At 66.2% G+C, this 57,671-nt stretch carries 49 protein-coding genes, 3 tRNA genes and 2 pseudogenes (2 of these 54 cut by a window edge); 39 read left to right on the top strand and 15 right to left on the bottom strand.

Annotated elements, in window-relative coordinates; translation table 11 throughout:
* The 6 genes from LMQ14_RS08395 to LMQ14_RS08420 form a co-directional block, all read left to right on the top strand.
* On the top strand, nucleotides 1–666 hold the 3' portion of the coding sequence (locus LMQ14_RS08395) for an acyl-CoA dehydrogenase family protein (protein WP_267734300.1). It extends 498 nt beyond the left edge of the window; 666 of the gene's 1,164 nt are visible here — the last part of the coding sequence; the start codon falls outside the window, past its left edge; the stop codon is at nucleotides 664–666.
* The gene (locus LMQ14_RS08400) at nucleotides 666–1,160 is read left to right on the top strand and encodes a MaoC family dehydratase (RefSeq protein ID WP_267734301.1); all 495 of its coding nucleotides are present in this window, start codon (nucleotides 666–668) and stop codon (nucleotides 1,158–1,160) included. Before LMQ14_RS08395 ends, LMQ14_RS08400 begins: the two co-directional genes overlap by 1 nt.
* Nucleotides 1,160–1,975 carry an HpcH/HpaI aldolase/citrate lyase family protein gene (locus LMQ14_RS08405; RefSeq protein WP_267734302.1) on the top strand — a complete coding sequence of 272 codons (816 nt, stop codon included), beginning with the start codon at nucleotides 1,160–1,162 and terminating at the stop codon, nucleotides 1,973–1,975. The genes LMQ14_RS08400 and LMQ14_RS08405 overlap by 1 nt, the downstream gene beginning before the upstream one ends.
* A gap of 137 nt (nucleotides 1,976–2,112) precedes the next feature.
* The gene (locus LMQ14_RS08410) at nucleotides 2,113–2,946 is read left to right on the top strand and encodes a mycofactocin-coupled SDR family oxidoreductase (protein WP_267734303.1); all 834 of its coding nucleotides are present in this window, start codon (nucleotides 2,113–2,115) and stop codon (nucleotides 2,944–2,946) included.
* A 135-nt stretch (nucleotides 2,947–3,081) separates the two neighbouring features.
* Nucleotides 3,082–3,507, top strand: coding sequence for a hypothetical protein (locus LMQ14_RS08415; protein ID WP_267734304.1), 426 nt, complete (start codon nucleotides 3,082–3,084; stop codon nucleotides 3,505–3,507).
* Nucleotides 3,508–3,688: 181 nt separating this feature from the next.
* Nucleotides 3,689–4,588: a bile acid:sodium symporter family protein gene (locus LMQ14_RS08420; protein ID WP_267734305.1), complete on the top strand. Its 900-nt coding sequence runs from the start codon at nucleotides 3,689–3,691 to the stop codon at nucleotides 4,586–4,588.
* Nucleotides 4,589–4,591: 3 nt separating this feature from the next.
* On the opposite strand, the gene LMQ14_RS08425 is transcribed toward LMQ14_RS08420, so the two are convergent.
* Nucleotides 4,592–5,362, bottom strand: a complete 771-nt coding sequence (locus LMQ14_RS08425) for an enoyl-CoA hydratase (RefSeq protein WP_267734306.1) — start codon at nucleotides 5,360–5,362, stop codon at nucleotides 4,592–4,594.
* 144 nt (nucleotides 5,363–5,506) lie between these two features.
* On the opposite strand from LMQ14_RS08425, the gene LMQ14_RS08430 reads away from it, so the two are divergent.
* On the top strand, nucleotides 5,507–5,749 hold the full coding sequence (locus LMQ14_RS08430; RefSeq protein ID WP_267734307.1) for a hypothetical protein: 243 nt from the start codon (nucleotides 5,507–5,509) through the stop codon (nucleotides 5,747–5,749).
* 19 nt (nucleotides 5,750–5,768) lie between these two features.
* Nucleotides 5,769–6,038, top strand: a complete 270-nt coding sequence (locus LMQ14_RS08435; protein WP_267734308.1) for a YdeI/OmpD-associated family protein — start codon at nucleotides 5,769–5,771, stop codon at nucleotides 6,036–6,038.
* Nucleotides 6,039–6,044: 6 nt separating this feature from the next.
* Here the strand turns inward: LMQ14_RS08435 and LMQ14_RS08440 are convergent, their stop codons facing one another.
* From LMQ14_RS08440 to LMQ14_RS08460, 5 genes and pseudogenes are all read right to left on the bottom strand, one after another.
* Nucleotides 6,045–6,734, bottom strand: coding sequence for a cutinase family protein (locus LMQ14_RS08440; protein ID WP_267734309.1), 690 nt, complete (start codon nucleotides 6,732–6,734; stop codon nucleotides 6,045–6,047).
* 45 nt (nucleotides 6,735–6,779) lie between these two features.
* Entirely contained in the window at nucleotides 6,780–7,166 is a 387-nt protein-coding gene (locus tag LMQ14_RS08445) for a hypothetical protein (RefSeq protein ID WP_267734310.1), read from the bottom strand.
* 226 nt (nucleotides 7,167–7,392) lie between these two features.
* Entirely contained in the window at nucleotides 7,393–8,025 is a 633-nt protein-coding gene (locus tag LMQ14_RS08450) for a hypothetical protein (protein ID WP_267734311.1), read from the bottom strand.
* Nucleotides 8,026–9,760: 1,735 nt separating this feature from the next.
* A pseudogene (locus LMQ14_RS08455) lies at nucleotides 9,761–10,360 on the bottom strand (PPE family protein); the annotation flags it as partial.
* A gap of 459 nt (nucleotides 10,361–10,819) precedes the next feature.
* Nucleotides 10,820–10,896 (bottom strand) — tRNA-Arg (locus LMQ14_RS08460).
* A 185-nt stretch (nucleotides 10,897–11,081) separates the two neighbouring features.
* On the opposite strand from LMQ14_RS08460, the gene LMQ14_RS08465 reads away from it, so the two are divergent.
* The 5 genes from LMQ14_RS08465 to LMQ14_RS08485 all read left to right on the top strand — a co-directional run bounded on the left by LMQ14_RS08465 (nucleotide 11,082) and on the right by LMQ14_RS08485 (nucleotide 20,187).
* Nucleotides 11,082–12,329: an alpha/beta hydrolase gene (locus tag LMQ14_RS08465; protein WP_267734312.1), complete on the top strand. Its 1,248-nt coding sequence runs from the start codon at nucleotides 11,082–11,084 to the stop codon at nucleotides 12,327–12,329.
* Nucleotides 12,330–12,511: 182 nt separating this feature from the next.
* Nucleotides 12,512–13,984 carry a WS/DGAT/MGAT family O-acyltransferase gene (locus tag LMQ14_RS08470; protein WP_267734313.1) on the top strand — a complete coding sequence of 491 codons (1,473 nt, stop codon included), beginning with the start codon at nucleotides 12,512–12,514 and terminating at the stop codon, nucleotides 13,982–13,984.
* Nucleotides 13,981–15,738, top strand: a complete 1,758-nt coding sequence (locus LMQ14_RS08475) for an HAD-IB family hydrolase/lysophospholipid acyltransferase family protein (protein ID WP_267734314.1) — start codon at nucleotides 13,981–13,983, stop codon at nucleotides 15,736–15,738. The genes LMQ14_RS08470 and LMQ14_RS08475 overlap by 4 nt, the downstream gene beginning before the upstream one ends.
* Nucleotides 15,735–18,089, top strand: a complete 2,355-nt coding sequence (locus tag LMQ14_RS08480; protein ID WP_267734315.1) for a glycerol-3-phosphate 1-O-acyltransferase — start codon at nucleotides 15,735–15,737, stop codon at nucleotides 18,087–18,089. Before LMQ14_RS08475 ends, LMQ14_RS08480 begins: the two co-directional genes overlap by 4 nt.
* Before the next feature lie 37 nt (nucleotides 18,090–18,126).
* A complete protein-coding gene (locus LMQ14_RS08485) occupies nucleotides 18,127–20,187 on the top strand; it encodes a cytochrome c oxidase assembly protein (RefSeq protein WP_267734316.1) in 2,061 nt (686 codons plus the stop codon).
* Here LMQ14_RS08485 and LMQ14_RS08490 read toward each other — a convergent pair.
* Complete coding sequence (locus LMQ14_RS08490; RefSeq protein WP_267734317.1) at nucleotides 20,156–20,887, bottom strand: hypothetical protein; 732 nt, start codon at nucleotides 20,885–20,887, stop codon at nucleotides 20,156–20,158. The two genes, LMQ14_RS08485 and LMQ14_RS08490, sit on opposite strands and share 32 nt — an antisense overlap.
* 143 nt (nucleotides 20,888–21,030) lie before the next feature.
* Nucleotides 21,031–22,277 (bottom strand): annotated as a pseudogene (locus LMQ14_RS08495) (HNH endonuclease signature motif containing protein).
* A gap of 192 nt (nucleotides 22,278–22,469) precedes the next feature.
* On the opposite strand from LMQ14_RS08495, the gene LMQ14_RS08500 reads away from it, so the two are divergent.
* From LMQ14_RS08500 to LMQ14_RS08520, 5 genes are all read left to right on the top strand, one after another.
* Entirely contained in the window at nucleotides 22,470–22,952 is a 483-nt protein-coding gene (locus tag LMQ14_RS08500) for a single-stranded DNA-binding protein (protein WP_267734318.1), read from the top strand.
* 92 nt (nucleotides 22,953–23,044) lie between these two features.
* On the top strand, nucleotides 23,045–24,721 hold the full coding sequence (ettA, locus tag LMQ14_RS08505; protein ID WP_267734319.1) for an energy-dependent translational throttle protein EttA: 1,677 nt from the start codon (nucleotides 23,045–23,047) through the stop codon (nucleotides 24,719–24,721).
* Nucleotides 24,722–24,823: 102 nt separating this feature from the next.
* The gene (locus tag LMQ14_RS08510; RefSeq protein WP_267734320.1) at nucleotides 24,824–29,653 is read left to right on the top strand and encodes an NAD-glutamate dehydrogenase; all 4,830 of its coding nucleotides are present in this window, start codon (nucleotides 24,824–24,826) and stop codon (nucleotides 29,651–29,653) included.
* Entirely contained in the window at nucleotides 29,650–30,063 is a 414-nt protein-coding gene (locus tag LMQ14_RS08515) for an acyl-CoA thioesterase (protein ID WP_267734321.1), read from the top strand. Before LMQ14_RS08510 ends, LMQ14_RS08515 begins: the two co-directional genes overlap by 4 nt.
* Nucleotides 30,064–30,095: 32 nt before the next feature.
* Complete coding sequence (locus LMQ14_RS08520; RefSeq protein ID WP_267735411.1) at nucleotides 30,096–30,722, top strand: hypothetical protein; 627 nt, start codon at nucleotides 30,096–30,098, stop codon at nucleotides 30,720–30,722.
* A gap of 8 nt (nucleotides 30,723–30,730) precedes the next feature.
* Here LMQ14_RS08520 and LMQ14_RS08525 read toward each other — a convergent pair whose 3' ends face one another.
* Genes LMQ14_RS08525 through LMQ14_RS08535 form a run of 3 tightly spaced genes read right to left on the bottom strand, consistent with a single transcriptional unit; the run spans nucleotide 30,731 to nucleotide 33,810 of the window.
* Complete coding sequence (locus LMQ14_RS08525) at nucleotides 30,731–31,768, bottom strand: FAD-dependent oxidoreductase (protein ID WP_267734322.1); 1,038 nt, start codon at nucleotides 31,766–31,768, stop codon at nucleotides 30,731–30,733.
* Nucleotides 31,769–31,823: 55 nt separating this feature from the next.
* Nucleotides 31,824–33,392 (bottom strand): glycoside hydrolase family 13 protein, encoded by a 1,569-nt coding sequence (locus LMQ14_RS08530; protein ID WP_267734323.1) that lies wholly within the window; start codon nucleotides 33,390–33,392, stop codon nucleotides 31,824–31,826.
* Between the two features lie 22 nt (nucleotides 33,393–33,414).
* Entirely contained in the window at nucleotides 33,415–33,810 is a 396-nt protein-coding gene (locus LMQ14_RS08535) for a globin (RefSeq protein WP_267734324.1), read from the bottom strand.
* Nucleotides 33,811–33,954: 144 nt separating this feature from the next.
* Here LMQ14_RS08535 and LMQ14_RS08540 point away from each other — a divergent pair, with 144 nt between their 5' ends.
* The 4 genes from LMQ14_RS08540 (at nucleotide 33,955) to LMQ14_RS08555 (ending at nucleotide 36,047) form a co-directional block, all read left to right on the top strand.
* Nucleotides 33,955–34,602 carry an HNH endonuclease gene (locus LMQ14_RS08540; RefSeq protein WP_267734325.1) on the top strand — a complete coding sequence of 216 codons (648 nt, stop codon included), beginning with the start codon at nucleotides 33,955–33,957 and terminating at the stop codon, nucleotides 34,600–34,602.
* Between the two features lie 67 nt (nucleotides 34,603–34,669).
* A complete protein-coding gene (locus LMQ14_RS08545) occupies nucleotides 34,670–34,894 on the top strand; it encodes a hypothetical protein (protein ID WP_267735412.1) in 225 nt (74 codons plus the stop codon).
* Nucleotides 34,881–35,348: a DUF5130 domain-containing protein gene (locus tag LMQ14_RS08550; RefSeq protein WP_267734326.1), complete on the top strand. Its 468-nt coding sequence runs from the start codon at nucleotides 34,881–34,883 to the stop codon at nucleotides 35,346–35,348. The genes LMQ14_RS08545 and LMQ14_RS08550 overlap by 14 nt, the downstream gene beginning before the upstream one ends.
* A 9-nt stretch (nucleotides 35,349–35,357) precedes the next feature.
* Complete coding sequence (locus LMQ14_RS08555; protein ID WP_267734327.1) at nucleotides 35,358–36,047, top strand: hypothetical protein; 690 nt, start codon at nucleotides 35,358–35,360, stop codon at nucleotides 36,045–36,047.
* Between the two features lie 12 nt (nucleotides 36,048–36,059).
* Here the strand turns inward: LMQ14_RS08555 and pepN are convergent, their stop codons facing one another.
* A complete protein-coding gene (gene pepN, locus LMQ14_RS08560) occupies nucleotides 36,060–38,642 on the bottom strand; it encodes an aminopeptidase N (protein WP_267734328.1) in 2,583 nt (860 codons plus the stop codon).
* 119 nt (nucleotides 38,643–38,761) lie between these two features.
* On the opposite strand from pepN, the gene LMQ14_RS08565 reads away from it, so the two are divergent.
* The 4 genes from LMQ14_RS08565 to LMQ14_RS08580 all read left to right on the top strand — a co-directional run bounded on the left by LMQ14_RS08565 (nucleotide 38,762) and on the right by LMQ14_RS08580 (nucleotide 41,155).
* Entirely contained in the window at nucleotides 38,762–39,385 is a 624-nt protein-coding gene (locus LMQ14_RS08565) for a DsbA family protein (protein ID WP_267734329.1), read from the top strand.
* Nucleotides 39,386–39,455: 70 nt separating this feature from the next.
* The gene (locus tag LMQ14_RS08570; protein ID WP_267734330.1) at nucleotides 39,456–39,935 is read left to right on the top strand and encodes a ribose-5-phosphate isomerase; all 480 of its coding nucleotides are present in this window, start codon (nucleotides 39,456–39,458) and stop codon (nucleotides 39,933–39,935) included.
* Between the two features lie 18 nt (nucleotides 39,936–39,953).
* Nucleotides 39,954–40,754, top strand: coding sequence for an Fpg/Nei family DNA glycosylase (locus LMQ14_RS08575; protein ID WP_267734331.1), 801 nt, complete (start codon nucleotides 39,954–39,956; stop codon nucleotides 40,752–40,754).
* Nucleotides 40,755–40,843: 89 nt separating this feature from the next.
* Entirely contained in the window at nucleotides 40,844–41,155 is a 312-nt protein-coding gene (locus tag LMQ14_RS08580; protein WP_267734332.1) for a hypothetical protein, read from the top strand.
* Nucleotides 41,156–41,222: 67 nt separating this feature from the next.
* Here LMQ14_RS08580 and LMQ14_RS08585 read toward each other — a convergent pair whose 3' ends face one another.
* Together LMQ14_RS08585 and LMQ14_RS08590 are read right to left on the bottom strand one after the other, a co-directional pair.
* The gene (locus LMQ14_RS08585; protein WP_267734333.1) at nucleotides 41,223–42,413 is read right to left on the bottom strand and encodes a serine hydrolase domain-containing protein; all 1,191 of its coding nucleotides are present in this window, start codon (nucleotides 42,411–42,413) and stop codon (nucleotides 41,223–41,225) included.
* A 31-nt stretch (nucleotides 42,414–42,444) separates the two neighbouring features.
* Nucleotides 42,445–42,515: transfer RNA gene (locus LMQ14_RS08590), tRNA-Gly, on the bottom strand.
* A gap of 134 nt (nucleotides 42,516–42,649) precedes the next feature.
* Between LMQ14_RS08590 and LMQ14_RS08595 the strand changes: the two genes are divergently transcribed.
* The 4 genes from LMQ14_RS08595 to clpP2 all read left to right on the top strand — a co-directional run bounded on the left by LMQ14_RS08595 (nucleotide 42,650) and on the right by clpP2 (nucleotide 45,510).
* Nucleotides 42,650–42,726, top strand: a tRNA-Pro gene (locus tag LMQ14_RS08595).
* 43 nt (nucleotides 42,727–42,769) lie between these two features.
* Nucleotides 42,770–44,161 (top strand): trigger factor, encoded by a 1,392-nt coding sequence (tig, locus tag LMQ14_RS08600; protein ID WP_267734334.1) that lies wholly within the window; start codon nucleotides 42,770–42,772, stop codon nucleotides 44,159–44,161.
* A gap of 126 nt (nucleotides 44,162–44,287) precedes the next feature.
* Nucleotides 44,288–44,878, top strand: a complete 591-nt coding sequence (locus tag LMQ14_RS08605; protein ID WP_267735413.1) for an ATP-dependent Clp protease proteolytic subunit — start codon at nucleotides 44,288–44,290, stop codon at nucleotides 44,876–44,878.
* Complete coding sequence (clpP2, locus tag LMQ14_RS08610; RefSeq protein ID WP_267734335.1) at nucleotides 44,875–45,510, top strand: ATP-dependent CLP protease proteolytic subunit ClpP2; 636 nt, start codon at nucleotides 44,875–44,877, stop codon at nucleotides 45,508–45,510. The genes LMQ14_RS08605 and clpP2 overlap by 4 nt, the downstream gene beginning before the upstream one ends.
* Here the strand turns inward: clpP2 and mmuM are convergent.
* On the bottom strand, nucleotides 45,507–46,391 hold the full coding sequence (mmuM, locus tag LMQ14_RS08615) for a homocysteine S-methyltransferase (RefSeq protein ID WP_267735414.1): 885 nt from the start codon (nucleotides 46,389–46,391) through the stop codon (nucleotides 45,507–45,509). The genes clpP2 and mmuM overlap by 4 nt on opposite strands.
* A gap of 288 nt (nucleotides 46,392–46,679) precedes the next feature.
* Between mmuM and clpX the strand changes: the two genes are divergently transcribed.
* The 9 genes from clpX to LMQ14_RS08660 form a co-directional block, all read left to right on the top strand.
* A complete protein-coding gene (gene clpX, locus LMQ14_RS08620; protein ID WP_267734336.1) occupies nucleotides 46,680–47,960 on the top strand; it encodes an ATP-dependent Clp protease ATP-binding subunit ClpX in 1,281 nt (426 codons plus the stop codon).
* 54 nt (nucleotides 47,961–48,014) lie between these two features.
* Complete coding sequence (locus LMQ14_RS08625) at nucleotides 48,015–49,226, top strand: MFS transporter (protein ID WP_420714670.1); 1,212 nt, start codon at nucleotides 48,015–48,017, stop codon at nucleotides 49,224–49,226.
* A 273-nt stretch (nucleotides 49,227–49,499) separates the two neighbouring features.
* Nucleotides 49,500–51,443, top strand: coding sequence for a 2-oxoacid:acceptor oxidoreductase subunit alpha (locus tag LMQ14_RS08630; protein WP_267734337.1), 1,944 nt, complete (start codon nucleotides 49,500–49,502; stop codon nucleotides 51,441–51,443).
* Nucleotides 51,444–51,519: 76 nt separating this feature from the next.
* On the top strand, nucleotides 51,520–52,614 hold the full coding sequence (locus LMQ14_RS08635) for a 2-oxoacid:ferredoxin oxidoreductase subunit beta (RefSeq protein ID WP_267734338.1): 1,095 nt from the start codon (nucleotides 51,520–51,522) through the stop codon (nucleotides 52,612–52,614).
* A 69-nt stretch (nucleotides 52,615–52,683) separates the two neighbouring features.
* A complete protein-coding gene (gene mobA / locus LMQ14_RS08640) occupies nucleotides 52,684–53,223 on the top strand; it encodes a molybdenum cofactor guanylyltransferase (protein WP_267735416.1) in 540 nt (179 codons plus the stop codon).
* Nucleotides 53,224–54,314: 1,091 nt separating this feature from the next.
* Nucleotides 54,315–54,830: a transglycosylase family protein gene (locus LMQ14_RS08645; protein WP_267734339.1), complete on the top strand. Its 516-nt coding sequence runs from the start codon at nucleotides 54,315–54,317 to the stop codon at nucleotides 54,828–54,830.
* A gap of 131 nt (nucleotides 54,831–54,961) precedes the next feature.
* Nucleotides 54,962–55,978, top strand: a complete 1,017-nt coding sequence (locus LMQ14_RS08650) for a DUF4331 family protein (protein WP_267734340.1) — start codon at nucleotides 54,962–54,964, stop codon at nucleotides 55,976–55,978.
* Between the two features lie 47 nt (nucleotides 55,979–56,025).
* Nucleotides 56,026–57,282, top strand: coding sequence for a saccharopine dehydrogenase family protein (locus tag LMQ14_RS08655; RefSeq protein WP_267734341.1), 1,257 nt, complete (start codon nucleotides 56,026–56,028; stop codon nucleotides 57,280–57,282).
* 95 nt (nucleotides 57,283–57,377) lie between these two features.
* Nucleotides 57,378–57,671, top strand: partial view of a DUF937 domain-containing protein gene (locus tag LMQ14_RS08660; protein WP_267734342.1) — the 5' portion only. The gene runs 237 nt beyond the window's last position; only the first 294 of its 531 coding nucleotides appear in the window; it begins with the start codon at nucleotides 57,378–57,380; its stop codon lies off the right edge, out of view.

A 57,671-nucleotide genomic window follows, 5' to 3' on the forward strand; every position in this document is an offset into this window, starting at 1 on the left:
ACCGACATCACCTCACTGGTCACCATCACCGCGGTCACCGGGACGGTCGGAGACGACAAGAAAGAGATCTCGACGATCGTCGTGCCCAACGGCACAACGGGATTCACCGTCGAGCCGGTCTACAACAAGGTCGGCTGGAACGCATCGGACACTCACCCGCTGTCTTTCGCCGACGCCCGGGTACCGGAGGAGAACCTACTGGGCATCCGCGGCAAGGGGTACGCGAACTTTCTGTCCATCCTCGACGAGGGCCGCATCGCGATCGCCGCACTGGCCACCGGTGTGGCGCAGGGGTGCGTCGACGAGAGCGTCAAGTACTCCAAGGAGCGCCAGTCGTTCGGCCGGCCGATCGGCTCCTACCAGGCGATCAGCTTCAAGATCGCGCGGATGGAGGCACGCGCGCACGTCGCGCGCACCGCGTATTACGATGCAGCCGCAAAGATGTTGGCGGGTAAGCCATTCAAGAAGGAGGCGGCCATCGCCAAGATGATCTCGTCGGAGGCGGCCATGGACAACGCCCGCGACGCCACCCAGATCCATGGCGGATACGGCTTCATGAACGAGTACCCCGTGGCGCGTCACTACCGCGACAGCAAGATCCTCGAGATCGGTGAGGGCACCACCGAGGTGCAACTCATGCTCATCGCGCGATCGCTGGGCCTCTGATGACCGAAGGCAAGTCGGTTGTCCAGCGCGGCTTGTGGTTTGAGGAATTCGAGATCGGCACGACGTATCTGCACCGGCCCGGCCGGACCGTCACCGAGGCCGACAACGTGTTGTTCACCACGCTGACGATGAACACCCAGTCGCTGCACCTCGACGCGGCGTGGGCCGCCGAGCAGCCCGGCTTCCGCGGTGAGCGCCTGGTGAATTCGATGTTCACCCTCTCGACGCTGGTCGGGCTGTCGGTCACCCAGCTGACCCTGGGCACGATCGTGGCCAACCTCGGCTTCTCCGAGGTGTCCTTCCCGAAGCCGGTTTTCCATGGCGACACGTTGTACGCGGAGACCGTGTGCACCGGCAAGCGGGAGTCGAAGAGCCGGCCCGGCGAAGGCATCGTCACCCTCGAGCACACCGGCCGCAACCAGGACGGCGATATCGTTGCGCGCGCGGTCCGCACCACCCTGGTGCAAAAGCGACCCGCCGAAAAGGAGTCCTGATGGATTTGCGCGCCGCGGGCCCCGGGTGGCTGTTCTGCCCGGCCGATAGGCCCGAGCGTTTCGCGAAGGCCGCCGCCGCGGCCGACGTCGTGATCCTCGACCTCGAGGACGGTGTGGCGGAGGCGGACAAGCCCACCGCCCGCAAGGCGTTGCAGGACACCCCGCTGGACCCCGAGCGCACCGTGGTGCGGATCAACGCGGCCGACACCGCCGAATATGCTCTCGACCTCGAGGCCCTGGCCGGCACCGCCTATACGACGGTGATGTTGTCCAAGACCGAATCGGCGGCGCAGGTGACGGCACTGGTGCCGCGGGACGTGATCGCGCTGCTGGAGACGCCGCGCGGTGTGGTGTTCGCGACCGAGATCGCCGCGGCGCGGGGCACCGTCGCGCTGATGTGGGGCGCCGAGGACCTGGTCGCCGCGCTCGGCGGCAGCTCCAGCCGCACGGCCGACGGCAGCTACCGGGACGTCGCCCGCCACGCCCGGTCGACGGCCCTGCTCACGGCGTCCGCTTTCGGCCTGGCTGTGCTCGACGCGGTGCACCTGGACATCCCGGATCTGGAGGGCTTACGCGCCGAGGCCGAAGACGCCGTGGCGTTGGGCTTCGCCGGTACCGTCTGCATTCACCCGACCCAGGTTCCGGTGGTGCGCAAAGCTTTTCGGCCCACCGAGGAGAAGCTGGACTGGGCTCGCCGGGTTTTGGCGGCCGCGCAGAACGAGCGCGGGGTGTTCGCTTTCGAAGGCCAGATGGTCGATTCGCCGGTGCTCAAGCACGCGGCAGCATTGGTGCGTCGAGCGGGAGATTCCGGCTAGGAATACGCACGGGCCCGGCGGTCGCAAATTCGGCGAACATCCGCGTTGTGAAAACGTCAATTGTCGCCTCTGGACCTGGCCTCGAGCGGATACTCGGGTTCACGGTTGTTGCCATCCGTCGAGTGCTCGGAGGAATCATGGCAATGCAGTTTGACGGCAAGGTCGCGTTCATCACCGGCGCCGCCCGCGGGCAGGGCCGCTCGCACGCGGTTCGGTTCGCCGAAGAGGGTGCCGACATCATCGCGTTCGATTTGTGCGACCAGATCGACAGCGTCGCCTACCCGATGGCCACACCCGAGGACCTCGACGAGACCGTCAACCTGGTCGAAAAGGCGGGCCGGCGCATCGTCGCCCAACAGGGTGACGTCCGCGACTTCGACCGGCTCAAGGCCGCCGTCGCCGCCGGCGTCGCCGAGTTGGGCAGGATCGACTTTGTGCTCGCCAATGCCGGGATATTGCCGGCTTTTGGCGCCCAGGGTAGTCAGATGAAATCGTTCGTCGACGCGGTCGACATCCTGCTCAACGGGGTTTATTACACGATCGAGGCGGCCGTGCCGGCCCTGGTGGACCAGGGCGAGGGCGGTGCAATCGTCATCACCAGCTCATCGGCGGGCTTGAACAGTTTGTGTCCGACGTTCAGCGTGCGCAACCACGGCTTTGCCGGCTATCACGCCGCCAAACACGGCGTCGTGGGCCTGATGCGGTACTTCGCGACCACGCTGGCGGAGAAGAACATCCGCGTCAATGCCGTGCACCCCTGCGGGGTGGCCACGCCGATGCTGCTCAACGAGCCGGTCGCGCAGCGCATGGCCGAGTATCCCGAGGGCAATGCGGCATTGGAAAATCTGTTGCCGGTGCCGATGATCGAGGCCGCCGACGTGACCGAAGCAATGGTTTATCTGTGCGGGCAGTCCGGCCGCTACATCACCGGAATTTCCCTTCCCGTCGATGCGGGTTACACCGTTAAATAGCGTGTTTCGCGTCTTAACGAGATCGCAAAAAAGCGGAAACATTTGCGAACGCCCAGGCCGCAAATGTGTCGTAATCTGTGATCCACCAGAACAGTTGCTCGCTGCACTGACTAGCTCCACGGAAGGAACGACATCATGACGATCGCGCGGGGCTTCGCCGCAATCGCTATTTGCGCCGGTTTAGCTGTCGGGTCAGCCGGCACAGCGTGGGCTGACACACCGACGATGAGTGGCAGCTACACCGAGACCGTGACGACGCCAGGCGGCCACAGCATAGACAACAGCTGGACGATCAACTCTTGCGGGAATGGATGCCTCTGGATCAAGGCCGGGCTCGGGGCTAGCCAGGCAACGTTGGTCGATGGTCAATGGGTCATGGACACGATGAGCAACGTCAATTGCGTGGGCGGTGGTTACACCCTCTACGGCACGACCACTCACACGGTGTGGGATCCCAACACGCTGACCGGCACGGCCGCACACACCTACATCACGGGAGCCTGCGGCAACCCGCCCGGGTTCACGCAGGTCGACCAGATTGCGATCAAGTCGGCATCCTGACGCATTCTTACCCTCAAAACCCCTGAAGCCCTTGGGATTTCAGGGGTTTTGAGCTATCGCGACGGTTGCGTGCTGCCGGCCGCCTGGTTGGACGCCAAGCAGATAGCTGCTGTATAAGGCAAGCTAACTAGTTGCGCCGATCAAAACCGACGGCGGCTGCGTTACGACACCGTGGAGCGTTATGGGCAACCAGTACTTTCCGTACGTCATTGCGGTGGTCATGCTTGCCCTCGGGCTGACTCTCACCGTGGATGACTTCAAGCGAGCCGCCACGATGCGGCGACCGCTGGCGGTGGCGCTGCTCTGCCAGGCCCTGCTGCTGCCGAGTCTGTGCCTGCTGATCGCCGAGGCCTTCCACCTGGAGCCGCATCTGGCGGTCGGGCTGATGCTGATGGCCGCCACGCCGGGCGGGACGATGGCGAACATCGTCAGTCACCTGTTCAACGGGGACCTGGCGCTCAACCTGACCCTGGCCGCGATCAACGCCGCACTGTCGGTCGTGGCCCTGCCGGCGATCCTGGCCGCCTCGATGACCTGGTTCCTCGGCCAGGGACGGTTCATCCCGCTGCAGCTGGACAAGTTCGTCATGGTGTTCGCCCTGGTGCTCATCCCCACCGCGATCGGTATTGCGATACGCAACCGCTTTCCCGAGCTGGCCCGGCGAATGAAAACGCCGGTCAAGATTGTCGCGGTACTGCTGCTGATCGTCGCCATCGGCGGGGCGATCGCCCAAGGCGAGACGACACTGCTGAAGAACTTCGGCGTGGTGAGCGGGGCGGTCGTATCCTTCTGCGCGGTCAGCCTGACCGTCGGCTATCTGGTGCCGCGGTTGATGCGCCTGGGTCCACCACAGGGGATTGCCATCAGCCTGGAGATCGGACTGCACAACACCGTGGTGGCGCTGGGTGTGGCGCTCAGCCCGCAACTGCTCAACAGTGTCGAAATGGCTGCTCCCGTAGCGATTTACGGCGCACTCTCGCCCCTGATGGCCCTGACGTTCATCGGCGCGGTCCGGCTGCTGGACCCCGCGTTTCGGGTGAAGGCCCAGCCGGAGCCCGTCGCGAGCGAATCCGGCGCTTAAGCCTTACTTGCGCCGTGCCGCGGCCAGGCGGTCGGCGAACTCCGGTGACTGGATCGAGGACACCTGCGGTCCTAGTTCGGTGCGCATCGCGAAGTCGTGGTGCTCGATGTCCAGCGACCCCGGGCTAGCGGTGGCACGCATGCTGGCCTTGGTGGCCAGCACCACCTCGCGCGGCGCCGACGCGGGTCCGTCGGCCAGTTCCAATGCCGCGGCGACGGGGTCGTCGGCAGCGCTGAGCGCCAACCCGTGCCGCACGGCGGATTCGGCGTCAAAGCGCATGCCGAACAGCAGGGCCGCGCGAGCGACTTGCGGGCCCACCGCCCGCTGCAGCATCCAGGTCGCGCCACCGCCGGGGTGCAGCCCCAGCTTCTGGAAACGAGGGTCGAACAGTGCGCCGGGCCCGGCGATGCGCACGTCGGCGGCCAGAGCCAGGTTAAGGCCCGCACCGACCGCGGCACCGTTGACCGCGGCGATGGTCGGCAGCGTGCAACTGCCCACCGCCATGAAGCCGTCGTAGAGCTGCTTCAACCCCGATTCCGCGGCTCCCGTGCCTGCGGCGCCCAGCGCGCTGAGGTCGGCGCCGGCGCAAAACGCCTTGCCGGCCCCGGTGACCACGAGCGCGTGCACACCCGGATCGGCTTCGGCCCGCTCGACGGCCGCACGCAGTTGTGCCGAGATCTCTCCCGTCAGCGCGTTGCGCCGATCGGGGTCGTTGACGGTGATCAGGGCGACGCGATTGTCCACGCTGAACAGGACGGAATCGGACTGGGCCATCGGGGGCTCCTCCGCGGTCGGCGACGTCAGTGGGCGAGCTAAAGGGTACTTGTGGCAGCGGCGTCAAGAATTTGCAGAGGATGCTGCAAGCCCCGCTTCCGATGCTGAAGACACCAGTGAGCGGCATCACGACGAGGGGCATCCATGAGCGCGACGATCACGATCACCACCACATCGCAGGCGATCCGCTGGGCAATCTTCTCGGCGATCGCGGTGGGTTTGACCGCGCTCGGCCTCGGCGTAGCGGCGGCCAACCCTCCGCTACAGGACCAGCCGTGCTCCCTGCGGTACGCGACGATGCGCGACGCCGACGGACACATGATGCAGTGCGACCGGATGATGAACGGAACCCACGGCCTGGTGTGGCAATACACCCCGGGGTCGTAATCGTCGCTAATCTGGCCGGGTGAGCGGCAACCAGGTGCCCGGTGGGGTGGTGCACAAACTGCCCGCGGACCTGCGCGAGGCACTGACCGCGAACTCCACCGCACTCGCGGCGTGGCAGGACATCACGCCGCTGGCGCGCAACGAGTTCATCTGCTGGGTCGAGGACGCCAAGCAAGCGGCGACCCGACAGCGCCGCATTCGCCGGACTCAGGAGGAGCTGGAGGAAGGACAGCGGCGGCCCTGCTGCTGGCCGGGCTGCAAGCACCGCGAGCGCACCGGGCGACCGTAGCGGGCGTCAGAGATGGCTTGCCACGAAAGTCGCGGCCTGACTGGGCATCCCGGACTGCGCGTAGGACAGGTGCACCGGCGAAAACAGCTCGTCGTGTGAAGGCAGCGCCAATGCGCCGCCGGGGGTGCACACCGGATCGCCGGGCGCGCACAGGTCAATGGCCTTGGGCCCGTACCACGGGCTGACGTCGCTGACCGGCCCGCCCAGGTATCGGTCCGACGGATTCCCGAACAGGGCGAGGGCGGCGACGTGGTCGGCTTGGTCCGCCGTGAGGATGTCGGGGATCAGGCCCGCAATCGGGGCTCGGGCGATGGTGGCCTCGTCTATTGCCATCGCGCCCAAGGAATAGCCACCGAGCACCAGCTTGGTGCTGGGGCAGCTGGCAACCATGGACGCAACGTGCGCGTGTACATCGCTGCCGCCGGCGGAGGCCGACGGAGCGAAGTCGTCACCGGCGGGGTAGTTGACCGGATACACCCCGAGGGACCGACCGCCCACCTGCGAGCGCAGTGAATCGATGAATTGCTGGCCGACCACACCAACTCCGGGTGCCTCGTTGGTGGCCCGGGCGAACGTCACCTCGACGTCGGGGCAGGGAGCAGCGGACGCGGGTGCAATGCCCATCGGTGCGTTCAGCAGCGCCGCCAAGGCGAGCACTGCGGCACCCAGCGAATAAGCGAACTGGCGTGCGTTCACGTCCCCATGCTGACATATCGCGGCGGACTCGTCCGAGGTCGCCCGTTAGCGATTCGGTCGCGGTTCCCAGGTGTCGGTTGGGTAAGCGCAGAACAGAGCGACACCCTCGGGCGACTGTGCGGTAAAGAGCCCAGTGTTGTCGGGCGCAAGAATATGAATCTCGGCCACACACTTCGAGCCGATCTGCCGAACCCCGACCAGCGTCCCGGGATCCACCCACACACCCGGCCGTCCGGACCCGCCGCACGCCAACACCTTGCCGCCGGCGTCGTAGCCGAAGATGAATCGTCCGGTGTTCGAATAGCAGGGCTGTCCGAGCACCGCATTGTTGGCCATGTTGGGAACCGGCTGGCTCGCCGGGTCCGCCACAACCGGTGCCGCGGTGCCGATGGCAAACGCCGCCGCCGCTGCCAGCAAAAGAGCGTGATTCATGCGTCACACCTCTCGCGCGCCGAAATGAACCGGAAATTCCGACCATAGTCCTTCAGCGCGCCACCGCGGAACCCATTTGGGCAAACACATAGGTAGTTGCTCGGTGAACTATTCTATCGTCAGCGGGGTCCGCTGGCGCGCGGAGCAGGAGAAACCGCTATTCTGCCGGGAAAGCGGTCTGACCAACCCGGCGCGCGGTGCCCCTGAGAATAAGAAGCGTGTCGGCTCAGGCCAACGCAATTGGGTCCAAACCGAAATCGGTCCGTACGGCCTCGACAAAGTCAGTGACGGCCGTACTCGAGGCCTGGTTCCAGTTATTCGACGGTGTGCCGGCCCCGGAAATGAGGGCTGCGAAAAGTGTGACGATCGCGGCGTACTGAGCTTTTCGCAGGATGTCGTTAGGCATTATCAACTTCATTTCCGACATAACGCTATTTAGATCAACCATTTGAGGCGCCGCGCGGAGCGCCGCGCGGAGCGTGGCAGCTGCAATTTGCTCGACTATGGGAGGAGTCGGATCCACGGCCCGGGAGAGAAGTTCGAGCGCCGGAGTAGCTGTTGCCACGGCCGCGCCGCCTTTTTCCTGCTCGACGAGGTTCTTGACGTCTTGATTGGACGACAAGAGTTCATCAAATTCTGCGGACAATTCCTTGAAATTCGACGAACTAATCTCGCCCTGCACTATATCCAAGGTTTTCACGAAGCGAACCGATACATCGCGCAGTAATACGTCGTGCTGCCTTTTGGTTTCGAGGGTTTCCCCTCGATGAAATGCGGCTTTCGAGGACATGAATGTCGTTATGCCGCCAACACCGGCACCTAGCAACGTCGCAAGCGATGTGAGTACAGCCTGATCCATGTGCATATGGGTAAATGTAGACGGCTGCCAGCCCGGCTGCTCCCCGAGCGCCAAATTCGGTGCAGCCAACCCCGGTACGAGCCCTTGCTACGCCCCGAGCCGACTACGCCTGGACCCCCGCGTGGGCTCCAGTCGACGTTCTCCTAGCCGCCGGCGTCGCCGACGTCGGCGGTGCCGGCGACCTAGGGCACCGACCGCAGGCCGAACCACCTAGAGAGCTCGGTGCCCGGTGGAATGAACGCCGCGTGGCTGTGGTCCTCGTCGCCTGAGAATCAAGATCCGGGTCGTCTTAGGCCTGCGCGATTGAGTCCAAACCGAAATTGCTTCGCACCGCGTCGACAAAGTCAGTGACGGCCGCGCTCGAGGCCTGGTTTCCGTTACTGGCGCCGGCCTCGGAAACATGGGCCGCGAAAAGTGTGACGATCGCGGCGTACTGGGCTTTTAGCAGGATATCGCGAGGCATTGTCAACTTCATTTCTGCCATGATGCCTTGCAGTTCAGCCATTTGAGGTACCGCGCGGAACGTGGCGGCCGCAATTTGGTCAAATTCCGTTGCGTCCGAGAGGAGTGCGAGCGCCTGATCGGCTGTTGCCGGAGCCCCGCCTGCTTTTATCTGTTCGAAGAGAATTCCGGCGGCTTGATTGGACGCGATTACTTCATTAAGTCCCGCGGATAATTCTAATGTTGGTACCGAACTAATCACGCCCTGTGCGATGTCCAAGCTTTTCACGAAGCGAAGCGATGAATCGCGCATTATTGCCTCATGCTGTATTTTGGTTACAACAGTTTCGCCGCGATAAAAATACGGTTTAGTGGAAGCGAATGCAGTAAGGCCGCCACCACCGGTACCCAATAGCGTCGCACTCGAAGAAGTGAGTACAACCGGGTCGGTGTGCACCAACGGGAGCCAACCCAGCGGCCCCCCGAGCGCCAAATCCGGCGCAGCCCCCGCGGCCGAGGGCGCCCCGGCAGCCACCACCAGCGGATCGCCAAGGATCGCCGGTGCTGGCGCCCCGACAGCCGGTACGGCAACCCCGGGAACAGCGAGCGGCGCAGCCAATCCCGGTACGCCGTGCGGCGGGGCCAACCCGGGTACGGCCTGCGGCACCGAGGCCGGCTGAGCCGCCGGAGCCTGGACTCCCGGAACCTGCTCCGCGGGCGCCGCCGTCGTGCCCGATGTGGTCCCCGATGTCGTCCCCGACGTCGATGTCGACGAGCTTGTCGTCGAAGCCGACGACGTTGTCGATGTCGATGAGGTTGTCGATGTTCCAGCCGTTGCCGCCGGGGCCGCCGCTGCCGGCGTCGACGTCGTTGCCGGCGTCACCGCAGGCGCCGCCGGGGCGATGGAGCCGTTGATGACGGTGACGTTGGCGCCCTCAATCCCGCCGGTGAGGGTGCTGCCGGAGGGGAAGGTGACAGTGGAGCCCGCGGGGACATTGACGGTGCCGGACACGACGGTGAGGTTGCCGGTGGGGAAGCCGCGGGGGAGCACTTGGCCGGGAGCGAGGTAGAAGGGCTCTTGGAATTCGGGGTAGCTGAGGTAGGCGCCGTTGACGCCACCGCTGATGGGGTTGCCGCCTTGGAAAGGGGAGAAGATGGTGGCGCCCTGGCCGACCGTGACGGTGCCTTCGTTGACGCCGACGGTGGCCCCGTTGGTGCCCGCGGTGTAGGCGGAACCGGGGTCGATGGTGGTTGTGGGTTTCTCCTCGGGGGGCGGCTGCAGCGACTGCATCAGGGATTGGGTGCGTTGGGTGGCGGTCTTGCCGGCGTTTTGGGCCTGCGCGCCGGCTTGGTCGAGCTGCCCGTCGGACTTGGTCGTCTGCGGCGGCTCGTCGAATGATTCCAGGGTGCTAGCGGTTTCGGCCGCGGCGGCGTAGCCATACATCGCGGTGGTGTCTTGAACCCACATCTCCACGTACTGAGCTTCGGTGGCCGCGATCGCCGCGGTGTTCTGCCCGAAAAAGTTGGTTGCGATCAACGCCAGCAACAGCGCCCGGTTGGTCGCGATGACCGGCGGGGGCACCGTCATCGCAAACGCCGCCTCGTAGGCCCCCGCCGCCGCGTAGGCCTGAACGCCGGTCTGCACGGCCACAGCGCCGGTCGCTGACAGCCACCCCACGTAGGGTGTCGCCGCGGCCGCCATCGCCATCGATGCCGGGCCCAACCACACCTGGCCGGCCAGCCCCGCAATTACGGAGGAGTAGCCGACCGCGGTGTACTCCAGCTCGGCGGCCAGCGCGTTCCAGCCTGCCGCGGCGGCCAGCATCGGCCCGGCGCCCGGCCCGGCGTACATCAGTCCGGAGTTGATCTCCGGCGGCAACAGGGCAAAATCCATGTCTCTTCGCTTTTGAAAGTTATGCGCGCTGATTTGTCAGCAGGAGCGTACTCGCGGATCTGGGGAACTGACGCGCCTCAGAGAAACCAGGAGTGACGGCACGCTTAACGGTTGAGTTCCGCGGCGAACCGCCGGGTGGATACCTGAAAAACATGCGGACGCTGGACGTTTCGGGACCGTGCCGCGGGTCGGTCCGAGGCGGCTTGATGCGTCGCGGCGCGACGGTCTCTCGGCACCGGCGCGGGGCCGGCGGCAAACTGACATTCATGCAGACCGTCCCAATTCTCAACGACTCCCGGAGCAGCCGCAAATGGGCCGACAGCAAACGATTCTAGCCCAGCATTGGATCGCTTCGCGACAGCAATTCTCGGCACCGTGTGGCGCGCCGTCAGCGACTGGCTCGGGATGCTTAACGTGACGTCGCACGGCTTGGGCAAAACCGTGGCAACGCTCTCTGATTGGTGCCCCCGGCACGACTCGAACGTGCGACCTAGGGATTAGAAGGCCCTTGCTCTATCCACCTGAGCTACGGAGGCAATGCGCAGGTCAGTCTATCCAACGAACGGCGACACCCCGACTCGCCGACGCGACACGCGCGAAAAGCCTTGCACCGCTATTGAAATCAGTTATTGTATTGAACCTCGACACACGTACAACACCAGCTGGTAAACAGCTGTTAACCGCAACGAGGCGTGTGCACAAGGTCGAGGAGACCGTTTCAATGGGCGTGGCCATGAGCATGACTGCGCGGTACGCGAGGGCAGGTTCCCAAGCGTTTCGCCTGGTAGCGGATGCCAGAGGGGCCTCAAAGGCCGCCGGCCTGCTGCTGCGCGGATCGCCGTTTGCCCTGGGCTGGTTTGCCGGCTGGTTGTCCACGGAATTTCCCCCGCATGTGGTGACCGGGCATGCGTTGTCCCGGATATCGGCGCCCCCCATCGGTCGCGTCGGCGCGTCCTGGGCCGGCCAGCGGGCCGAGCAAACGCTCACCGCGGCCCTCGAGGAATCCTTCGGGCCGGACTATGCGGACCTGGTGAGCCACCCGACCTGCGAAGAATCCGAGTGCGCACCCCGCGGCGGGCTGTTGCACCGGCCCGGGCCGCACGCGCGGTATGCCGGACAGACATCCGACATTTCGTACGGTCCGAGCGCTCGCGACAACCTGCTCGACATCTGGCGGCGGCATGACCTGGCGCCGGGCCGCCGTGCACCGGTGCTGATCCAGGTCCCCGGCGGGGCGTGGGCCGTCAACGGCAAACGCGGCCAGGCCTACACGCTGATGAGCCGCATGGTCGAACTCGGCTGGATCTGCGTGTCGATCGACTACAGCAAGAGTCCGCGGTCCACGTTTCCGGCGCACTTGATCGACGTGAAGCGGGCGATCGCCTGGGTCCGCGAGAACATCGCCGACTACGGCGGCGATCCCAGCTTCATCGCGATCACCGGCGGATCGGCCGGCGGGCACCTGGCCTCGTTGGCCGCGCTGACGCCGAACGACCCCCGGTTTCAGCCCGGGTTCGAACACGCCGACACCACGGTCCAGGCGGCGGTGCCCTACTACGGCGTTTACGACTTCACCAACGCCGAGGTGATGCACGAACTGATGCTGCCGTTCCTCGAGCAGTTCGTCATGCGCGCTCGATACGCCGACACGCCCGAGCGGTTCGCGGCGGCGTCGCCGATCAACTACGTGCACGACGATGCGCCCCCGTTCTTCGTGCTGCATGGCGAGAAGGACGAACTGGTTCCCTGCACGCAGGCCCGCACCTTCTGCGCGGCGATGCGCGCCGCCGGGGCCCCGCTGGTGACGTACGCCGAGCTCGGCAACGCCCACCACGCGTTCGACATCCTGTCCACGGCCCGGTCGCGGCTGGCCGCCAAGTCCGTCGCAGATTTCCTGGGCATCGTCTACGGGCGCCGGGCCACCTCACTGCTCGATTCGTGGCCGCTGTCGGCGACGTCGGCAAGCTGAGTTGCGCAGGTCAACTGCCTGCCACACGTTTCATCCGCGGGTTTGCTGCACTGCCGTAGCGACTGAATCGTGCCTTTCACCAGCGGGTCAACGCGACTAGCGTTGGTGGAGCTATCCGGTTGGCGGAGCTGAGGCAGGAGGCTTGACGGCGGTGACAACGTTGGCGCGTCGGGTGGGCGATCATGACTGAGCCCGAGGGGGCTCCCGGATTGTCCGACGAGCTCGGGCCCGTCGACTATCTGCTGCATCGCGGCGAAGCGAATCCGCGGACCCGGTCCGGGATCATGGCGCTAGAACTCCTCGACACGACGCCGAACTGGGACCGGTTCCGCACTCGGTTCGAAAACGCGTCGCGAAAGGTGCTGCGGCTGCGGCAGAAGGTTGTCGTGCCGACGCTGCCGACGGCCAATCCGCGCTGGGTGGTGGACCCCGATTTCAACCTGGACTTCCACGTCCGGCGGGTACGCGTGTCCGAACCCGGCACGCTGCGTGAGGTATTCGATCTCGCCGAGCTGATCCTGCAGTCGCCGCTGGACATCTCGCGGCCGCTGTGGACGGCCACCCTGGTCGAGGGTCTGCCCGACGGCAAGGCCGCGACGTTGCTACACGTCAGCCACGCCGTCACCGACGGTGTCGGGGGTGTCGAGATGTTCGCCGAAATCTATGACCTCGAGCGCGATCCACCGGCTCGGCCGACGCCGCCGCTGCCGGTCCCGCAGGATCTGTCACCCAACGATTTGATGCGCGAGGGCTTCAACCACCTGCCCGTCGCCCTGATCGGCGGTGTCGTGGGTGCGTTGTCTGGAGCGGTGTCGGCGGCCGGGCGAGTTCTGCTGGAACCGGTGTCGACGATGTCGGGGATCGTGAACTACGCCATTTCCGGCATCCGGGTGGTCAATCGTGCGGCCGAGCCGTCGCCGTTGCTGCGCCGGCGCAGTCTGGCCACCCGTTCCGAAGCGATCGACATCCCGCTCGCCGATCTGCACAAGGCCGCGAAAGCCGGCGGGGGATCGATCAACGACGCGTATCTGGCCGGTCTGTGCGGCGCCTTGCAGCGCTACCACCAGGCACTCGGCGTCCCGATCGGCTCGTTGCCGATGGCGGTGCCGGTCAGCCTGCGGGCCGACGCGGACACCGCCGGCGGCAATCGGTTCACCGGTGTCAATCTGTCGGCGCCCGTGGGGGCTGGCGATCCGGTGGCCCGGATGCGCAAGATCCGCGCCCAGATGACGCAGCGTCGCGACGAACCCGCGATGAACATCATCGGCTCGATGGCGCCGGTGCTCAGCGTGCTCCCCACCGCGGTGCTGGAGGGAATCACCGGCTCGGTGGTCGGCGCCGACGTCCAGGCCAGCAATGTTCCCGTTTACCCGGGCGACACCTACATCGCCGGCGCAAAGGTATTGCGGCAGTACGGGATCGGCCCGCTGCCCGGTGTGGCGATGATGGTGGTGCTAATTTCGCGGGGCGGGTGGTGCACCATCACGGTGCGGTACGACCGAGCATCGGTACGAAAGGAAGCCTTGTTCGCTCAATGCCTGTTGGAGGGCTTCAACGAGATTCTCGCGCTGGCCGGCGATCCGGCGCCGCACGCGGTGCCGGCATCGTTCGCTGCGCAAACCGATTCGGTGGCCCAATCGGTGTCCGGCTCATGAGCGCCGCAAAAGACCGCGAGACGCCAACGCCGCCAAAGGATTTGCGGTTGCCCGGCTCGGTCGCCGAGATCCGTGCCAGCGCCCCCGGGCCCAAAGTCGGTGCCTTCTTCGACATGGACGGAACGCTGGTCGCGGGGTTTACCGCGGTCATCCTCACCCAGGAACGCCTACGCAAACGAGACATGGGCGTGGGGGAGTTGCTCAGCATGATTCAGGCCGGTCTGAACCATCGGCTCGGGCGCCTCGAGTTCGAAGATCTGATCAGCAAGGCATCCGAGGCGCTGCGCGGCCGGATGCTGACCGACCTGGACGAGATCGGCGAGCGGCTGTTCGCCCAACGGATCGAGTCGCGGATCTACCCGGAGATGCGCGAGCTGGTGCGCGCCCACGTAGCCCGCGGTCACACCGTGGTGCTCAGCTCGTCGGCGCTGACCATCCAGGTCAATCCGGTGGCCCGCTTCCTCGGGATCGCCAACACGCTCACCAACAAGTTCGCGGTCAATGAGGACGGGCTGCTGACCGGCGAGGTCGTCGAGCCGATTTTGTGGGGGCCGGGCAAAGCCGATGCGGTGCAACGGTTTGCGGCCGAACACGACATCGACCTGAAAGACAGCTACTTCTACGCAGACGGCGACGAGGACGTCGCGTTGATGTACCTGGTGGGCAATCCGCGGCCCACCAACCCCGAAGGCAAGATGGCCGCCGTGGCCAAACGCCGGGGTTGGCCGGTGCTGGAATTCAGCAGCCGGGGCAGCGTCGGCATCCGGCCGCAGGTGCGCACGCTGGCCGGCATCGGTTCGATGATCCCGATCGCCGCCGGTGCACTCGGGGTCGGACTGCTGACGCTCAGCCGCCGGCGTGGGGTGAATTTCTTCACCTCGACCTTCCCCCAGACGTTGTTGGGAGCCAGTGGCGTGAGCTTGAACGTCATCGGCAAAGAGCATCTGACCGCGCAACGTCCGGCGGTGTTTATCTTCAACCACCGCAACCAGGTTGACCCGGTCATCGCCGGTGCGCTGGTGCGCGACAACTGGATCGCGATCGGCAAAAAGGAGCTAAAAAAAGACCCGCTCGTCGGCACACTGGGCAAGCTGACCGATGGGGTGTTCATCGACCGGGACGATCCGGTCGCCGCGCTCGAGACGATGGCCGAGGTTGAGGAGCGCGCCAAGAAGGGCCTGTCGATTCTGATCGCCCCCGAAGGCACCCGGATCGACACCACCGAAGTCGGGCCGTTCAAGAAGGGGCCGTTCCGCATCGCGATGGCGGCGGGAATTCCGATCGTGCCCATCGTGATTCGCAACGCGGAGATCGTCGCCGCCCGAAACTCCACCACGATCAACCCCGGCACCGTCGATGTCGCGGTGTTCCCGCCGATCCCGGTAACGGACTGGACAGTCGAGACGCTGCCCGACCACATCGCCGAGGTGCGTCAGCTGTATCTGGACACCTTGGCCAACTGGCCCGAAGACGAGTTGCCCGAGGGCGACCTGTACGCCGAGAAGAAGCCGGCCAAGAAGGCCCGGGCCAAGCCCGCTGCCAAGGCCGCGGCGACTAAAGCCCCGGCGAAGAAGGCCGCTGCGAAAAAGGTCGCGCCTCGAAAGGCTGCGGCCAAAGCCAAGGCTCCGGCCAAATCGCAGCCACCGCAGCCGAATTCAAGTGAGTCCTCGCCCAGCGACGGTGAGGCGCGCCAGCCCGGTGCGGAGCAGCCCGGCAGTGGCGAGTCGACGTCTCGGCCCCGAGGGCGCACGTGACACAACCGGCCGCAAACACCAGCGCGGTCTTGACCGCGCAAGATTCGCTGGTGTTGGCGTCCATGGAGTCCGGCGTCGAAACGCAGCTGGTGATGGATTGGCTGGGCCAGCAGCGAGCCCGGAACCCGGATGTGAAGTTCGATGTGCTCAAACTACCCTCCGGCGATGCCCCGCCGACGGCGCTGAACCTTCTTGTTGACCAACTCGAGTCCGGAGAGGACCGCTCGATCGTGCCGGCGCGCGTGTTCTGGCTACCGGCACCGGACCGCGGCCGGGCGGCGAAGCTGGCCGGGCTGCTTCCCGGCTGGGATCCCTACCACCCCAACCAACGTCGGCAGCGCCACATCCTCAGTCGGGATCGCCACCGGGCCCGGGTGGTGGCCGGCGAGGCGGCCAAGGTGTCCGAACTCCGCCAGCAGTGGTGCGACACCACCGTCGGCGAGGACGAGCGTGATTTCGCCCAGTTTGTCACGCGCCGTGCCCTTTTGGCGTTAGAGCGGGCCGAGTATCGAATTCTCGGGCCGCAGTATAAATCGCCGCGACTGCTCAAGCCGGAGATCTTGGCGTCCGCGCGGTTTCGCGCGGGACTGAAGAAGATTCCGGGCGCCGGCGTCGACGAGGCGGGCAAGATGCTCGACGAATTGGCCACCGGCTGGAGCCGGGTGTCCGTCGACCTGGTTTCCGTTCTGGCCAGGGCGATTTGCCGCGGATTCGAACCCGAGATCGACTACGACGCGTTCCAGATCGCGGCGATGCGCACCGGGCTGGAGGTTCATCCGGCGGTGCTGCTGTTCTCGCACCGGTCCTACATCGACGGCGCGGTGGTGCCGGTGGCGATGCAGGAAAACCGGTTGCCGCCGGTGCACGTGTTCGCCGGAATCAATCTGTCGTTCGGATTGATGGGCCCGCTGTTGCGTCGTTCCGGCGTCATCTTCATCCGCCGCGACATCGCCGATAATCCGCTCTACAAGTACGTCCTGCGCGAATACGTCGGCTACATCGTCGAAAAGCGCTTCAACCTGAGCTGGTCCATCGAGGGCACTCGCTCGCGCACCGGCAAGATGCTGCCCCCCAAGCTCGGCCTGATGTCGTACGTGGCCAACGCATATCTGGACGGACGCAGCGAAGACATTCTGCTGCAACCGGTTTCGATCGGATTCGACCAGCTGCACGAGACGGCCGAATACGCTGCCTACGCCCGCGGCGGAGAGAAGACACCCGAGGGCGTGCTGTGGCTGTACAACTTCATCAAGGCTCAGGGCGAACGCAATTACGGCAAGATCTACGTCCGATTCCCCGAAGCGGTCTCGATGCGGCAGTACCTCGGCCCGCCGCACGGCCCGCTGGCCCAGGACGACGACGCTAAACGGCTTGCGCTGCAGAAGATGTCGTTCGAAGTCGCATGGCGAATCCTGCGCGCGACCCCGGTGACGGCGACGGGTTTGGTGTGCGCCTTGCTGCTCACCACTCGCGGGGCGGCCTTGACGCTCGACCAGCTGCACCACACGTTGCAGGACTCACTGGACTACCTGGACCGCAAGAACACCCCGGTGTCGACGAGCGCGCTGCGGCTGCGCACCCGCGACGGTGTACGCGCCGCCGTCGATGCACTGTCCAACGGGCATCCGATCACCCGGGTCGACGGTGGACGCGAGCCGGTGTGGGTGATTGCGCCCGACAAGGAGCACGCCGCGGCGTTCTACCGGAACTCGGTGATCCATGCCTTCCTGGAGACCTCGATCGTCGAACTCGCCCTGGCGCATGCGCGGCACACCGAAGGCGACCGCATGCAGGCGTTCTGGGCGCAGGCGATGCGGTTGCGCGATCTGCTGAAATTCGACTTCTACTTCGCCGATTCGGCGGCATTCCGCGACAACATCGCCGAAGAGATGGCGTGGCACGACGACTGGGAGGCTCACGTCGCCGCCGGCGGAGAGGAGATCGACGCGATGCTGTTTGCCAAGCGGCCGTTGATGTCCGACGCGATGCTGCGGGTGTTCTTCGAGGCCTACGAGATCGTCGCCGACGTGCTGCGCGATGCGCCGGCAGACATCGGGCAAAAGGAACTCACCGAGTTGGCGCTCGGCGTCGGGCAGCAATACGTGGCGCAGACCCGGGTGCGCAGCAGCGAATCGGTGTCGACATTGCTCTTCGCCACCGCGCGTCAGGTCGTTGCCGATCAGGATCTGATCGCACCGGCGGCGGATCTGACCGAACGCCGCGTCGCCTTCCGGCAGGAATTGCGGGCGATTCTGCGGGATTTCAGCTACGTCGAGCAAATCGCGCGCAATCAATTCATCGCCCGCGAATACCAAGCGCGCCAGGAGCGCGCCGCACGCCAAGCCGGGTAGCGCGGGCTTTGCGGGCCCCCGCCCATACCCTGGACGTATGACGGTTGGCCAATCCGCAGCCAAGGCCAGAGAGCTGGTGTGGCCGCTGCTTACCGGCGTCGCGGTGCTGGCCGGCTGCACGGCCGCCGGGATCGGGGCGTTGTCGCTGGCCGATGCGCTGACCGCCACCGGACTGCCCAATCCGGGCCCGGCGACGACCCTGGGCCTGCCGTTCGTCCGGGCGGCGGGTGAGATCGCCGCGGTGCTGGCCGTGGGGTCGTTCCTGTGCGCGGCCTTCCTGGTACCGCCGCAGAAATCCGGTGTGCTCGATGCCGGTGGGTACCGGGCGCTTCGGCTGGGGACGGCCGCGTCGGGCGTGTGGGCGGTGTGTGCCGTCCTGCTGATCCCGCTGACCATTTCCGATGTGTCCGGGCACCGGTTGGCCGAGATGCTCAACCCGGTGCGGCTCTGGTCGCTGGCCAGCCTGGTCAGCACCGCCTCCTCGTGGCGCTGGACGGCGTTCCTGGCCGCCGGCGTCACGCTGGCCAGCTTGGCGGTGCTGCGCTGGTCGTGGACGCCGCTGCTGCTGGCCGGCTCGCTGGTCACCCTGATCCCGCTGGGGCTGACGGGCCACTCGTCGGCCGGCGGTTCGCATGACCTGGCCACCAACAGCCTGCTGATCCACCTCGTCGCCGCCAGCCTGTGGGCCGGTGGGCTGCTGGCGGTGCTGGCGCACGCGCTGCGCGGCGGCGACCACCTCGCCCTGGCGGCGCGGCGGTTCTCGACGATCGCGTTGTGGTGCTGGGTCGCGATGGCGCTCAGCGGCGTGCTCAACGCCCTGGTGCGAGTGTTGCCGTCGGACCTGCTGACCACCACATACGGGCGGCTGGTGCTGGCCAAGTTCGTCGCGCTGTGCGCGCTGGGCGTCCTGGGCTGGCGTCAGCGGCGCGCCGGAGTCGTTGCGTTGCAACGTAATCCCACCGCGCGCAGCGGATTGATCCGGCTGGCGCTCGTCGAGGCGGCGCTGTTCGGTGTGACGTTCGGTATCGCCGTCGGGCTCGGCCGCACCCCGCCGCCGCCACCGCCGATCCGGCTGCCGTCGATTCCCGAGGCCGAGATCGGTTATGACTTCGATGGCCCGCCGACCCTGGCGCGCATCCTGTTCGACTGGCGTTTCGATCTGGTCTTCGGCACGGCCGCAATCATTTTGGCCGCGCTGTATATCGCGGGGGTGCTGCGGCTGCGCCGCCGCGGCGATCACTGGCCGTCCGGCCGGGTCGTGGCCTGGTTGTTGGGCTGCCTGACATTGCTGTTCGTGACGTCGTCCGGGGTGGGCCGCTACATGCCGGCGATGTTCAGCATGCATATGGCCGCGCACATGGGGTTGTCGATGCTGACCCCGATCCTGCTGGTGCTGGGCGCGCCGGTCAGCCTCGCGCTGCGGGCGCTGCCCGCCGCCGGCCGCGACGACCCGCCGGCCATGCGGGAGTGGCTGCTGGCCGCCCTGCACAGCCGGGTGTCCCGCATCCTGACCAATCCGATCGTCGCCACGGTGCTCTTCGTCGCGGGCTTCTACGGCCTGTACTTCACGTCCTTGTTCGACGACGCGGTCGCCAGCCACGCCGGGCATCTGGCGATGAACGTGCACTTCCTGGTCAGCGGCTACCTCTTCTACTGGGTGGTGATCGGCGTCGATCCGACGCCGCGGCCCATCCCGCCGCTGGCCAAGGTGGGCGTGGTGTTCGCGTCGCTACCCATGCACGCGTTCTTCGGTGTGGAATTGATGGGCACGCCAACGGTGTTGGGCGAGGCCTACTACCGGTCGCTGGGCTTGAGTTGGCATACCGACCTGCTGGGCGACCAACACCTGGGCGGCGGAATCGCTTGGGCAGCAGGCGAAGTGCCGCTCGTCATCGTGATGCTCGCGCTGCTCGTGCAGTGGGCACGCAGCGACGCGCGCACCGCGCGGCGTTTAGACCGGGCGGCCGACCGCGATGACGACGCCGACCTGACCGCGTACAACGCGATGCTGGCCGAAATGGCCCGCGGGCCGAGACCGGCGTCCCAGGGACCCGCGGCCGGGTCGGCTATCCCGGGGGAGGTTCGCAAACCGGGTTGAGGGTGTCGCTCTCGGCGGTGATGCCTGCGGTCCGGTCTAGTCGCGCCGCTTCCAGTTGGGGATTCGCCAGCAGCTCCTCGATGCACGCCTCCGCGGCCCCGAGATAGGTGCTGTCGAGGTCGATTTCGGTGGCCACGCACCAGCTGTGGTCGTCGGGCCACCACAGGTTGGCAGACCGGTGGCCAAACGACTCCACCGACTGGACGGCCGCCGCGAGCGGACCGCGCGCCAGGTGGTAGTTCCGGTGGGGCAGTGGAAACGTCGGCCGGTCGTGGAAGGCGGGGTCGAGGCCGCCAAAGCCATCCCATACGGCAAACCAGCAATGGTCCACGGTCGCGGTGTATCTCGCGAGGGAAGGGGTCAGCTGAGCGGTGACATCGGGGGAGAGTGTCCCAACCTTCGGTGCTGCGTCGAAGACGCCGGATTGCCGGGGGCGGTATCTCGAGTCGAACCGCGACGCGCAACCGAGCAGCCGGGTGAATTGCATCTGCGGGTGTACCAATTTGCGGTTGGCGCGGGCAACCTGGGCCCAGCTCACCGGGGCGCCGCCGATGGCGGCAGGGTGGAACACGCGGGCGTAGGCCTCGAAGCCGGCCGGAACGAGCGACCCCACGTTCTCCGCAAAGCTGCGCAGGTCGTCAATCAGCCATCGCGCGGGACGCAGATCATCGACGGCTTCCAAGGCGCCGATCCCAACCACACGTCCACCATAAATTCGACGCGCCGCGGCCGGAGAGTAATCCCGCGGTCTGGGCCGCCGGGTGCTTCGGTGCGTATGTCTTGATTTCCCAACCCGTGCGGGCTTCGAACCGGTGCTGGTGCTTGGGCGGGCCGGCAACGAGCCTAGTTGGTTGTTGGTGACGGTCGCGGTTGGAACGGTTGGTACCACCACCAGTTGGCGCGTTCGCCGGTGGGCCCGGGGCATGGTGGGACGTCGGGCGGGGGTTGCGTTGGTGGGCGCGCCAGCGATCCCGGGCTCAGTAATCGGCCGGAGCTGTCGGTGACGATGAGCTCGTCGGCGGTTCCGGTGATGGTGATGACGCCGCGGTGGTGCAGCCGGTGGTGGTAGGGGCAGACCAAGACCAGGTTGGACAACTCGGTGGGGCCGCCGTCTTCCCAGTGGCGGATGTGGTGTGCGTGGAGACCGCGGGTGGCGCCACAGCCGGGGACCGCGCACGTTCGGTGGCGGTGCTCGAGGGCGCGGCGAAGCCGCCGGTTGATCACGCGGGTCGTTCGCCCGGCGCCGATGACCTCGCCGTCGCGTTCGAACCAGACTTCACAGGTGGCATCACAGCTCAGGTATCGGCGTTCGGCGTCGGTGAGCAGCGGACCCAGATGCAGTGCGGCGGCGCGCTGGGCCACGTCGACGTGGACCACCACGGTGGTGTGCTGCCCGTGGGGTCGGCGGGCCGCCTCGGCGTCCCACCCCGTCTCGACCAGGCGCATGAATGCGTCGGTGGCGTTCGGGAACGGGCGCGGCTGATCTGATGGGCCGTCGCCATTGTCGTGGTCGTGTTTCCACTCGGCGATCAGCGCCTCCCGATGCGCGGCCAACGCCGCGTCGAACGTCGCCGCGTCCAGGTGCGGAAGCCGGATCCGCCAACACGTGAACTCCTCGTCGGAGGTCTTGGTGATCGAGGGCTGCGGCTGCGGCCGAGAGTCGGGTTCGGTCGCGGTTCCAGCTTGACCGCGGTACGCAGCTGGTTAACCGTGGCGGAGCCCGCCAGCTGGGCGTAGTGCGCATCCGATCCCTCGCCCGCCCCTGCGGCGATGACGCCGACCTGATCCAGTGACAGCCGACCTTCTCGCATGCCCTGGGTACAGCGGGGAAACTCCGCCCACCGGCGCGCCACTGTGGCGATCGTGTGCGCATTTCCCGACGACGAGCCAAGTTTCCACGCCACCAACGCTGCCACCGACCGTGCACCGGTCGCGCCGCACAGCTCGTCGCGGTCGAGCTCGGCGACGATCTCCACGATGCGCCCGTCGATCGCGTTGCGCTGACCCGCCAACTCCGCTAACTCCTCGAACAACGCCTCCACACGCTCAGCAGGGCTCACCGTCGCCGGAGAGAATGCGGTCGAAGACATAACGCCATCGTCGCAGCCAGGTACGACAAATCTTGGCCGCCGCGTACGGCTCCTTGCGGCTTATCCCCAGTCGCGACTTTCTGCACAGGCGCGCCGCGAAAACCGTCGATAACCGACCGCGTGGCCGGCAACTCGTCGGTGCCGGCGAGCTGAATGGGCATCAGTTACGCGCCATACGAAAGGAACCAAGTCATGTTCGAAACACCGCTGACCGTGGTCGGCCACATCGTCAACAATCCCGAGCGTCGGCAGGTCGGAAGTCAGGAGGTCATGAAGTTTCGAGTAGCCAGCAATTCGCGCCGCCGGACCGCCGACGGCGGTTGGGAGCCGGGGAACTCGCTGTTCATCAATGTCAATTGCTGGGGCAAGTTGGTCACCGGCGTCGGCGCCGCACTGGGCAAGGGCGCACCGGTGATCGTGGTGGGCTACGTCTACACCAGCGAGTACGAGGACCGCGACGGAAATCGCCGGTCGTCGCTGGAGATGCGCGCGACGTCCGTGGGCCCCGATGTCTCGCGCGCGATCGTGCGCGTCGAGAAACCCGGCTACACCGGTCCCGATGCGGAACCGGCGACGGTGGTCGCGGGAAGCGGAGCTCAGCCGGCAGCCGACGATGACCCGGTCGAACCCGGCGACGACGCCGAGGAGCCCAGCCCGCTATCGCTGTCGGCTTAGCTGACGGGTCGGGCGTCGGGTCGGCACTGTTCGGTGATGCCTAGGATGGTCCGCGAGATCATTCTCAAAGACCAGAAAGGCAAAACCGCGGCATGGCTGAGTTCATCTACACGATGAAAAAGGTCCGCAAGGCGCACGGCGACAAGGTCATCCTGGACGATGTCACGCTGAGCTTCTTTCCGGGCGCCAAGATCGGTGTCGTCGGCCCCAACGGCGCCGGTAAGTCGAGCGTCTTGCGGATCATGGCCGGCCTGGACAAGGCCAACAACGGCGAGGCGTTCCTGGCCACCGGCGCCACGGTCGGCATCCTGCAACAGGAGCCGCCGCTGAACGAGGAGAAGACCGTTCGCGGCAACGTGGAAGAGGGCTTGGGCGAGATCAAGGTCAAGCTCGACCGCTTCAACGAGGTCGCCGAACTGATGGCCACCGACTACTCCGATGAGCTGATGGAGGAGATGGGCCGGCTGCAAGAGGACCTGGACCACGCCGACGCGTGGGACCTCGACTCGCAGCTGGAGCAGGCGATGGATGCGCTGCGCTGCCCGCCGCCCGACGAGCCGGTGACCAACCTGTCCGGTGGTGAGCGCCGCCGGGTGGCGCTGTGCAAGCTGCTGCTCTCCAAACCCGACCTGCTGCTGCTCGACGAGCCGACCAACCACCTGGACGCCGAGAGTGTGCAGTGGCTCGAACAGCACCTGGCCAGCTACCCGGGCGCGATCCTGGCCGTCACCCACGACCGCTACTTCCTGGACAACGTCGCCGAATGGATCCTGGAACTCGACCGCGGCCGTGCCTACCCGTACGAGGGCAACTACTCGACCTACCTGGAGAAGAAGGCCGAGCGGTTGGAGGTCCAGGGGAAGAAGGACCAGAAGCTGCAGAAGCGGCTGAAGGAAGAGCTCGCGTGGGTGCGCTCGGGCGCTAAGGCCCGGCAGGCCAAGAGCAAGGCCCGCCTCGGTCGGTACGAGGAGATGGCCGCTGAGGCGGAGAAGACCCGCAAGCTCGACTTCGAGGAAATCCAGATCCCGGTCGGGCCCCGGCTGGGCAATGTGGTGGTCGAGGTCGATCACCTCGACAAGGGCTACGACGGCCGCACGCTGATCAAGGACCTGTCCTTCACGCTGCCCCGCAACGGCATCGTCGGCGTCATCGGCCCCAACGGTGTCGGCAAGACAACGCTGTTCAAGACCATCGTCGGGCTCGAGGAGCCGGACAGCGGAACCGTCAAGGTCGGCGACACCGTCAAGCTCAGCTACGTCGATCAGAGCCGCGCGGGCATCGACCCCAAGAAGAACGTGTGGGAGGTCGTCTCCGACGGCCTGGACCACATCGTCGTCGGCCAGACCGAGGTGCCGTCGCGGGCCTACGTGTCGGCGTTCGGATTCAAGGGCCCCGACCAGCAGAAACCGGCCGGTGTGCTGTCCGGTGGCGAGCGCAACCGGCTCAATCTCGCGCTGACCCTCAAGCAGGGCGGCAACCTGATCCTGCTCGACGAGCCGACCAACGATCTCGACGTCGAAACGTTGGGTTCGCTGGAGAACGCCCTCGAACAATTCCCCGGCTGCGCGGTGGTGATCTCGCACGACCGCTGGTTCCTCGACCGCACCTGCACGCACATCCTGTCGTGGGAGGGCGACGACGACAACGAGGCCAAGTGGTTCTGGTTCGAAGGCAACTTCGGTGCATATGAGGAAAACAAAGTGGAACGACTTGGCGCCGACGCCGCCAGGCCGCACCGGGTGACGCATCGCAAGCTGACGCGGGACTAGTCTCAGCGTTGCCAGCTGCCCCGCAACGACGCGGCCCGAACGGTCGCCGAGATGTGCGGCGACTGACGTAATGCCATCCGTCCTGAGTAGGGAGCTAGCGGCATGACGATCGGTTCGGGACCGAAGCAGGAAACTACGCCGTGGACCGCGTTCACCGCGATGTCGGACGTTCCCGATTGGATCTCGAAGGCCTATATCGAGACCTATCGCGGCCCCCACGACAAAGAACCCGGGACCCTCGAAACCGGCGTCATCGATCTGAACATCCCGGCCGCCATCCTCACCCCGGCGTTGCTGAGCGCGCACTACCGACTCGGCGCGCACCGGCCGCCCGGCGAGAGCTGCGTCGCGGTCTACCCGCCCGAGGATCCCGCGGGCTTCGGGCCTGCGCTGCAGGTCGTCACCGACCACGGCGGCATGCTGATGGACTCCGTCACGGTGCTGCTGCACCGGCTCGGCGTCTCCTACACCGCGCTGATGACCCCGGTGTTCGACGTGCGCCGCAGCCCGTCGGGGGAGTTGCTCAGCATCGAACCCAAGGCGCCCGGGACTGCGCAATACGTCGGTGAGGCCTGGATCCACATCCAGTTCGTGCCCTCCGTCGATACCAAGGCGCTCGCCGAGGTCGAACGGGTGCTGCCCAGGGTCCTCAGCGACGTCCGACAGGTGGCCGCCGACGCGGCCGCGATCATCGCCGCCTTGAGCAACCTGGCCGCAGATGTCGAAATCAACACCGGCGGGCGCTTCACCGCGCCCGACCGCGAGGATGTCGCGGCGCTGCTGCGCTGGCTGGGTGACGGACATTTCCTGCTGCTGGGCTACCAGCGTTGCCGGGTGCATGACGGTCTGGTCTCCGGCGACGGGACGAGCGATCTCGGCGTGCTGCGCGGCCGCACCGGCTCGCGACCGCGGCTGGCCGACGACGACAAACTTCTGGTCCTGGCCCAGGCCACCGTCGGCAGCTACCTGCGCTACGGGGCCTACCCCTATGCCATCGGGGTGCGGGAGTACGTCGACGGCGGCGTGATCGAGCATCGCTTCGTCGGGCTGTTCACCGTCGCCGCGATGAACGCCGATGTCCTGGAGATCCCGTCGATCTCGCGCCGGGTCCGCGAGGCGCTGGCGATGGCCGACAACGACCCCGTCCACCCGGCTCAGTTGATCCTCGACGTGATCCAGACCGTCCCGCGTTCGGAACTGTTCACCCTCAGCGGCGAACGGCTTTTCACGATGGCCAAGGCCGTGGTGGATCTGGGATCCCAACGGCGAGCGTTGTTGTTCGTGCGGGCCGACCGGCTGCGCTACTTCGTCTCCTGCCTGGTGTATGTGCCCCGCGATCGCTACACCACCGCCGTGCGGTTGCAGATCGAGGACATCCTGGTTCGCGAATTCGGCGGCACGCGACTGGAATTCACCGCGCGGGTCAGTGAATCACCTTGGGCGCTCATGCATTTCATGGTGAGACTGCCCGAAGATGCGGGCCCGGTCGACGTCTCCGAAACGAACCGGATGCGAATCCAGGCGCTGGTCAGTGAGGCCGCGCGCACCTGGTCCGACCGGCTCGTCGCCGCCGCGCCCGCCGGCGGGATCTCGCACGCCGACGCCGAGCACTACGCCGACGCCTTCTCCGAGACCTACAAGTCGGCGCTGACTCCCGACGATGCGATGGGCCACATCGCCATCATCAAGGAGCTGACCGATGATTCGGTCAAGCTGGTGTTCACCGATCGCGGCGAGGAAACCGCGCAGCTGACCTGGTTCCTGGGCGGACACAGCGCCTCGCTGAGCCAGCTGCTGCCGATGCTGCAGAGCATGGGTGTCGTCGTGCTCGAGGAGCGTCCGTTCACGGTCGTGCGGCCGGACGGATTGCCGGTGTGGGTCTATCAGTTCCGGATCTCACCGCACCCGACCATCCAGCTGGCGCAAACGCAAGCCGAGCGCGACGCGACGGCGGAACGTTTCGCCGAGGCGGTCACCGCGATCTGGCACGGCCGGGTCGAAGTCGACCGGTTCAACGAGCTGGTGATGCGTGCCGGGCTGAGCTGGCAGCAGGTCGTGCTGCTGCGCGCCTACGCAAAGTACTTGCGGCAGGCCAACTTTCCCTACAGTCAGTCCTACATCGAATCGGTGCTCAACGAGCACCCCTCGACCGCGCGATCGCTGGTGCGGTTGTTTGAAGCGCTTTTCGATCCCAGTACCGCGGGTTCGGCGGCGAGCGACGCCCAAGCGGCGGCCGCCGCGGTCGCGACGGACATTGACGCGCTGGTCAGTCTGGACACCGACCGCATCCTGCGTGCCTTCGCATCGCTGGTGCAGGCCACCTTGCGCACCAATTACTTTGTGACACGCCAGAGTTCGGCCCGGGCCCGCAACGTGTTGGCGATCAAGCTGGATGCCCAGCTGGTCGACGAGCTTCCGCTGCCGCGGCCCAAGTACGAGATCTTCATCTACTCACCGCGCGTCGAGGGCGTACACCTGCGGTTCGGCCCGGTGGCCCGCGGCGGGCTGCGCTGGTCGGACCGGCGCGACGACTTCCGCACCGAGATCCTGGGCCTGGTGAAGGCGCAGGCGGTCAAGAACGCCGTGATCGTCCCGGTCGGGGCCAAGGGTGGATTCGTCCTCAAGCGACCGCCACTGCCCACCGGCGACGCGGGCGTCGACCGCGACGCGACCCGCACCGAAGGCGTCGCCTGCTATCAGCTCTTCATCTCCGGGTTGCTCGACGTCACCGACAATGTCGACCACTCAACCGGAAAGGTCAGCCCGCCACCGCAAGTGATACGCCGCGACGGCGACGATGCGTACCTGGTGGTCGCCGCGGACAAAGGCACCGCGACCTTCTCCGACATCGCCAACGATGTCGCCAAGTCCTACGGATTCTGGCTGGGCGACGCCTTCGCCTCCGGCGGATCGGTCGGCTACGACCACAAGGCGATGGGCATCACCGCCAAGGGCGCCTGGGAAGCCGTCAAACGACACTTCCGCGAGATGGGCGTCGACACCCAGACCGAGGACTTCACGGTGGTGGGCGTCGGTGACATGAGCGGCGACGTGTTCGGCAACGGCATGCTGTTGAGCAAGCACATCAGATTGATCGCCGCCTTCGATCACCGGCACATCTTCTTGGATCCCGACCCCGACGCGGCGACGACGTGGCCGGAACGCCAGCGGATGTTCGACCTGCCGCGGTCCAGCTGGGAGGACTACGACAAGTCGTTGATCAGCGAGGGCGGCGGGGTGTACAGCCGCGAGCAGAAGGCGATCCCGGTCAGCCCGCAGGTGCGCCTGGCACTCGGGATCGGCGACGAGGTCACCGAGATGGCCCCGCCCAACCTGATGAAGGCGATCCTGCTCGCGCCGGTGGATCTGCTGTTCAACGGCGGCATCGGTACCTATGTCAAAGCCGAATCCGAGTCCGACGCCGATGTCGGCGACCGCGCCAACGATCCGATTCGAGTTAATGGAAACCAGTTGCGCGCCAAGGTGATCGGCGAGGGCGGCAACCTCGGCGTGACGGCCCTGGGCCGCGTCGAGTTCGACCTGGCGGGTGGGCGGGTCAACACCGACGCGATGGACAACTCCGCCGGTGTGGACTGCTCCGACCACGAGGTCAACATCAAGATCCTGATCGACTCGCTGGTCACCGCCGGCAAGGTCAACGTCGACGAGCGCAGCGCGCTGCTGGAATCGATGACCGACGAGGTCGCGAAACTGGTGCTCACCGACAACGAGGACCAGAACGACCTGATCGGCACCAGCCGCGCCAACGCCGCCAGCCTGCTCCCGGTGCACGCGATGCAGATCAAGTTCCTCGAAGAAAACGGGGTCGACCGCGAACTGGAAGCGCTGCCGTCGGAGAAGGAAATCGCGCGGCGCACCGAAGCGGGTCTCGGGCTGGCCTCTCCCGAGCTCTGCACGCTGATGGCCCACGTCAAGCTGCTCCTCAAAGCGGATATGCTGACCACCGAACTGACCGAGCAGGACGTGTTCGCGTCGAGGTTGCCCCGTTATTTCCCAACACCATTGCGGGAACGGTTCACCCCGGAGATCCGTACCCACCAGCTGCGCCGCGAGATCGTCACGACGATGTTGATCAACGACATGGTGGACGCCGCCGGCATCAGCTATGCCTACCGGATCACCCAGGATGTCGGCGTCACGCACATCGACGCGGTGCGCACCTGGGTCGCCACCGACGCGATCTTTGGCATCGACCAGATCTGGCGGGGCATCCGGGCGGCCGATATCCCGGTCGCGCTGTCGGACCGGATGACCCTGGATACCCGACGGCTGATCGACCGCGCCGGACGCTGGCTGCTCAACTACCGTCCCCAGCCGCTGGCCGTCGGCGCCGAGATCAACCGGTTCGCCGCCAAGGTCAAAACGCTGACCCCGCGCATGTCGGAGTGGCTACGCGGTGACGACAAGGCCATCGTCGAACAGGAGGCCGCAGCGTTCACCGCGCAGGGGGCCCCCGAGGATCTGGCCTACCTGGTGGCCGCCGGCCTGTACCGCTTCAGCCTGCTCGACATCATCGACATCGCCGACATCACCGAGACCGAAACCGCCGACGTCGCGGACACGTACTTCGCGCTGATGGACCGGCTGGGCACCGACGGCCTGCTCACCGCGATATCCGCGCTGCCCCGGTACGACCGCTGGCATTCGTTGGCGCGCTTGGCGATTCGTGACGACATCTACGCGTCGCTGCGGTCGCTGTGTCTTGACGTGCTGGCAGTGGGGGAGCCGGACGAAAGTGGGGAAGAGAAGATCGCGGAGTGGGAGCACATCAGCGCGTCCCGGGTGGAGCGGGCGCGGCGTACGCTCACCGAGATCTATGCCAGCGGCGCGAAGGATCTCGCGACGCTGTCGGTGGCCGCACGACAGATCCGCCGCATGACCCGCACCAGCGGGCGGGGGACGTCGGGGTGACGGTCGGATATGTCGCGCCGGTGCCGGTGCGTTGGTCGGACATCGACATGTACCAGCACGTCAACCACGCCACAATGGTCACGCTGCTGGAAGAGGCGCGGGTGCCCTTCCTCAAACCGGCCTTCGAGCTCGACATCTTGGAGATCGGGCTGCTGATCGCCGACGTGCGGGTCACCTACAAGGCACAGTTGCGGCTGATGGATTCGCCGCTGCAGGTGACCATTTGGACCAAGCAGCTGCGGACGGTCGACTTCACGCTGGGATACGAGGTGCGTTCGGTCGCCGCCGATCCGGAGTCCAGGCCCGCCGTCATCGCCGAGTCGCAATTGGCTGCGGTCCACATCGAGGAGCAGCGGCTGGTGCGACTCTCGCCGCAGCATCGGGAGTATTTGCAACGGTGGCTGCGCTAGCTGATCGCGGATTGTGGCTGGGCCCGGCATCGATGGAGGCCCACCGCGCCGACCTGGCTGCGTTCGTCGACCGTGCGCTGCACCTTGACGACGCCGCGGTCGTTCGGCTCCGGACTCGATCTCCCGGTTTGCTAACAGCCTGGATGGCAACGGGTTTCGACGTGCTGGCCAGTCGGGTGGTGGTGGGCAAGGTGCGCCCCGATGACATGACGGTCGGAGCGGATGGGTTGGCGCGCGGCCTGGCTGCGATGGACGACACCGGATACGTCGATCCGGGTTTCGCGATGGACTCGTCGTGGCGCACCGCGCTGCCGCCGGAATCCGGCTTCACCTACCTCGACGACGTGCCGGCCCAGGTGATGATGGACCTGGCGCAAGAAGGCGCCCGGCTGGCCAAGGAGCACAGCAGCTCGCACGGTCCGCCGGCTTCGCTGCTCGACCAGGAGGTGATCCGGGTCAGCTCGGCCGACACCAGCGTGGGGCTACCGATGCGTTGTGTGTTCGCTTTGACCGCAATGGGTTTCCTGCCGCAGTCAAGGGATGCAATCGACGCGAGCGAAATGATCCGCGTTCGGACACTTCCGGCGTGGTTGCGTCTCGACGCGCGCTTCGGCTCGGTGTACCGCCGTCGCGGCGAGGCGGCGCTGGTGCTGCGCTGAGCGGTGCGTCAGGTCCGGTAAAGCAACCACAACGGCAAAACGGCATCCAGGTAGTCCATAAACTTCTTGAGCCCCACCCGGTATTGCCCGAACCCGTATGGATCTTCGGCATATTCGGGAAACGCGATGCCCAGCCCGAAGAGTCCCGGGGCAAGGATTCCGTTTCTCTTGTTGTAGTCGAGTGGGCCCCACTGCGGCGTCTCGGGCAGCTTTCTGCGCTCGAAGCCGACGGTGTAGACCACGCGGTCGCATTGCGCGAGTTTGTCGTCGAATTCCGGGCTGGATACCCAGCACCTGTCCAGTCGATCCGGATAGACGCCGTCGATGTTTTCCCGAGCCCAGCTGGCCGCCCGGCCTTTGAGGCCGGTGTCGTCGAACAGAATCCAATCATCTAGATACACAGCGTATTTCAGTGGGCCCTGGTAGAAGTTGATCACGCGTTCGACGGGATGGCGCAGCAGATTCGGCAGCACGATCATCGACGAGTGCGACGAGCCGAAGACGGCCACCGTCGCACCGTCGAGCGACTGCTCGGCTAGCCGGTCGGGATCCAGGGCTACGTCCACCGGAATCTCGTCGAGGCCGGGATACGCAAGCTTCTTGGGCACCGCGCCGACGGCGAGGATCACATTGTCGGCGACGACTTCTTGTTGCTCCGTTTCGACTCTCCATTGCCTATTGGCCAACAAAAGCGATGTCGCTGTTGTTTGAAGCACGTGTACCCGCTCACGCAGGTGAGCAGTGATCCACACCAGCGGGTCGGCGACCAGGTCGAGGGCACAGGTATCGTCCGGGTCGACATCGTGCAGTGGCAGCGGCGGTGCCTCCGAGAACCGAAACGCCGCAGAGCCATTCAGGAAGTTCAGGAAGGTTTCGGCGATGGTATTGCTCGACACCGCGCGCCACTTCTGGCCGAGATCGCCTGCCGCGAAAGCGGGATCGATCCAGGCGATCTTCTCCGCCGCGACGCCGTGGTCTAAAAGCCTTCCCACCGCGGCAATTCCGGCGGGGCCGGCTCCGACGACTGCCCACGCATACGCTGCCATGTACCACATATAGAGGAGCGCGGGCCGCGGCGCGAATCGGCTGCTGACGGAAGAGCTAGACCAGCCAGGCCGCCGCGTCGGTCGGCAGCTGACCGTCGACCAATGGCGCACTGGACAAAATGAGTTCGCCGGGGGGCAGTGCCATCGGACGTTTTCCGGTGTTCAGCGCGCACAGCAGACCGCCCGCTTTGCGCCGGAACACCAGCGCTTCGTCCGTTGCGGTCAGCCACTCCAGCTCGCCGCCGTCGAATTCGGCACGCTCCCTGCGCAATTTGAGCGCCGTGCGGAAAAACGCCAACGTCGAGTCGGGATCGGCGTCCTGCTTTTCCACCGTTAGCGACGCCCAATCGGCCGGCATCGGCAACCAGGTGTCGGCCGAACTGGAGAACCCGAACGGGGGAGCCTCGCCCGACCACGGCAGCGGCACCCGGACCTTGTCGCGGCCCCGCTCGGTGTGCCCGGACCGTTCCCAGGTCGGGTCCTGCAGCACCTCTTCGGGCAGGTCCAGCACGTCGGGCAGCCCGAGCTCCTCGCCGTTGTAGATGAACACCGTGCCCGGCAGGGCGAGCATCGCCATCACCATCGCCCGCGCCCGGCGCAGCCCGATCTCGCCGCCGCCGTAGCGGGTGACCTCACGGTCGATGTCGTGGTTGGACAGCGTCCAGGTCGGAACGGAGTCGTAGATCGCGGTGGCCTCCAGCGAATTCTGGACGGCATCGTGGACCTGGCCGGCGTCGAAGGCCACCTTGGTCAGCCGGAAATTGAAGCCGAGATGCAGTTCGTCGGGCCGCAGGTATTCGGCCCAGAGCATGTTGTCCATCACCCACACCTCGCCGATGGTCACCGCGCCGTCGTACTCGTCGACGATCTTGCGGATCTTGCGGTGGATGTCGTGCACGGCCGGGTTGTTGAAGCGCGGGTCGTCGTCGCTGTGGCTCAACACCTTGACGGCTTCTTTCGCGTCGGGCAGGCCGGCCGGCTTGGCCATCCCGTGTGCCACGTCGATGCGGAAGCCGTCCACCCCACGCTCCAGCCAAAACCGCAGGGACGCCTCGAAGTCGTCGAAGACGTCGGGATTGTCCCAGTTCAGGTCCGGCTGGTGGGTGTCGAAGAGGTGCAGGTAGTACTGGCCGGGATTGCCGTCGGGCTCTACCACCCGCTCCCAGGCGGACCCGCCGAAGACCGACGTCCAGTTGTTCGGCGGCAGCGCCCCGTCGGGCCCTTTGCCGTCGCGGAAGTGGTACCGCTCTCGCGCGTCGGTGCCCGGGCCGGCGGCCAGCGCGGCCTGGAACCACGGGTGCTCGGAGCTGGTGTGGTTGGGCACCACGTCCATCGTGATCTTGATCCCGCGCTGGTGGGCCGCGTCGATCAGCCGTTCGATCGCGGGCATCCCGCCGAACAACGGGTCGATGTCGCGGGGATCGGAGACGTCGTAGCCGTGGTCGGCCATCGGGGAGACGGTGACGGGGCTGAGCCAAATCGCGTCGATCCCCAGCCGCTCCAGGTGATCCAGATGGGCGACGATTCCGTCGATGTCGCCTACGCCGTCGCCGTTGCTGTCGGCGAATGACCGGGGATAGACCTGATAGAAAACCGCGTTCGACCACCATGCTGCGGGGCTCATACTGCTCCGTTCGGTTCGGGAATCAGAAGGGCGAATTGACCAGTGAGTGGGCAGCCATCTCAAGATAGTTGAGCAACTCTTGGCGATGCTCGTCGTCAAGAGTTGCTGAGTCGATCGACGCGACGGCGGTCTGCATGCACCGCAGCCACGCATCGCGCTCGATCGGGGTGATCCGGAACGGCACGTGGCGCATCCGCAGCCGGGGGTGTCCGCGCTGGTCGGAGTAGGTGCGCGGGCCGCCCCAGTACTGCTCGAGAAACATGCGCAACCGCTCTTCGGCGCCTTGTAGGTCGTCCAAGGGATACAGCTCGCGCAGGATCTCGTCCTCGGGGACCTGCGCGTAGAAGCGCGCCACGATCGTCTTGAAGGTCTCGGCACCGCCGACGGCATCGTAGAAGGACTGTTGTACCTGTTCCATCACCTGCCATTGTGGTGCATCCGCGGCGCAGCGACATCAGGCAGGCCCCGACCGCTCCTTTCTGTTAACCGGCTGGTCACGGCGCGCACCAGCAATAGGCGTGCGATCGGCGGCGAATCATGGTGGACTATCGGCGGAGGATTTATGGCGCAGGGCAAGAGACGCCGCAGCCACCGAAGTTCCGGGGCCGCGGCAGGGTTGACCGGTCCCGCAACCGCGCCGTCCCTGCACAGCGTCGACACCCATCCGCCCAACCGGCACGAAAGCGCTTCGATCTGGAGCCGCCGCCGGGTGTTGCTGCTGAATTCCACTTACGAACCGCTGACCGCGCTGCCGATGCGGCGGGCGATCGTGATGGTGATCTGCGGCAAGGCTGACGTGGTGCACCACGATCCCACCGGACCGATCATCCACTCGGCGAGCGAGTCGATCGTGGTGCCGTCGGTGATCCAGTTGCGGTCCTACGTCCGGGTCCCGTACCGGGCCCGCGTCCCGATGACCCGCGCCGCGCTGATGCACCGCGACCGGTTCTGCTGTGCCTACTGCGGAGCGAAGGCCGACACCGTCGATCACGTGGTGCCGCGCAGCCGCGGCGGCGGCCATTCCTGGGAGAACTGCGTCGCCTGCTGCTCGACATGCAACCACCGCAAGGGCGACAAGCTGCTCGCCGAACTCGGTTGGTCACTGCGCCGGGCGCCGCTTCCGCCGACTGGACAGCACTGGCGACTGCTGTCCACGGTCAAGGAAATGGATCCGTCCTGGGTTCGGTACCTCGGCGAGGGCGCGGCCTGACCGCAAATCTTGTGTCCAAGCGCGCCGTGGGATCGCTCGGTGGGATACGGTTTCCGTCGTGAGCGCTATGGAGATTCACCTGTATTTGGTTGGAATCCCGGCGTTGCTGGTGATCGTGCTGGCGGCGCTGATCTGGTCGCGCAAGGGGCCGCACCCCGCGACCTACAAGATGTCCGAATCGTGGACGCATCCGCCGGTTCTGTGGGCTGCCACCGACGAATTCGTCGGCCACTCACACGGGCACCACGCATCGGAATTCTCAGTCGGAGGTGGCGCCAGTGGCACATGGTGAGGTAGCGACGAAAGCGCCCGCCGCGCTGCCGGCGGGCTTTGCGATCACCACCAGCGGACGGGTGTCCGGCGTCACCGAGCCCGGTGAGCTGTCGGTGCACTACCCCTTCCCCATCAAGGACCTCGTCGCGATCGACGACGCCCTGAAATACGGCTCGCGCCAGTCGATGACGCGGTTCGCCATCTACATCGGCGATCTGGGGAGCGACACCGCGGCCCGGGCTCGCGAGATCCTGGCCGACGTGCCGACGCCGAACAACGCGGTGCTGCTGGCCGTCTCGCCCGACCAAGCCGTGATCGAGGTGGTTTACGGCTCGGAGGTCCGCGGCCGTGGCGCCGAGTCGGCCGCCCCGCTGGGCGTGGCCGCGGCTTCGTCGGCGTTCGAGCAGGGCCACCTGGTCGACGGCCTGGTGAGCGCGATCCGCGTGCTCAGCGCCGGGATCACCCGGGCCTAGTTCGACCGCATGGGGGGATTGCCGTCGCGTGTCGCGGCGAAGGGGCTGCGCGTCGCGGTGGTGGCCCTCGTGGTCCTTACCGCACCCGCCGGTGTCGGCGGCTCAAGGCCGATGCTCATCGCGTCGGCCGTGGCCGACCCCGGCGGTAGGTACGGTGACCCCGCCAAAGCCGCCCAGTACTGGGCCCCGCAGTCATACGGCAACAATTGCGTGCTGATGTCGGTAGCCGACGTGGTCGGCCAAGTCAGCGGCCAGCTGCCGAGCGAGCAGCAGATCATCGACGTGGCCCAGAAGATCCCCAGCGTCACCGGAGCGGGAGCCACGGTGTACACCGACGTCGACGGCGATGGCGTCGACACCCGAGACATCGGGGTGTTGTTGGCGCACTACGGTATTCACGGCACCACGTCCGAAGATGCCAAGGGGCACGCGGCGTTGAGCGCCCTGGAGGCGGCTCTCGGGTCGCGGCACGCGGTGATGGTCCCCGTCAGCAGCGGCACCATCTGGGAAGGTCACAAGCCCAGTGAAGGCGACCACGAAGTCGTCGTGATCGGGGTGGACGAGGCCAGCGGCGTCGCGCATATCAATGACAGCGGCAGCGACGAGGGCCGTGACGAGCAGGTGCCCATCGCCACCTTCATGTCGGCCTGGGGGGCGGGCGATTTCGAGATGACGGTCACCGACCAAACGGTGCAGTAGTCGTCCCCGACGCTAGCTCTCGGTGTCGAAGGTGCGGGCCCGCAGCGCCCGCTTGACCCCGGCCTGGCCCTCCACCACCAGGCGGCGCAGGGCCGGCGGCACCTCGGAGTCCGGCGCGGACAGGAATTCGTCGGCGGCGGCGATGCCCTGCTCGCTGATATCCCATGACGGGTACAGCCCGATCACCACGGTCTGCGCGACCTCGCTGGAGCGCCGCGCCCAGACGCCGGGGATGGCCTGGAAATAGCGTGCGGTGAATGCCTTGAGCAACTCACCCTGGCCGGGCGCCCCGAAGCCCCCGATGATCGAGCGGGCCGACGTGTTGGCCACGGTGTCGTCCTCGACCACGGTGACGAAAGCCTGCTCCTTGACCTCGAGCTGCGGGCGGGCCGCGGCGGCCTGGGCGCCGTGGCGTTTGCCGGTCGCCGTCGGGTCGCGCTGCACCTCGGCGTCGATGAACGGCGCCTCGACCCCGTCGGCGTCGATGTCCCCGGCGGTGGCCAGGGCGGTCACGATGCGCCAGCGCAGGTCGGTATCGATCTCGAGGCCTGCCAGGCCCAATTCGGACGGGTCGCGATCGAGCAGGTCGGCCAGCGCCGCGATGTGCCGGTCGGACAGCACCGACGAGCACAGCGTGTTGACGAAGGCGAGCTGGTGATCCGATCCCGGTTGGGCCGCGCGGGCCAGCTCCAGCACCCGATCGGCGAACTGCGGCCAGCCGTGCTCACGGGCCCAGCCCGGCTCGGCGTAGGCGCCCAGCGCCGTCTGCGCCTGCAGCAGCAGCCGTTGTGCCACACCGACTTCCGTCTCGGCCTGCACACCACCCAAGACCAGGGTGACGAAATCGCGGGCACGCAGTTCGGCCTCACGGGTCATCTCCCACGCCGCCGACCACACCAGCGAGCGGGGCAGTGGCTCGGCGATGTCGGCGATGCGCTCCAGCGCGGTCCGCAACGACCGGGCATCCAGTCGCAGCGAGCAATAGGTCAGGTCGTCATCGTTGACCAGAATCAGCTGCCCGGACGAAACCCCAACCAGCCCAGGGACTTCCGTCTCGGCTCCCTCGACGTCGAGCTCCTCGCGGTGCACCCGCACCAGCTTGCCGGAGCCGTCGTCGTCGTAGATCCCGACCGCCAGCCGGTGCACCCGCGTCTCACCCGCCCCCGGAGCCGCGCCGCTCTGCGCCACCACGAACCGGGTGAACTTCCCGTCGGCGTCGGTGTCGAATTCCGCGCGCAGCGTGTTCAGCCCGGTGGTCTTCAGCCACTGCTGGCCCCAATTCGACAGGTCGCGGCCCGACGCCTGCTCCAGCGCGGACAGCAGGTCGCTGAAGGTGGCGTTGCCGAATGCGTGCGTACGGAAGTAGTCGCGCAGCCCGGCCAGGAAGTGCTCCAGCCCGACGTAGGCGACCAGCTGCTTGAGCACCGAGGCGCCCTTGGCATAGGTGATGCCGTCGAAGTTCACCTCGACCGCGTGCAGGTCGGGGATGTCGGCGGCGATGGGGTGCGTAGACGGCAGTTGGTCCTGGCGGTAGGCCCACGACTTCTCGACGGTCGCAAAGGTCGTCCACGCCGAGGTGTATTCGGTCGATTCGGCCTGGCACAGGACCGATGCGAACGTGGCGAACGATTCGTTGAGCCACAGGTCGTCCCACCACGTCATGGTGACCAGGTCGCCGAACCACATGTGCGCCATCTCGTGCAGCACCGTCTCGGCGCGCCGTTCGTAGGAGGCGCGGGTGACCTTGCTGCGGAAGACGTAGTCCTCGAGGAAGGTCACCGCGCCGGCGTTTTCCATTGCGCCGGCGTTGAATTCGGGAACGAACAGCTGGTCGTACTTGCCGAACGCGTACGGCACCCCAAAGTTCTTGTGGTAGAAGCTAAATCCCTGCTTGGTCTCGGTGAACAGCCGCTCGGCGTCCATGTGCTGGGCCAGCGAGGTACGGCAGAAGATGCCCAGCGGGATCTCGCCATGCTCGTCGCTGTAGGAGTCGTTCCACTCCGAATACGGGCCCGCGATCAAGGCCACCAGATAGGTACTCATTCGAGGCGTGATCGCAAAACTGTGCACGCCGTTGTCGACCGAGGTGGTGGCGCCGTTGGAGATCACCTTCCAATGCCCCGGCGCGGCCACCCGCAGGTCGAACGTGGCCTTGAGGTCGGGTTGGTCGAAGCAGGCGAACATGCGCTTGGCGTCGGCGGTTTCGAACTGCGAGTACAGGTAGGTCTCGTTGTCGACCGGGTCGACGAAGCGATGCAGTCCCTCGCCGGTGTTGGAGTAGCGGCAGTCGGCGTCGACGACGACGACGTTGCGGCCGGCCAGTCCGCGCAACGGGATGCCGGTGGACTCGTCGTATCCGGAGACGTCCACGTCGCGCCCGTTGAGGGTGGCGCTGCGGACGGTCTCGGCGGACAGGTCGATGACCGTGTCGGCGCCGGCGAGTGCGTCGAACACCACGGTGGTGGTGGAGCGGAATGTTCGTTCGCCGGGCCCGCCGTTACCGTCGGTGACGTCGAGGTTGATTTGGTAGCTGTCGACGGTGATCAGAGCCGCACGTTCGGCGGCTTGGTCGCGGGTGAGGTTAGGAAGGGCCACCCGTCCAACTTAGTAGCGTCGCGAGCTGACAGCGCGGACCGGGAACACGCGCGCGGCGACTACGGTTGTGTTGGACGGTGTTCTAACCGTTCCCGATCTCGTCCGGAGAGGACTGTGCAATGCCCGAGAAGGCCCCCGCGAAAAGCCAAGCCGATTTCTGGTTCGACCCGCTGTGCCCGTGGGCATGGATCACGTCGCGCTGGATTCTCGAAGTCGAACAGGTTCGCGACATCGACGTGAACTTCCACGTCATGAGCCTTGCGGTGCTCAACGAGAACCGCGAAGACCTGCCCGAGGAGTACCGCGAGAACATGAAGCGGGCCTGGGGTCCGGTGCGGGTGGCGATCGCCGCTGAGCAGGCCCACGGCGCCGAGGTGCTGGCCCCGCTCTACACGGCGATGGGCACCCAGATTCACAACAAGGGCAACAAGGAACTCGAAGACGTCGTCAAGGTGGCGCTCGACGAGACCGGTTTGCCCGCCGAGCTGGCCGCCGCCGCCGACAGTGACGCCTACGACGAGGCGCTGCGCAAGAGCCACCACGCCGGCATGGACGCGGTCGGTCCGGACGTCGGTACGCCGACCATCCACGTCAACGGTGTGGCGTTCTTCGGACCGGTGCTGTCGCGGATCCCGCGCGGCGAGGAGGCCGGCAAGTTGTGGGACGCCTCGGTGACCTTCGCGGCCTATCCGCATTTCTTCGAGCTCAAGCGGTCGCGCCAGGAAAAGCCCGAGTTCGATTGACCTTGCATCGCTGCGCGACGTGACACCCCGCGCGTTGCGTCGCTGAGCGCACCGGGTAAGGATTGCGGTCATGCGCGTCTACCTGGGTTCCGACCACGCTGGATTCGAGCTCAAGCAAGAGATCATCGAGCACCTGAAGAAAACCGGACACGAGCCGATCGATTGCGGCGCCTTCACTTATGACGCCGAGGACGACTACCCCGCGTTTTGCATCGACGCCGCAACGCGCACGGTGGCCGACCCCGAAAGCCTGGGCATCGTGATCGGGGGATCGGGCAACGGCGAACAGATCGCGGCCAACAAGGTGCCGGGCGCCCGCTGCGCGCTGGCCTGGAGCGTCGAGACCGCATCGCTGGCGCGACAGCACAACAACGCACAGCTGATCGGCATCGGCGGCCGGATGCACACCGTGGCCGAGGCGCTGACGTTCGTCGACGCCTTCCTCACCACGCCATGGTCGAAAGCCGAACGCCACCAACGGCGTATCGACATTCTCGACGAGTACGAGCGCACCCACCAAGCCCCGCCGGTGCCCGGCGCACCGGCTTAAGGACCACTGGGGGTCTCTGTGCCCGAAGGGCATACCCTGCACCGCTTGGCCCGGCTGCACCAGCGGCGCTTCGGCGGTGCGCCCGTCGCCGTGTCCAGCCCGCAGGGCCGCTTCGCCGAGGCGGCGGCCGCCGTCGACGGCCACGTGCTGCGCAAGTCGAACGCCTGGGGCAAGCATCTGTTCCATCACTACGCCGGCGGCCCGATCGTGCACGTGCATCTCGGTCTCTACGGCACTTTCACCGAATGGGAACGCTCCGACGCGCTTCCGGACCCGGTCGGGCAGGTGCGGATGCGGATGGTCGGCGCCGAGTACGGAACCGACTTGCGCGGCCCGACGGTGTGCGAGGTGATCGACGAGGCTCAGGTTAGCGAAGTCGTGGCCAAGCTGGGTCCCGACCCGCTGCGCAGCGACGCCGACCCGGCGTGGGCGTGGAATCGAATCACCAAGTCCCGCAGGCCTATTGGTGCACTATTGATGGACCAGACCGTCATCGCCGGGGTGGGAAATGTGTACCGCAGTGAGTTGTTGTTCCGGCATCGCATCGACCCATACCGGCCCGGCCGGGGAGTCAGCGAGGCGGAGTTCGCCGCGGCCTGGACCGATCTGGTGGCCCTGATGAAGGTCGGCTTGCGGGGCGGCAAGATCGTCGTGGTTCGGCCCGAGCACGATCACGGCCCGCCGTCCTACGCGCCCGACCGGCCCCGCACCTATGTGTACCGGCGCACCGGTGAGCCGTGTCGCGTATCGGGGGACCCCATCCGCACCGCGGTGCTCGAAGGGCGAAATGTGTTCTGGTGCCCGACGTGTCAAAAATGAGCGACACGGCTGAACTGACAGGAAACTGACAGGAAGAAACGCTGGCGTCTACAGTTTGGGCGGTCGGGCTCTCGGGTACGACGTGCCTCGTGAAAACAATTCCGCGTTTTGCTGCAACGATTTTGGCCGGGGCCGCAGTGGGTCTGGCCGGTGTGGGCGTCGCCGCAGACGCTCAAGCGCAGCCGGGCCCCTTCCCGCAGTGGTGCCCGGGTGAGTATTGGGATCCGGGCTGGGGCAACAACTGGGACTGGAACGGCTGCCATGACTGGCGTGGTGGGCCTCCCGGCTATGGGCCCGGGGGCTGGAACCCGCCCGGACCGGCCGGGGGCCCCGGCTGGGGTCCCCCGGGACCGCCGCCTCCGCCGTGGGGACCGCCGCCGCCTCCGGGCTGGCACCCCTGATAGAAGCCCACTTCAACAACTGCGCCCTGCCGGCATTTTTCGGCAGGGCGCGGTTATCTCGAGTGGGTCAGGAGACGTCGACGCCCAGCGCGGCGTAGACCTCGTTGCTCAGCGCGAGGCTGCGTGGGTCCGCGTTGGCCTTGGTGGCGTCGAAACGATTGGCCGCATAGGCGTAGCCGATGCGGTGCTCCAGGTCGACGAACCCGAAGGAGCCGCCCAGCCCGCCGTGGCCGAAGATCCGCGGGTTAGGTCCGTTGACGCACCGCTGGTTGAGCATGTAGCCCAGGCCCCAGCCGTGGTCGGCGACCCGGGGGCCGAGCACCAGGTCGGTGTCCAGGCCGCCCTGGCATTCCCTGATCAGGTCCATGTGCTCGCGGCTGAGCAACTTCTCCTGGGCGAGCGCGTTGTAGAACGTGGCCAACCCGAGGGCCGACACCTGGCCGTTGGTGCCGGGGAACTCGAGCCGGCGCCACAGGTCGAGGTCGTAGGAGCTGACCTCGTCGTCCGGGGCCCACCCCATGGCGACCGACAGGCCGGCCTTGGGGTGATCGGCCAGCGTGGTGGGGTGGCTGGGGATGTTCGTGAGCAGATCCCGCATGTGTGGCTTGTTCACCCGTTCGGCGCAACGGAGCTGATCGGCGTCGGACAGCCCGATGTGGACGTCGGCGCCCATCGGTTCGGCGATCTCGGTGCGCAGGTACTGGCCGATCGTGCGGCCGGTGACCCGGCGGAACACCTCGCCGAGGATGAAGCCGAACGTCGTCATGTGATAGCCCTGCGCGGTGCCGGGCTCCCACCACGGTTCGGCGGTGACCAGCTGGTCGCAGACGAAATCCCAGTCGCAGACCTGTTGCCACGTGATCGGGGCGCGCGGTCCGATCACGCCGGATCGGTGACACATCACCATGGCCAAGGTGATGTCTTCCTTGCCCGCCTGGCCGAACTCGGGCCAATAGCGGGCCACCGGCGCGTGCAGGTCCAGCTCGCCGCGGTCGATGAGTTGGTGCACGCAGGTGGCCGACAGGCCCTTGGTGCCGGACAACACCGTGGTCAGGGTGTCCTGCTGCCAGGGCCGGGTGCCGGCCGTGTCGGCCCAGCCGCCCCAGAGATTGACGACGAGGTCCCCGTCGACCCATACGGCGACGGCCGCGCCTTGCTCGCTTTGCTGGGCGAAGTTGCTCTCGAACGCGTTGCGTACTCCGACGAACTCGGACGCGCATGAGCCTTTGATGTCAGCGTCCGTTTTCAGGTCGCTCATGGCGCCTTTCTGTGGAGCAGCACTTACCCCGAGCGGGCGACGGGAATCGAACCCGCGTAGCTAGTTTGGAAGACTAGGGCTCTACCATTGAGCTACGCCCGCATGCATTAGTCGAGCGTGACTGTATCTGGCGGCGAACATCAAATCTAATCGACGCGGTCTTGTGATCGCTCTGTTAGGTCTGCGAGGTCGTTGTTGGGCCGACGCCGTCGGGCCGTAGGATCGCGAGGTCAGCGCGGGGTGTAGCGCAGCTTGGTAGCGCATCCGCTTTGGGAGCGGAAGGCCGCAGGTTCAAATCCTGTCACCCCGACCAAGACCGCGCCGCACCGCCGATACAAAGAACTAGGAGCACACCCGTGAAGAGCAGCGTCGAGCAGTTGAGCCCCACCCGGGTGCGCATCAACGTGGAGGTGCCTTTCACCGAACTCGAGCCCGACTTCCAGCGCGCCTACAAGGAGCTGGCCAGGCAGGTCCGGCTGCCCGGGTTCCGGCCCGGCAAGGTGCCGATGAAGTTGCTGGAGGCCCGCTTCGGCCGCGAGGAGATGCTCGACCAGGTCGTCAACGAGGCGCTGCCCACCCGATATGGACAAGCGGTCACCGAGACCGAGGTGCACCCGATCGGCCGCCCCGAGATCGAGGTGACCAAAAAGGAGTACGGCGAGGACCTCGCCTTCACCGCCGAGGTCGACGTCCGCCCCAAGATCACCCTCCCGGACCTCAGCGCGCTGAAGGTGTCGGTGGATCCGATCGAGGTCAGCGACGACGACGTCGACGCCGAGCTGCAGTCGCTGCGGGCCCGGTTCGGCACCCTGACCGGGGTGGATCGCCCGGTTGCCGACGGTGACTTCGTGTCGATCGACTTGTCGGCGACGATCGACGGCGAGGAAATTCCGGGCGCCGCCGCGGAGGGCCTGTCGCATGAGGTTGGCTCCGGCCGGCTGATCGAAGGCCTCGACGATGCGATCGTCGGCCTGTCGGTCGACGAGTCCAAGGAATTCACCGCCAAGCTGGCGACCGGCGAACACGCCGGCTCCGACGCGCAGGTCACCGTCACCGTCAAGACGATCAAGCAACGCGAACTGCCGGAGCCCGATGACGAATTCGCGCAATTGGCAAGCGAATTCGACACCATCGAGGAACTGCGCACCAGCCTGCGCGACCAGGTGGGCAACCTCAAGCGCGCCGAGCAAGCGGGCAAGATCCAGGAAGCCACGATGGACGCGCTGCTCGAGCAGGTCGACGTGCCGCTGCCGGAGGGCATCGTCGCCGAGCAGTTCGACAGCGCGATGCACGGCGCCATCGACAGCGTCAACCACGACGAAGCCAAGTTCGCCGAGGTGCTCGCCGAACAGGGCAAGACGCGCGAGGAGTTCGAAACCGAGACGCGCAGCGCGGTAGAGAAGGACGTCCAACGGCAGCTGTTGTTCGACGCGCTGGCCGATGAGCTGGAGGTCCAGGTCGGCCAGGACGACCTGACCGAGCGACTCGTGGCGACGTCGCGGCAGTACGGCATCGAGCCGCAACAGCTGTTCTCCTACCTTCAGGAAAACAACCAGCTGCCGGCCATGTTCGCCGATGTGCGACGCGGTCTGGCGATCGCCGCGGTGGTCTCGAAGGCAACGGTCACCGACACCGACGGTAACGCCATCGACACGAGCGAGTTCTTCCCGGACCGCACGAAGAACGACGCCGACGGCGAGGACTCCGAAGACGCAGACGACGCGGCGGATGAGTCCAGCGAGGAATGACCCAACATTGACGCTGTGAGCGAACGCGCCCGTTTCGGGGGTGCGCGGCCGCGAAACGGCGGGCTCGGTTGGTTAGTGTCGTCAGTACAGATCTGAAAGAAAGCAGGTAACCCAGTCGTGAGTGATATGCGTTCGAATTCGGTGGGTCTCAACCTCACGGACTCGGTCTATGAGCGCTTGCTCTCCGAGCGCATCATCTTCCTGGGTTCGGAGGTGAACGACGAGGTCGCCAACCGGCTGTGCGCGCAGATTCTGCTGCTCGCCGCCGAGGACGGTGACAAAGACATCAACCTCTACATCAACTCCCCGGGCGGATCGATCAGCGCGGGGATGGCAATCTACGACACTATGGTGCTGGCGCCGTGCGACATCGCCACCTACGCGATGGGCATGGCCGCCTCGATGGGCGAGTTCCTGTTGGCGGCGGGGACCAAGGGCAAGCGCTACGCGCTGCCGCACGCCCGCATCCTGATGCACCAGCCGCTGGGCGGCGTGACGGGCAGCGCGGCCGACATCGCGATCCAGGCCGAGCAATTCACCGTCATCAAGAAGGAGATGTTCCGGCTCAACGCGGAATTCACCGGTCAGCCCATCGAGCGCATCGAGGCGGATTCGGACCGCGACCGCTGGTTCACCGCGCCGGAGGCCCTGGAATACGGCTTCGTCGACCACATCATCACCCGCGCTGCGCACATCACCAATGGAGAAGCCCGATGAACCCCGAAACCCAACCCCAGGCGCGCTACATCCTGCCGTCGTTCATCGAGCACTCCAGCTTCGGCGTCAAGGAGTCGAACCCGTACAACAAGCTGTTCGAGGAGCGCATCATCTTCCTCGGCGTGCAGGTCGACGACGCGTCGGCGAACGACATCATGGCCCAGTTGCTGGTGCTGGAGTCGCTCGACCCGGACCGCGACATCACCATGTACATCAACTCGCCCGGTGGCGGGTTCACCTCGCTGATGGCGATTTACGACACGATGCAGTACGTGCGGGCCGACATCCAGACGGTGTGCCTGGGGCAGGCCGCGTCGGCGGCCGCGGTGCTGCTGGCCGCCGGAACACCGGGCAAGCGGATGGCGCTGCCGAACGCACGGATACTGATCCATCAGCCGTCGCTATCAGGCGTGATCCAGGGGCAGTTCTCCGACCTGGAGATCCAGGCCGCCGAGATCGAGCGGATGCGCACGCTGATGGAGACCACGCTGGCCCGTCACACCAACAAGGACGCCGCGGTGATCCGCAAGGACACCGACCGGGACAAGATCCTGACCGCCGAAGGTGCCAAGGACTACGGGATCATCGACACCGTTCTCGAGTACCGGAAGCTCTCCGCGCAGAACGCCTAACCGCTTTTTGCGACTGCCGCCAGCGCGGCGATGTCGTTCGGCCCGACCCGGCAGCATCCGCCGACGATGCGCGCGCCGGCCGCGATCCACTGCCGCGCCAGCTCGGCGGCGAACCGTGGCCGGCCCGTCCATTGGCGCCGGCGACCATCCCATCGTTCGCCGCTGTTCGGGTAGACGATCACCGGCTTCCCGATCGCCGACGCGATCTCGATGGCCGGCAGCACGTCGTCGGGGCTGCAGCAATTGACGCCGACCGCGACGATCTCGTCGATGCCGGCGGCCACCGCGAACGCCTCGGCGAGCGGTTGGCCGGCACGGGTCTTCGTCCCGTCGATCGTGTAGCTGAGCCAGGCCGGCACACCGACCGTCCGCACCACCTCGACCAGGGCTTCGGCTTCGTCGACATCGGGCACGGTTTCGCACGCCAGCACGTCGGCGCCCGCCGCGGCCAGGGTCTCCAGTCGCGGCCGATGCCAGCGCGTCAGCGCCGCAACGGAAAGGCCGTAGCGTCCGCGGTATTCGGATCCGTCGGCCAGCGCCGCGCCATACGGTCCGACCGAAGCGGCGACGAGAAGGCCGCTGGCGCCGGTCTCGTCGCGTGCCAGCCCGGCGAGTTCGACACTGCGGCACAACAATTCGATTGATTGGTCGCGGTCAAAGCCGTGGACCGCAAAGCCTTCGAACGATGCCTGGTAGCTGGCGGTCGTCGCGATCGTGGCGCCGGCCCGAAAAAAGGCGGCATGCACCGCGACGATTTCCTCCGGGGCATCCGACAGCAGCCGCGCCGACCACAGCGGGTCGGACAGGTCGTGACCGCGTGCTTCCAGCTCGGTGGCCAGGCCGCCGTCGCTGATCAGCACGGATTCGCCCGCCTTGAAAATTCCCGCAGCCAATCCCACTGCGCCACTGTATGGTGGTGGCCTGGCAACCAGCCCGTATGGCGTCAGCAGCCTCGGTCGGGTAACGACCGCGACACGCCAAAGACACGGAAAGCGCGTCTCAGCCAGCGACGGGGGTTGTGGGGCTATATGTTTTCGGACAGGCATGAATACCACCGACGCGATTCGGCGCTAATGCTCGCGGCGGGCCCAAGCTAGCGGGTAGCGTCGGGGGAACACATGCGGCAGGTTAAGACGTACGTCGAACAGGGAAGTAGGCACTGAGGCACCATGGCGCGCATCGGAGATGGCGGTGATCTGCTGAAGTGCTCGTTCTGCGGAAAGAGTCAGAAGCAGGTTAAGAAGCTCATTGCAGGCCCGGGCGTCTACATCTGCGATGAGTGCATTGATCTTTGCAACGAGATCATCGAAGAGGAGCTTGCTGACGCCGACGACGTCAAGCTCGACGAGCTGCCCAAGCCTGCTGAGATCCGAGAGTTCCTCGAGGGCTACGTCATCGGGCAGGACACCGCCAAGCGCACGCTGGCCGTCGCGGTCTACAACCACTACAAGCGGATTCAGGCCAGCGAGAAGGGTCGTGACTCCCGGTGCGAGCCGGTCGAGCTGACCAAGTCCAACATCTTGATGCTCGGCCCCACCGGCTGCGGCAAGACCTACCTGGCCCAGACCCTGGCCAAGATGCTTAACGTGCCGTTCGCCATCGCGGACGCCACCGCCCTGACCGAGGCCGGTTACGTCGGTGAAGACGTCGAGAACATTCTGCTCAAGCTGATCCAGGCCGCCGACTACGACGTCAAGCGTGCCGAGACCGGCATCATCTACATCGACGAGGTCGACAAGATCGCCCGCAAGAGCGAGAACCCGTCGATCACTCGCGACGTCTCGGGCGAGGGCGTGCAGCAGGCCCTGCTGAAAATCCTGGAGGGCACCCAGGCGTCGGTTCCCCCGCAGGGCGGCCGCAAGCACCCGCACCAGGAGTTCATCCAGATCGACACCACCAACGTGCTGTTCATCGTCGCGGGTGCGTTCGCCGGCCTGGAGAAGATCATCTACGAGCGCGTCGGCAAGCGCGGCCTGGGCTTCGGCGCCGAGGTCCGCTCCAAGGCTGAGATCGACACCACCGACCATTTCAGTGACGTGATGCCCGAGGATCTGATCAAGTTCGGCCTGATCCCCGAGTTCATCGGCCGGCTCCCGGTCATTGCCTCGGTTACCAACCTCGACATGGAGTCGTTGGTCAAGATCCTTTCCGAGCCGAAGAACGCGCTGGTCAAGCAGTACACCCGGCTGTTCGAGATGGACGGCGTGGAGCTGGAGTTCAGCGACGACGCCCTCGAGGCGATCGCCGACCAGGCGATTCACCGCGGCACCGGAGCCCGTGGCTTGCGCGCCATCATGGAAGAGGTCCTGCTGCCGGTGATGTACGACATCCCGAGCCGCGACGACGTCGCCAAGGTGGTCGTGACCAAGGAAACGGTGCAGGACAACGTCTTGCCGACGATTGTGCCGCGCAAGCCGTCGCGCACCGAGCGCCGCGACAAGAGCGCCTAGCCCGAGCACCTCTCACGGTCGGGTAAGTCCCTGAAAGACTCCGACGACCTCGATATTTCGCCGCGGTTGGCGCGTTCGCTCGACCTGCTGAACTTCCTGCTTGCCGATGTTCGGGACGGGCTGGGCCCGTACCTGTCGATCTACCTCCTGCTGACCCAGCATTGGGACCAGGAATCGATCGGCTTCGTGATGGCGATCGGCGGTGTGGGCGGAATCCTCGCGCAGGCACCGGTGGGCGCGTTGGTCGATAACACGACGGCCAAGCGGGCCCTGATAATCGCCGGTGCGTCGACCGTCACCGTCGCCTCGTTGGCGATGCCGCTGTTCCCCGGCTTCTCCTCGATCTCGGTGCTGCAGGCCCTGACCGGGATCGCCGGCTCGGTTTTCGCGCCGGCACTGGCCGCGATCACCCTCGGTATGGTCGGACCGCGACTTTTTGCCCGACGAATCGGCCGCAACGAGTCGTTCAACCACGCCGGGAACGCGACGGCCGCAGCCATTACCGCGGGTTTGGCGTACTTCTTTGGGCCGGTGGTCGTGTTCTGGGTGCTCGGGCTGATGGCGGCCGCCAGCGTTGCGGCGACCCTGAGTGTCCCGCGCGATGCCATCGACCATGACGTGGCGCGCGGCATGGATCACCTGCTTGGCGCGCAGCATGGCCAGCCGTCGCGAATGAGTGTGCTGTGGCGCAACCGCAGGTTGATGATCTTCGCGCTAACGGTCATCGCGTTTCACTTCGCGAACGCGGCGATGCTGCCCCTGGTAGGCCAACTGCTTGCGCTGCACAACAAGGATGTGGGGACCGCGCTGATGGCCGTCTGCATCGTCGCGGCGCAAGTGGTGATGGTGCCGGTCGCCTATATCGCGGGAGCGAAGGCCGATATATGGGGGCGCAAGCCGATCTTCCTGTTCGGATTCGGAGTTCTGGCCGCTCGCGGCTTTCTCTATACGCTGTCGGGCAATTCGTATTGGCTCGTCGGTGTTCAGCTGCTCGACGGGGTAGGCGCAGGAATCTTCGGTGCGCTGTTCCCCCTCGTCGTGCAGGACGTGACGCACGGGACCGGCCGGTTCAACGTCAGTCTCGGGGCGGTCTCGGCCGCATTGGGTATCGGTGCCTCGGTGTCCAACTACGTGGCGGGCGCGATCGTCGTCGCGGCAAGCTACAACGTCGCTTTCCTGGCGCTGGGTGTGGTAGCCGGGGCGGGGTTTGTGCTGTATTTGGTCGCTATGCCCGAGACGATGATCGGCGAACGCCGCGCGGGATGATCTATCGATTGCGGCGTGCCAATACGCCTCGCGGTGACGTGACCAAAACCACAGTTTTGTGTCGTACTCGCCGGTAGCCCTCGCTGACTACGCATTTTGTCTAAGATATTGGTAAGTATGCGCAGCCACAGACGTCCTTCTGACCCGAAAACCAATGCAATAATTGGTACTACCAGTCTCATACAATCATATGAGCGTGGGGACTCCTTTGATGGCGCGTAACCTGAAGCTTCGGCAGAGTGCCTGTCCGGTTAACAAATGGAAGGCGGAGACGTGGATTTGAACGGCAGTGGAGCCGGGTCAGATTCTCATGGCGGGTCGTCGGGCCGTCAACGCCTGGAACAGGTCGTCATCCGATTCGCCGGCGACTCCGGCGACGGCATGCAGCTGACCGGTGACCGGTTCACGACGGAGGCCGCGCTGTTCGGCAACGACCTGGCGACCCAGCCGAACTATCCCGCCGAGATCCGAGCCCCCGCAGGCACATTGCCCGGGGTCTCGTCCTTCCAGATCCAAATCGCCGACTACGACATCCTGACCGCCGGCGACCGGCCGGACGTGCTCGTTGCGATGAATCCGGCCGCGTTGAAGGCGAACATCGGCGACCTGCCGCGCGGCGGAATGGTGATCGCGAACTCCGACGAATTCACCAAGCGCAACCTGAGCAAGGTGGGTTACGTAGCAAACCCGCTGGAGACCGACGAGCTGTCCGACTATGTCGTGCATTCCGTCGCGATGACCACGCTGACGCTCGGCGCTGTCGAGACGATCGGCGCGACCAAGAAAGACGGGCAGCGCGCCAAGAACATGTTCGCGCTGGGCCTGCTGTCGTGGATGTACGGCCGACCGATCCAGACCAGCGAGAACTTCATCCGGGAGAAGTTCGTCCGCAAGCCCGACGTCGCGGAGGCCAACGTCCTCGCGCTCAAGGCCGGCTGGAACTACGGCGAAACCACCGAGGCTTTCGGCACCACCTACGAGGTGTCCCGGGCCACCCTGCCGACCGGCGAATACCGCCAGATCTCCGGCAACACAGCGCTGGCCTACGGCATCATCGCGGCCGGTCAGGTTGCCGACCTTCAGGTTGTGCTGGGCAGTTACCCGATCACGCCGGCGTCGGACATCCTGCACGAGCTGTCCAAGCACAAGAACTACAACGTGATCACCTTCCAGGCCGAGGACGAGATCGGCGGCATCTGCGCCGCGATCGGCGCCTCCTACGGAGGTGCGCTTGGCGTGACCACCACGTCGGGGCCGGGGATTTCGCTGAAGTCCGAAGCGATCGGGCTCGCCGTGATGACCGAGCTGCCGTTGCTGATCGTCGACGTGCAGCGCGGTGGGCCGTCGACCGGTCTGCCCACCAAGACCGAGCAGGCCGACCTGCTGCAGGCGCTGTTCGGCCGCAACGGTGAGTCGCCGGTGGCGGTGCTGGCGCCGCGGTCGCCGTCCGACTGCTTTGAAACCGCTCTCGAGGCGGTGCGCATCGCGGTGTCCTATCACACGCCGGTGATCCTGTTGTCCGACGGCGCAATCGCCAACGGCTCGGAGCCGTGGCAGGTACCGGATGTCGACTCGCTGCCGCAGATCCAGCACACCTTCGCCAAGCCGGACGAGCCCTTCCAGCCTTATGCCCGCGACCCGGAAACGCTGGCCCGCCAGTTCGCCATCCCGGGCACTCCCGGCCTGGAACACCGGATCGGTGGCCTGGAAGCGGCGAACGGTTCGGGCGCGATTTCTTATGAGCCGGTCAACCACGACCTCATGGTCCGGATACGCCAGGCCAAGATCGATGGCATCTCGGTTCCCGACCTGGAGGTCGACGACCCGACCGGCGACGCGGAGCTGCTACTGATCGGCTGGGGCAGTTCGTACGGCCCGATCGGCGAGGCCTGCCGGCGCGCCCGGCGTAAGGGCATCAAGGTCGCGCACGCCCATATGCGCTACCTCAACCCGTTCCCGGCGAACCTCGGCGACGTGCTGCGGCGTTACCCGATGGTGGTGGCGCCGGAAATGAACTTGGGCCAGTTGGCGATGCTGCTGCGGGCGAAGTATTTGGTCGACGTCCAGTCGGTCACCAAGGTTCAGGGCCTGGCGTTTTTGGCCGACGAAATCGGGCGGGTTATCCGGGCCGCGCTGGCGGGAACACTGGCCGAAATCGAGCAAGACAAGGCGATGGTCGCCAGAATGGCGGCAGCAACGGTTGGAGCTAACGCATGACGCGCGACGGCGACGATGCAGAGCGAAACTGCGATGTGGGGGCACCTCCCGCGCGCGGGGGAGAGGAGCGGCGCTCGTGACTAACGCGATCGGCAACGACCTGGCGGGCACAGACCTCGGCTTGACTCCGAGGTTGAAGAAGAACGACGGCGTGCCCACCACGGATCAGCCGCAGAAGGGCAAGGACTTCACCAGTGACCAAGAGGTCCGCTGGTGCCCGGGCTGCGGTGACTACGTCATCCTCAACACCATCCGCAACTTCCTGCCCGACCTGGGCCTGCGCCGCGAGAACATCGTGTTCGTCAGCGGTATCGGCTGCTCCAGCCGCTTCCCGTACTACCTGGAGACCTACGGGTTCCACTCGATCCACGGCCGCGCGCCGGCGATCGCGACCGGCCTGGCATTGGCCCGCGAGGACCTTTCGGTGTGGGTGGTCACCGGCGACGGCGACGCCTTGTCGATCGGCGGCAACCACCTGATTCACGCGCTGCGCCGCAACGTCAACATCACCATCCTGTTGTTCAACAACCGGATCTACGGGCTGACCAAGGGCCAGTACTCGCCGACATCCGAGGTCGGCAAGGTCACCAAGTCGACACCGATGGGCTCGCTGGACCACCCGTTCAATCCCGCCTCGCTGGCGCTGGGCGCCGAGGCGACCTTCGTCGGTCGCGCGCTGGACTCCGATCGTGCCGGGCTCACCGAGGTATTGCGCGGCGCCGCCGAGCACCGGGGCGCCGCCGTAGTCGAAATCCTGCAGGACTGCCCGATTTTCAACGACGGCTCGTTCGACGCGCTGCGCAAGGAAGGCGCCGAGGACCGGGTCATCAACGTCCATCACGGCGAGCCGATTGTGTTCGGCGCCAACGGCGAATACTGCGTGGTGAAGTCCGGCTTCGGCCTCGAGGTGGCTAAGACCGCTGACGTGGCAGTCGAAGAGATCGTCAAGCACGACGCGCACGCCGACGACTCCGGCTATGCGTTTGCGCTGTCGCGGCTGTCGGACCAAAACCTCGACCACACGGTGCTGGGCATCTTCCGAAGCGTCAACCGCCCCACCTACGATGACGCGGCCCGCGCCCAGGTCGCCGCGGCCCGGTCCGCAACGCCGTTCGACGCGGCCGCGCTGCAGTCGCTGCTGCGCGGGCGTGACACCTGGACCGTCGACTAAGGGGCTGCGCTGGTGTCCGATGCAGTGTCATTGGCCGCAGTAGTACTCGCCGGGGGCGAATCGCGGCGCATGGGCCGCGATAAGGCAACCTTGCCGGGTCCCGGCGGAGTCGCCACGATGGCCGAGTACGTCGTCGGGGTCGTGGCTGCGCGCTGCGAGCCGGTATTCGTCGTCGCTGCCCCGGGCCAGCCGCTGCCAAAGTTGGAGTCGGCGCGGGTCATTCGTGACGAGATACAGGGACTGGGGCCGCTGCCGGCGACCGGTCGGGGACTGCGCGCTGCCGCGGAAGCGGGCGCCCAGTTCGCCTTTGTCTCCGCGGTCGACATGCCGCTGCTGACAGCAGAATTGATCGACGACTTGATGGCGCTCGCCACCAAGACCGACGCCGAAGTGATCGTGCCCTGGGACGGTCGCAGCCACTTCCTGGCGGCGGTGTATCGCACCGATCTGGCCGACCGCATTGATGCGCTGGTGGCCGCCGGCGAGCGCAGGATGAGCGCCCTGATCGATGCGTCGGACGCCCAGCAGATCGTGCTGCCGGATTCGCGTGCGTTGACCAACGTCAACACCGACGCCGAGTTGCGCGCCCTGGTGCTCCCCGGCGCCTGATAGGCCCGGCGACTTTCGCCATTCTTGAATTAATTGTTTGGTTTCGTCTCAATTCTCGAGATAATCACACCGCTTAAATGCGTGACCAGTTAACCGTTTGTTCACCCGTGTCAATTATTGATGCGCCGCGAATAACCAGACCATTGTGGGGTTATTAGCAGATACGTTCGGGTAAGGCACCGGGGCGTGGATCGGATTACGTTGGGAGACAGGAGCTTTCGGGCGTTCGACGGTGTACCGACGGGCCCGCTGGTGGCCGGTCTGATGCCACGGGGCCGGGAAGCGGCCGCCGGAATTTCCTCAGCAAATTGTTTTGCGCAAATTCGGGCGACACCACGCGCCCGGCCGCGTTCCTGGCGCCCGGCCGGCCCGTCGGGGCACTCGGCGGCCTTCGGCGCATCCGTCTTGCTAAAGCCATTGGAGCACTGTGTAACTCGGCTGAAACGATTGCCTAGACGTGTTTTACCCGTTGCTGACGCCCGTGCATAGGGCACCCTTGCTCAGCATCAACGAATGACGTTGCGAAAGAGCGCATTTGGCCTGGTACGGGCGGCATTTGTCGGCAGATCCGACGCCAGGTGAACCGATCAAGAAACCGGCAGTGCGGCTCCGTCGACGCCCCGGAGGATGGCGAAGCCGGGGGGTTGCTCGGCAACGTGGCAAATGCGTGGTCCAGCTCACAAAATGTGCGTGATTCGAGTCACGATTGCGTCTTGATCTTGACCTGGGAGTTTCCTAAGAAAAGGCACAGCTGACCTGCAAAAATAAATCGCCGCTCGGGCCGTGATCTGCTCGTTATTGTTCCGAGATATCGGCGTGTCGGATATGACGAATGCTTCGCGGTCTCGTACGGTGCCTTTTAGCCCGAAAGGGGTTAAAGAAAATTTAATCCACGGACCCGTGTGTGAGCGGGGCTGCGGACGGCTATCGCCGTCTTGCGGCCAGCGGCTTTTCGGCCGCTGGGCAGATGATTGCCCTCGCTGTCGTGCCGAAACGAGACGGCACGTTCCAGAGCACCTATTTCCACTTCACGAACGACCTAAACCCACCCGTGGGTTTGCTTTGGCGCGCGCGCTTGCGAAAGGAACATTTTGAACAACGTCCGTAAGACGCTCATCCTCGCTGCTATCACAGGCTCGCTGGTGACCTTCCCGTCCGCCAGCGCCAGCGCGGATGCGCCCCCGCCGCCGGCTCCTGACGCTCCGGCTCCCGACGCGTCTGCCGCGCCGGCGGGCTTCGAGGTCCCGCCGCCTCCGGCACCGGACGCCCCGCCGCCCGCCCCGGGCATTGACCCGAACGTTCCGCCGCCGCCCGCCCCGGTCGGCTTCGACGTCCCGCCGCCTCCGGGCCCGGACGCCCCGCCGCCGGTCAAGGCGTACAGCGTGAACTGGGATGCCATCGCGCAGTGCGAGTCGGGCGGCAACTGGGGGATCAGCACCGGTAACGGCTTCGCCGGTGGTCTGCAGTTCACCTCGAGCACCTGGCGTGCCAACGGCGGCGCGGGTTCCCCGGCCGGCGCGAGCCGTGAGGAGCAGATCCGCGTCGCCGAGAACGTGCTGCACTCGCAGGGGATCGGCGCGTGGCCGGTCTGCGGCCGTCGCGGCTGACGGACAGCTGACGCCTTAACGTCGTAAGTAACGGGAAATGCCGGGCCACGTGCCCGGCATTTTCTGTTGCGCAGTGCACCCAAGCGCTACGTTGACGACGAACCAGACAAGGCGTGGAAAGGGGCCTACACATGTCCAACCATTTCACCGGCCTCAGTCTCGGACCGCCGCTCGGTGACCAGCGACTCGACCTGTGCGACCTGTACGCGTTCCAATCGCCGACCGACGGCTCGCGGACCGTCCTGATCCTCAACGCCAATCCGGAGGCCGACGCCCTGCATCCGGATGCCATCTACCGGCTGGCGATCGACACCGACGGCGACCTGATCAACGACATCGCGTTCAGTTTCGTGTTCTCCACGCCGGTGGACGGCAAGCAGACGGTCAATGTGTTCCTGGCCCGCGGCGAACAGTCGCGCTCGCCCGAGCCGGTTGGCGAGCAGATCTTCACCGATGTAGAGGTGTCGTTCGGCGCGCAGCCGCATATCGCCACCGCCGGCGACATCACCTTCGCCGCGGGCGCCCGCAGCGATGCCTTCTTCTTCGACTACGACGGCATCAAGAACCTGTTCGATATCAGCGGCAAGCGCAATTTCACCGCGCCACATCTCGCCGAACTCGGCGGCAAGTCGCCATGGACCGGCCAGGACTCGAACACCACGGCCAATGTCTGCTCGATGGCGATCGAGCTGCCCACCAGCGCGCTCGGCGCGTCGGGGCCGCTGCGCATCTGGGGACGGTGCAGCCTGCGCGGGAACGGCTCGCTGAACCATGTGGACCGGGCCGGTCACCCGTCGGTGAGCAGTTTCTTCAACACCGACGACACCAAACTGGAGTACAACGCGAGCGAGCCCCCGAACGACTGGAATCGATGGCTTGACCAGTTCGTCCACCTGATGGGTCACACCGGCGGCTACGACCGAGAGGAGGCCGTCGCCGCGATCGAGAAGGAGGGCACGCTGCCGGACATGCTGACCTTCGACCCGGCCAAGCCCGCCCAATACCCGAACGGCCGGGTGTTCACCGATGACGTCATCGACTACCGGCTGGCGTTCCTCACCAAGGGCGAGTGCCCGCCGTCGGGGCTCTCGCCGCATACCGACACTCTGACCGAGTTCCCCTATCTGGGTCCGCCGCACGCGCCCTGAGCTTGCGGCCGCCGAGCCGCCGCTATCGATCCGGTACCGTCGCGACGATGACCGCAACGGGGCGTGAGTTCGACATCGTGCTGTACGGGGCGACCGGCTTCGTCGGGAAGCTCACCGCCGAATACCTGGCACGCGCCGGATCCGGTGCGCGGATCGCCCTGGCCGGCAGGTCGACAGATCGATTGCGCGCCGTTCGCGACACCCTGGGGGAAGCCGCGGGGTCCTGGCCTGTTCTGGGCGCCGACGCGGCCTCGCCGTCGAGCCTGAATGAGATGGCCGCGCGGACCCAAGTCGTCGTCACCACCGTCGGCCCCTACGCCCGCTATGGAATGCCGCTGGTGGCCGCGTGCGCCGCGGCGGGCACCGACTATGCGGACCTGACCGGCGAGGCGATGTTCATCCGCGAGGCCATCGACCTGTATCACAAGGAAGCCGCCGACAACGGCGCCCGCATCGTGCACTGCTGCGGATTCGATTCCATCCCTTCGGATCTGACGGTGTACGCGTTGTTCCGGGCCGCACAAGATGACGGCGCCGGCGAGCTCGGCGATACCAACTTCGTGATGCGCTCGTTGGTCGGCGGGCTCTCCGGCGGGACGGTCGCGTCGATCATGGGGGTGCTGCGAGCCGCATCCAGCGACCCCGACGTGCGCCGTCAGCTTGCCGACCCGTACACGCTGAGCACCGATCGCGGCGCCGAACCCGAGCTCGGCCGCCAGCCCGATCTGCCGTGGCGGCGCGGTCGCTACATCGCGCCCGAGCTCAAAGGCATCTGGACCGCCGGATTCGTGATGTCGTCGATCAACACCCGAATCGTGCGGCGCAGCAACGCATTACTGGATTGGGCATACGGCCGGCGGTTCCGCTACAGCGAACACATGAGCGTGGGTTCGTCGCCGCTGGCGCCGGTGGCGTCCGCGATCGTGGCCGGAGTCGGCAACGCGTCGATCGAACTGGGCAGCCGTTACTTCCGGCTGCTCCCGGGCAAGCTGCTGGATCGCATCACACCCAAACCCGGCACCGGTCCGAGCGCCAAAGCGCGGGACCGCGGCTACTACCGGCTGGAGACCTACACCACCACAACCAGCGGGGCACGCTATGTGGCCAGGATGGAGCAGCGGGGAGACCCCGGCTACAAGGCGACCGCGGTGTTGCTGGGCGAGTGCGGCCTCGCCCTCGCGCTGGATCGGGACAAGCTCACGGACCTGCGCGGTGTCCTCACCCCCGCGGTGGCGATGGGCGATGTTTTGCTAACCCGGCTCCCTGCCGCCGGCGTGTCGCTGCGGACCGAGCGGCTGGATTAAACCTGCTGCCGCAACGTCTTTCGATCGGTACCCGATCGGACTAGTGTCGGAGTCGACTTGGCTGAAACATCCGTCCAAACAAGGTGGAGATCACGATGGCCGGTCTCGATGATTTGTACGCGCAGATTCCCATAGCTGACATAGCAGGCCAGCTCGGCGCCGACGAAGGCGAAGTCGACACAGCGGTGCATACGCTGGTGCCGGCGCTGTTGAGCGGCCTGCACCAGAATTCGCAAGATCCCGAGCACGCCGGCAGGATCGAATCGGCCGCGACCGCTGCCGACAGTGACGGGGACCAGGCGGTCGCGACGCTCTTCGGTGGCAGTGACGCCGAGCAGGTCGCGTCCGCACTGGCCAACGGGGGAGCGGGGAACAGCGACCTGCTCAAG

Source organism: Mycobacterium sp. Aquia_213, from assembly GCF_026625985.1.
Lineage (GTDB): Bacteria > Actinomycetota > Actinomycetes > Mycobacteriales > Mycobacteriaceae > Mycobacterium.

Coding starts and splice junctions, on each gene's coding strand:
- LMQ14_RS08400 (WP_267734301.1), top strand. CDS start 666: ATGACCGAAGGCAAGTCGGTTGTCCAGCGCGGCTTGTGGTTTGAGGAA.
- LMQ14_RS08405 (WP_267734302.1), top strand. CDS start 1,160: ATGGATTTGCGCGCCGCGGGCCCCGGGTGGCTGTTCTGCCCGGCCGAT.
- LMQ14_RS08410 (WP_267734303.1), top strand. CDS start 2,113: ATGGCAATGCAGTTTGACGGCAAGGTCGCGTTCATCACCGGCGCCGCC.
- LMQ14_RS08415 (WP_267734304.1), top strand. CDS start 3,082: ATGACGATCGCGCGGGGCTTCGCCGCAATCGCTATTTGCGCCGGTTTA.
- LMQ14_RS08420 (WP_267734305.1), top strand. CDS start 3,689: ATGGGCAACCAGTACTTTCCGTACGTCATTGCGGTGGTCATGCTTGCC.
- LMQ14_RS08425 (WP_267734306.1), bottom strand. CDS start 5,362: ATGGCCCAGTCCGATTCCGTCCTGTTCAGCGTGGACAATCGCGTCGCC.
- LMQ14_RS08430 (WP_267734307.1), top strand. CDS start 5,507: ATGAGCGCGACGATCACGATCACCACCACATCGCAGGCGATCCGCTGG.
- LMQ14_RS08445 (WP_267734310.1), bottom strand. CDS start 7,166: ATGAATCACGCTCTTTTGCTGGCAGCGGCGGCGGCGTTTGCCATCGGC.
- LMQ14_RS08450 (WP_267734311.1), bottom strand. CDS start 8,025: ATGGATCAGGCTGTACTCACATCGCTTGCGACGTTGCTAGGTGCCGGT.
- LMQ14_RS08465 (WP_267734312.1), top strand. CDS start 11,082: ATGGGCGTGGCCATGAGCATGACTGCGCGGTACGCGAGGGCAGGTTCC.
- LMQ14_RS08470 (WP_267734313.1), top strand. CDS start 12,512: ATGACTGAGCCCGAGGGGGCTCCCGGATTGTCCGACGAGCTCGGGCCC.
- LMQ14_RS08475 (WP_267734314.1), top strand. CDS start 13,981: ATGAGCGCCGCAAAAGACCGCGAGACGCCAACGCCGCCAAAGGATTTG.
- LMQ14_RS08485 (WP_267734316.1), top strand. CDS start 18,127: ATGACGGTTGGCCAATCCGCAGCCAAGGCCAGAGAGCTGGTGTGGCCG.
- LMQ14_RS08500 (WP_267734318.1), top strand. CDS start 22,470: ATGTTCGAAACACCGCTGACCGTGGTCGGCCACATCGTCAACAATCCC.
- ettA (WP_267734319.1), top strand. CDS start 23,045: ATGGCTGAGTTCATCTACACGATGAAAAAGGTCCGCAAGGCGCACGGC.
- LMQ14_RS08510 (WP_267734320.1), top strand. CDS start 24,824: ATGACGATCGGTTCGGGACCGAAGCAGGAAACTACGCCGTGGACCGCG.
- LMQ14_RS08520 (WP_267735411.1), top strand. CDS start 30,096: ATGGAGGCCCACCGCGCCGACCTGGCTGCGTTCGTCGACCGTGCGCTG.
- LMQ14_RS08525 (WP_267734322.1), bottom strand. CDS start 31,768: ATGGCAGCGTATGCGTGGGCAGTCGTCGGAGCCGGCCCCGCCGGAATT.
- LMQ14_RS08530 (WP_267734323.1), bottom strand. CDS start 33,392: ATGAGCCCCGCAGCATGGTGGTCGAACGCGGTTTTCTATCAGGTCTAT.
- LMQ14_RS08535 (WP_267734324.1), bottom strand. CDS start 33,810: ATGGAACAGGTACAACAGTCCTTCTACGATGCCGTCGGCGGTGCCGAG.
- LMQ14_RS08540 (WP_267734325.1), top strand. CDS start 33,955: ATGGCGCAGGGCAAGAGACGCCGCAGCCACCGAAGTTCCGGGGCCGCG.
- LMQ14_RS08545 (WP_267735412.1), top strand. CDS start 34,670: ATGGAGATTCACCTGTATTTGGTTGGAATCCCGGCGTTGCTGGTGATC.
- LMQ14_RS08555 (WP_267734327.1), top strand. CDS start 35,358: ATGGGGGGATTGCCGTCGCGTGTCGCGGCGAAGGGGCTGCGCGTCGCG.
- LMQ14_RS08565 (WP_267734329.1), top strand. CDS start 38,762: ATGCCCGAGAAGGCCCCCGCGAAAAGCCAAGCCGATTTCTGGTTCGAC.
- LMQ14_RS08570 (WP_267734330.1), top strand. CDS start 39,456: ATGCGCGTCTACCTGGGTTCCGACCACGCTGGATTCGAGCTCAAGCAA.
- LMQ14_RS08585 (WP_267734333.1), bottom strand. CDS start 42,413: ATGAGCGACCTGAAAACGGACGCTGACATCAAAGGCTCATGCGCGTCC.
- LMQ14_RS08605 (WP_267735413.1), top strand. CDS start 44,288: ATGCGTTCGAATTCGGTGGGTCTCAACCTCACGGACTCGGTCTATGAG.
- clpP2 (WP_267734335.1), top strand. CDS start 44,875: ATGAACCCCGAAACCCAACCCCAGGCGCGCTACATCCTGCCGTCGTTC.
- clpX (WP_267734336.1), top strand. CDS start 46,680: ATGGCGCGCATCGGAGATGGCGGTGATCTGCTGAAGTGCTCGTTCTGC.
- mobA (WP_267735416.1), top strand. CDS start 52,684: ATGGGCCGCGATAAGGCAACCTTGCCGGGTCCCGGCGGAGTCGCCACG.
- LMQ14_RS08650 (WP_267734340.1), top strand. CDS start 54,962: ATGTCCAACCATTTCACCGGCCTCAGTCTCGGACCGCCGCTCGGTGAC.
- LMQ14_RS08655 (WP_267734341.1), top strand. CDS start 56,026: ATGACCGCAACGGGGCGTGAGTTCGACATCGTGCTGTACGGGGCGACC.